The 57,671-nt window shown below is 44.3% G+C and carries 52 protein-coding genes (1 of these 52 running past the window's edge); 26 read left to right on the top strand and 26 right to left on the bottom strand.

Annotated elements, in window-relative coordinates:
- Positions 1-171: 171 nt before the first annotated feature.
- The 5 genes from gmhB to ACSLUR_RS10675 form a co-directional block, all read right to left on the bottom strand.
- The gene (gene gmhB, locus ACSLUR_RS10655; RefSeq protein WP_448554387.1) at positions 172-723 is read right to left on the bottom strand and encodes a D-glycero-beta-D-manno-heptose 1,7-bisphosphate 7-phosphatase; all 552 of its coding nucleotides are present in this window, start codon (positions 721-723) and stop codon (positions 172-174) included.
- A gap of 155 nt (positions 724-878) precedes the next feature.
- Positions 879-1,640: an SDR family oxidoreductase gene (locus tag ACSLUR_RS10660; RefSeq protein WP_448554389.1), complete on the bottom strand. Its 762-nt coding sequence runs from the start codon at positions 1,638-1,640 to the stop codon at positions 879-881.
- 19 nt (positions 1,641-1,659) lie between these two features.
- A complete protein-coding gene (mmsB, locus tag ACSLUR_RS10665; RefSeq protein ID WP_448554391.1) occupies positions 1,660-2,574 on the bottom strand; it encodes a 3-hydroxyisobutyrate dehydrogenase in 915 nt (304 codons plus the stop codon).
- A gap of 135 nt (positions 2,575-2,709) precedes the next feature.
- Positions 2,710-3,849, bottom strand: a complete 1,140-nt coding sequence (locus ACSLUR_RS10670) for an enoyl-CoA hydratase/isomerase family protein (RefSeq protein ID WP_448554393.1) — start codon at positions 3,847-3,849, stop codon at positions 2,710-2,712.
- A gap of 86 nt (positions 3,850-3,935) precedes the next feature.
- Positions 3,936-5,093, bottom strand: a complete 1,158-nt coding sequence (locus ACSLUR_RS10675; RefSeq protein ID WP_448554395.1) for an acyl-CoA dehydrogenase family protein — start codon at positions 5,091-5,093, stop codon at positions 3,936-3,938.
- A 261-nt stretch (positions 5,094-5,354) separates the two neighbouring features.
- On the opposite strand from ACSLUR_RS10675, the gene ACSLUR_RS10680 reads away from it, so the two are divergent.
- Complete coding sequence (locus ACSLUR_RS10680) at positions 5,355-5,552, top strand: hypothetical protein (RefSeq protein ID WP_448554397.1); 198 nt, start codon at positions 5,355-5,357, stop codon at positions 5,550-5,552.
- Positions 5,553-5,605: 53 nt separating this feature from the next.
- Here ACSLUR_RS10680 and ACSLUR_RS10685 read toward each other — a convergent pair whose 3' ends face one another.
- A complete protein-coding gene (locus ACSLUR_RS10685) occupies positions 5,606-6,790 on the bottom strand; it encodes an acetyl-CoA C-acyltransferase (protein ID WP_448554399.1) in 1,185 nt (394 codons plus the stop codon).
- Positions 6,791-7,156: 366 nt separating this feature from the next.
- On the opposite strand from ACSLUR_RS10685, the gene ACSLUR_RS10690 reads away from it, so the two are divergent.
- From ACSLUR_RS10690 to ACSLUR_RS10725, 8 genes are all read left to right on the top strand, one after another.
- The gene (locus tag ACSLUR_RS10690; RefSeq protein ID WP_116018087.1) at positions 7,157-7,585 is read left to right on the top strand and encodes a MerR family transcriptional regulator; all 429 of its coding nucleotides are present in this window, start codon (positions 7,157-7,159) and stop codon (positions 7,583-7,585) included.
- Between the two features lie 188 nt (positions 7,586-7,773).
- Positions 7,774-8,943 (top strand): isovaleryl-CoA dehydrogenase, encoded by a 1,170-nt coding sequence (locus tag ACSLUR_RS10695; protein ID WP_448554402.1) that lies wholly within the window; start codon positions 7,774-7,776, stop codon positions 8,941-8,943.
- 29 nt (positions 8,944-8,972) lie between these two features.
- Positions 8,973-10,580 (top strand): carboxyl transferase domain-containing protein, encoded by a 1,608-nt coding sequence (locus ACSLUR_RS10700; RefSeq protein ID WP_448554404.1) that lies wholly within the window; start codon positions 8,973-8,975, stop codon positions 10,578-10,580.
- 6 nt (positions 10,581-10,586) lie between these two features.
- Positions 10,587-11,459 (top strand): enoyl-CoA hydratase/isomerase family protein, encoded by an 873-nt coding sequence (locus ACSLUR_RS10705; RefSeq protein WP_448554406.1) that lies wholly within the window; start codon positions 10,587-10,589, stop codon positions 11,457-11,459.
- 73 nt (positions 11,460-11,532) lie between these two features.
- Positions 11,533-13,626, top strand: a complete 2,094-nt coding sequence (locus tag ACSLUR_RS10710; RefSeq protein WP_448554408.1) for an acetyl/propionyl/methylcrotonyl-CoA carboxylase subunit alpha — start codon at positions 11,533-11,535, stop codon at positions 13,624-13,626.
- Complete coding sequence (locus ACSLUR_RS10715) at positions 13,626-14,528, top strand: hydroxymethylglutaryl-CoA lyase (protein WP_448554410.1); 903 nt, start codon at positions 13,626-13,628, stop codon at positions 14,526-14,528. Before ACSLUR_RS10710 ends, ACSLUR_RS10715 begins: the two co-directional genes overlap by 1 nt.
- Positions 14,529-14,648: 120 nt before the next feature.
- Positions 14,649-15,365, top strand: a complete 717-nt coding sequence (locus tag ACSLUR_RS10720; RefSeq protein ID WP_448554412.1) for a CoA transferase subunit A — start codon at positions 14,649-14,651, stop codon at positions 15,363-15,365.
- A 20-nt stretch (positions 15,366-15,385) separates the two neighbouring features.
- Positions 15,386-16,042: a 3-oxoacid CoA-transferase subunit B gene (locus tag ACSLUR_RS10725; RefSeq protein WP_448554414.1), complete on the top strand. Its 657-nt coding sequence runs from the start codon at positions 15,386-15,388 to the stop codon at positions 16,040-16,042.
- A 294-nt stretch (positions 16,043-16,336) separates the two neighbouring features.
- Here ACSLUR_RS10725 and ACSLUR_RS10730 read toward each other — a convergent pair whose 3' ends face one another.
- The gene (locus ACSLUR_RS10730) at positions 16,337-17,146 is read right to left on the bottom strand and encodes a hypothetical protein (protein ID WP_448554416.1); all 810 of its coding nucleotides are present in this window, start codon (positions 17,144-17,146) and stop codon (positions 16,337-16,339) included.
- Positions 17,147-17,649: 503 nt separating this feature from the next.
- Between ACSLUR_RS10730 and ACSLUR_RS10735 the strand changes: the two genes are divergently transcribed.
- Both ACSLUR_RS10735 and ACSLUR_RS10740 read left to right on the top strand, forming a co-directional pair.
- On the top strand, positions 17,650-18,009 hold the full coding sequence (locus ACSLUR_RS10735) for a DUF3718 domain-containing protein (protein WP_116000697.1): 360 nt from the start codon (positions 17,650-17,652) through the stop codon (positions 18,007-18,009).
- A gap of 147 nt (positions 18,010-18,156) precedes the next feature.
- Positions 18,157-19,323: a patatin-like phospholipase family protein gene (locus ACSLUR_RS10740; RefSeq protein ID WP_448554418.1), complete on the top strand. Its 1,167-nt coding sequence runs from the start codon at positions 18,157-18,159 to the stop codon at positions 19,321-19,323.
- Between the two features lie 16 nt (positions 19,324-19,339).
- Here the strand turns inward: ACSLUR_RS10740 and fucU are convergent, their stop codons facing one another.
- The 6 genes from fucU to ACSLUR_RS10770 form a co-directional block, all read right to left on the bottom strand.
- Positions 19,340-19,777, bottom strand: a complete 438-nt coding sequence (fucU, locus tag ACSLUR_RS10745; protein ID WP_448554420.1) for an L-fucose mutarotase — start codon at positions 19,775-19,777, stop codon at positions 19,340-19,342.
- Positions 19,777-20,907 (bottom strand): glycoside hydrolase family 172 protein, encoded by a 1,131-nt coding sequence (locus ACSLUR_RS10750; protein WP_448554422.1) that lies wholly within the window; start codon positions 20,905-20,907, stop codon positions 19,777-19,779. Before ACSLUR_RS10750 ends, fucU begins: the two co-directional genes overlap by 1 nt.
- 105 nt (positions 20,908-21,012) lie before the next feature.
- Positions 21,013-22,161 (bottom strand): glycoside hydrolase family 172 protein, encoded by a 1,149-nt coding sequence (locus ACSLUR_RS10755; RefSeq protein ID WP_448554424.1) that lies wholly within the window; start codon positions 22,159-22,161, stop codon positions 21,013-21,015.
- On the bottom strand, positions 22,148-23,527 hold the full coding sequence (locus ACSLUR_RS10760) for an MFS transporter (protein WP_448554426.1): 1,380 nt from the start codon (positions 23,525-23,527) through the stop codon (positions 22,148-22,150). Before ACSLUR_RS10760 ends, ACSLUR_RS10755 begins: the two co-directional genes overlap by 14 nt.
- 134 nt (positions 23,528-23,661) lie before the next feature.
- Entirely contained in the window at positions 23,662-26,613 is a 2,952-nt protein-coding gene (locus tag ACSLUR_RS10765) for a TonB-dependent receptor (protein ID WP_448554428.1), read from the bottom strand.
- Between the two features lie 393 nt (positions 26,614-27,006).
- Positions 27,007-27,780, bottom strand: coding sequence for an IclR family transcriptional regulator (locus ACSLUR_RS10770; protein WP_448554430.1), 774 nt, complete (start codon positions 27,778-27,780; stop codon positions 27,007-27,009).
- Between the two features lie 191 nt (positions 27,781-27,971).
- On the opposite strand from ACSLUR_RS10770, the gene ACSLUR_RS10775 reads away from it, so the two are divergent.
- The 8 genes from ACSLUR_RS10775 to ACSLUR_RS10810 all read left to right on the top strand — a co-directional run bounded on the left by ACSLUR_RS10775 (position 27,972) and on the right by ACSLUR_RS10810 (position 36,163).
- A complete protein-coding gene (locus ACSLUR_RS10775; RefSeq protein ID WP_448554432.1) occupies positions 27,972-28,268 on the top strand; it encodes a UxaA family hydrolase in 297 nt (98 codons plus the stop codon).
- Between the two features lies 1 nt (position 28,269).
- The gene (locus ACSLUR_RS10780; RefSeq protein ID WP_448554435.1) at positions 28,270-29,481 is read left to right on the top strand and encodes a UxaA family hydrolase; all 1,212 of its coding nucleotides are present in this window, start codon (positions 28,270-28,272) and stop codon (positions 29,479-29,481) included.
- A gap of 81 nt (positions 29,482-29,562) precedes the next feature.
- Positions 29,563-31,164 carry an aldehyde dehydrogenase (NADP(+)) gene (locus tag ACSLUR_RS10785; RefSeq protein ID WP_448554437.1) on the top strand — a complete coding sequence of 534 codons (1,602 nt, stop codon included), beginning with the start codon at positions 29,563-29,565 and terminating at the stop codon, positions 31,162-31,164.
- A gap of 4 nt (positions 31,165-31,168) precedes the next feature.
- Positions 31,169-32,416 carry a fumarylacetoacetate hydrolase family protein gene (locus tag ACSLUR_RS10790; protein ID WP_448554439.1) on the top strand — a complete coding sequence of 416 codons (1,248 nt, stop codon included), beginning with the start codon at positions 31,169-31,171 and terminating at the stop codon, positions 32,414-32,416.
- Between the two features lie 91 nt (positions 32,417-32,507).
- On the top strand, positions 32,508-33,542 hold the full coding sequence (locus tag ACSLUR_RS10795) for an aldo/keto reductase (RefSeq protein WP_448554441.1): 1,035 nt from the start codon (positions 32,508-32,510) through the stop codon (positions 33,540-33,542).
- A gap of 4 nt (positions 33,543-33,546) precedes the next feature.
- Complete coding sequence (locus ACSLUR_RS10800) at positions 33,547-34,392, top strand: amidohydrolase family protein (protein ID WP_448554443.1); 846 nt, start codon at positions 33,547-33,549, stop codon at positions 34,390-34,392.
- A gap of 81 nt (positions 34,393-34,473) precedes the next feature.
- Positions 34,474-35,268, top strand: a complete 795-nt coding sequence (locus tag ACSLUR_RS10805; RefSeq protein ID WP_448554446.1) for an SDR family NAD(P)-dependent oxidoreductase — start codon at positions 34,474-34,476, stop codon at positions 35,266-35,268.
- A gap of 49 nt (positions 35,269-35,317) precedes the next feature.
- Complete coding sequence (locus ACSLUR_RS10810) at positions 35,318-36,163, top strand: fumarylacetoacetate hydrolase family protein (RefSeq protein ID WP_448554448.1); 846 nt, start codon at positions 35,318-35,320, stop codon at positions 36,161-36,163.
- Positions 36,164-36,402: 239 nt separating this feature from the next.
- On the opposite strand, the gene ACSLUR_RS10815 is transcribed toward ACSLUR_RS10810, so the two are convergent.
- The gene (locus tag ACSLUR_RS10815) at positions 36,403-38,373 is read right to left on the bottom strand and encodes a monovalent cation:proton antiporter family protein (protein WP_448554450.1); all 1,971 of its coding nucleotides are present in this window, start codon (positions 38,371-38,373) and stop codon (positions 36,403-36,405) included.
- Positions 38,374-38,640: 267 nt separating this feature from the next.
- Here ACSLUR_RS10815 and ACSLUR_RS10820 point away from each other — a divergent pair, with 267 nt between their 5' ends.
- A complete protein-coding gene (locus ACSLUR_RS10820; protein WP_116000713.1) occupies positions 38,641-39,531 on the top strand; it encodes a GGDEF domain-containing protein in 891 nt (296 codons plus the stop codon).
- A gap of 55 nt (positions 39,532-39,586) precedes the next feature.
- Here ACSLUR_RS10820 and ACSLUR_RS10825 read toward each other — a convergent pair whose 3' ends face one another.
- The 3 genes from ACSLUR_RS10825 to ACSLUR_RS10835 form a co-directional block, all read right to left on the bottom strand.
- Positions 39,587-40,246, bottom strand: coding sequence for a hypothetical protein (locus ACSLUR_RS10825; RefSeq protein WP_448554452.1), 660 nt, complete (start codon positions 40,244-40,246; stop codon positions 39,587-39,589).
- Positions 40,247-40,298: 52 nt separating this feature from the next.
- Entirely contained in the window at positions 40,299-41,609 is a 1,311-nt protein-coding gene (locus tag ACSLUR_RS10830; RefSeq protein ID WP_448554454.1) for a DEAD/DEAH box helicase, read from the bottom strand.
- Between the two features lie 124 nt (positions 41,610-41,733).
- On the bottom strand, positions 41,734-42,723 hold the full coding sequence (locus ACSLUR_RS10835; protein WP_448554456.1) for a GlxA family transcriptional regulator: 990 nt from the start codon (positions 42,721-42,723) through the stop codon (positions 41,734-41,736).
- A gap of 129 nt (positions 42,724-42,852) precedes the next feature.
- Here ACSLUR_RS10835 and ACSLUR_RS10840 point away from each other — a divergent pair, with 129 nt between their 5' ends.
- On the top strand, positions 42,853-43,413 hold the full coding sequence (locus ACSLUR_RS10840) for a cysteine hydrolase family protein (RefSeq protein ID WP_448554458.1): 561 nt from the start codon (positions 42,853-42,855) through the stop codon (positions 43,411-43,413).
- 43 nt (positions 43,414-43,456) lie between these two features.
- On the opposite strand, the gene ACSLUR_RS10845 is transcribed toward ACSLUR_RS10840, so the two are convergent.
- From ACSLUR_RS10845 to ACSLUR_RS10855, 3 genes are all read right to left on the bottom strand, one after another.
- Complete coding sequence (locus tag ACSLUR_RS10845; protein ID WP_448554460.1) at positions 43,457-43,822, bottom strand: SpoIIAA family protein; 366 nt, start codon at positions 43,820-43,822, stop codon at positions 43,457-43,459.
- 94 nt (positions 43,823-43,916) lie between these two features.
- Complete coding sequence (locus tag ACSLUR_RS10850; RefSeq protein ID WP_448554462.1) at positions 43,917-45,329, bottom strand: alanine/glycine:cation symporter family protein; 1,413 nt, start codon at positions 45,327-45,329, stop codon at positions 43,917-43,919.
- A gap of 486 nt (positions 45,330-45,815) precedes the next feature.
- Positions 45,816-46,151, bottom strand: coding sequence for a zinc ribbon domain-containing protein YjdM (locus ACSLUR_RS10855; RefSeq protein ID WP_116002415.1), 336 nt, complete (start codon positions 46,149-46,151; stop codon positions 45,816-45,818).
- 315 nt (positions 46,152-46,466) lie between these two features.
- On the opposite strand from ACSLUR_RS10855, the gene ACSLUR_RS10860 reads away from it, so the two are divergent.
- The 4 genes from ACSLUR_RS10860 (at position 46,467) to ACSLUR_RS10875 (ending at position 50,871) form a co-directional block, all read left to right on the top strand.
- Positions 46,467-48,635 (top strand): S46 family peptidase, encoded by a 2,169-nt coding sequence (locus ACSLUR_RS10860; protein WP_448555095.1) that lies wholly within the window; start codon positions 46,467-46,469, stop codon positions 48,633-48,635.
- Positions 48,636-49,127: 492 nt separating this feature from the next.
- Positions 49,128-49,763 (top strand): hypothetical protein, encoded by a 636-nt coding sequence (locus ACSLUR_RS10865; protein ID WP_448554464.1) that lies wholly within the window; start codon positions 49,128-49,130, stop codon positions 49,761-49,763.
- Positions 49,763-50,149 carry a hypothetical protein gene (locus tag ACSLUR_RS10870; protein ID WP_448554466.1) on the top strand — a complete coding sequence of 129 codons (387 nt, stop codon included), beginning with the start codon at positions 49,763-49,765 and terminating at the stop codon, positions 50,147-50,149. The genes ACSLUR_RS10865 and ACSLUR_RS10870 overlap by 1 nt, the downstream gene beginning before the upstream one ends.
- Positions 50,150-50,280: 131 nt before the next feature.
- Positions 50,281-50,871 carry a hypothetical protein gene (locus ACSLUR_RS10875; RefSeq protein ID WP_448554468.1) on the top strand — a complete coding sequence of 197 codons (591 nt, stop codon included), beginning with the start codon at positions 50,281-50,283 and terminating at the stop codon, positions 50,869-50,871.
- 117 nt (positions 50,872-50,988) lie between these two features.
- On the opposite strand, the gene pntB is transcribed toward ACSLUR_RS10875, so the two are convergent.
- Positions 50,989-52,395 (bottom strand): Re/Si-specific NAD(P)(+) transhydrogenase subunit beta, encoded by a 1,407-nt coding sequence (gene pntB, locus ACSLUR_RS10880; protein ID WP_448555097.1) that lies wholly within the window; start codon positions 52,393-52,395, stop codon positions 50,989-50,991.
- Between the two features lie 15 nt (positions 52,396-52,410).
- Positions 52,411-53,949, bottom strand: a complete 1,539-nt coding sequence (locus ACSLUR_RS10885) for a Re/Si-specific NAD(P)(+) transhydrogenase subunit alpha (RefSeq protein WP_448554470.1) — start codon at positions 53,947-53,949, stop codon at positions 52,411-52,413.
- A 164-nt stretch (positions 53,950-54,113) separates the two neighbouring features.
- Here ACSLUR_RS10885 and ACSLUR_RS10890 point away from each other — a divergent pair, with 164 nt between their 5' ends.
- Positions 54,114-54,638 carry a gamma carbonic anhydrase family protein gene (locus ACSLUR_RS10890; RefSeq protein ID WP_116008531.1) on the top strand — a complete coding sequence of 175 codons (525 nt, stop codon included), beginning with the start codon at positions 54,114-54,116 and terminating at the stop codon, positions 54,636-54,638.
- A gap of 77 nt (positions 54,639-54,715) precedes the next feature.
- On the opposite strand, the gene ACSLUR_RS10895 is transcribed toward ACSLUR_RS10890, so the two are convergent.
- The 4 genes in view from ACSLUR_RS10895 to ACSLUR_RS10910 are tightly spaced (at most 45 nt apart) and all read right to left on the bottom strand, a layout consistent with a single transcriptional unit that may run on beyond the window.
- Complete coding sequence (locus ACSLUR_RS10895) at positions 54,716-55,240, bottom strand: carboxymuconolactone decarboxylase family protein (RefSeq protein ID WP_448554472.1); 525 nt, start codon at positions 55,238-55,240, stop codon at positions 54,716-54,718.
- 25 nt (positions 55,241-55,265) lie between these two features.
- Positions 55,266-56,513 (bottom strand): MFS transporter, encoded by a 1,248-nt coding sequence (locus ACSLUR_RS10900; protein WP_448554474.1) that lies wholly within the window; start codon positions 56,511-56,513, stop codon positions 55,266-55,268.
- A gap of 9 nt (positions 56,514-56,522) precedes the next feature.
- Positions 56,523-56,933: a disulfide bond formation protein B gene (locus ACSLUR_RS10905; protein WP_448554476.1), complete on the bottom strand. Its 411-nt coding sequence runs from the start codon at positions 56,931-56,933 to the stop codon at positions 56,523-56,525.
- 45 nt (positions 56,934-56,978) lie between these two features.
- Positions 56,979-57,671 carry the 3' portion of a flavin monoamine oxidase family protein gene (locus tag ACSLUR_RS10910; RefSeq protein ID WP_448554478.1) on the bottom strand. It continues 495 nt past the right edge of the window, so only the last 693 of its 1,188 coding nucleotides appear in the window; its start codon lies beyond the right edge, outside the window; its stop codon occupies positions 56,979-56,981.

A 57,671-nucleotide genomic window follows, 5' to 3' on the forward strand; every position in this document is an offset into this window, starting at 1 on the left:
TTTACTTAGCAAACTTGCTAACTAAACTTATCAAAACACTTCGTTGGGCTGCCCCGTGGAAGTGGATGCGCATTTTAGAGATTTTTAGCTGGGCGTCAATACCTTTTTTTAAATTAATTTAAAATTATAGTTCAAGTGCTTACATTTTGCGCAAACGTGATAATTTTGGGCTTAACAAAGGAAGGCTGCCGCTTCTTTAATACAGGTAATTCGGTGTGCGTGAGTATTTCCATCATCCTGGTATTGGCTCGATACCAGTATCTTATTGTGAATACCTGCAGCTTCTGCCGCTTGCATATCTGAAAACTTATCGCCAATAAAAGCACTATGTGCGATATTGATATTATGATCTTTTGCCGCTTGCAGAATCATTCCCGGCGCAGGCTTACGACAATCACAAGTTTTAACAAATTCATTGTGACTCTGCCCTTGGTTTTTGGGATTAGGATGATGTGGACAAAAATAGACATCAGAAATTGGAATATCGCGTTTAGCAAACTCAACTTTCATCCAATTGGTTAACACGTCAAAGTCGTCCACAGTGTAATAACCGCGCGCAATGCCCGCTTGATTGGTAATGACAATAATTTCAAAGCCCATGTCTAACGCATAACGGCATACGTCAAAAATACCATCGACAAACTCGAATTCTTCTATTTTGTGCACATAGCCGTGATCAATATTGATAATGCCGTCACGGTCTAAAAATAGTGCTTTTTTCATGGTCTACTCTAGTTGTTCTATTTACTGCGTACTTATATCGCTAGTGTTAAATCTAGATAAAGAAAAAGACGAGTATCAAACTCGCCTTTTCACCTAGTTATGTATTAATTATACGCTAACTAACCTTTACTCACCTAAGCACAGCATAACATAAGCTACATAGCTAAGCCGCCATCGATTTCGACGACACGTCCGGAAAAGAATTCATTTTCAAAAATGTATTTTACCGTATGGGCAATTTCATCAGCTTCTCCTAGGCGACCAACAGGTTTCATTTTCTCTAAACGTTCACGCATTTCGGGCTTCATGGCATCCGTCATTGCGGTGCGGATAACCCCCGGCGCGATTGCACCTACTCGGATACCATAACGCCCCAGCTCACGGGCCCAAGTAACCGTCATTGCCACAACACCAGCTTTTGATGCAGCGTAGTTGGTTTGACCCATATTACCGTTGCGGGCAATTGACGACATATTAACAATAACGCCTTTGCGTTTGTTTTTAACCATATGCGCAGCAGCTTCTCTACCACATAAGAATACGCCAGTCAGGTTGACATCAATAACTGACTGAAACTGTGCTAACGACATTTTCTTAACAATTTCGCCGTCTTTTTCTTTGAGCAGCATACCGTCGCGCAATATACCAGCATTGTTAACGAGTCCATCAAAGCCTTCAAAGTCTTGGTTGATTTGTTCAAATACGGCTTCCACATCAGACTCAATGGTGACATTGGCAATATAGAACTTGGCTGAAGAACCCGCTTGCTCTACTAGGGAAACTGTTTCTTGTAGTAACTCAGCATCTAAATCAATGAGTGCTAACTTTGCTCCTTGCTCAGCTAAATTGACTGCAATAGCACGCCCGAGCCCTTGACCACCACCGGTGATGACAATTGTTTTATTCTTTACATTCATAGTTAATCGTTTCTAATTTTTAATTGTTCTGGTTTTGCTCAAAAATTTTAAAGATACTGGAAAAGTCGATACCGCCATTACCCGCTTGTGCGTGCATTGCATATAAACTTCTGGCAAGTGCACCCATTGGTGTTGATGACTTGCTAGCTAGTGCAGTTTCCATTGCTAATCCTAAATCTTTCGCCATCAAATCGACCATAAAACCGCCTTGATAATCATTAGATGAAGGCACATTCTCCATAACGTCAGGACAAGGATTGTAGACATCAAGTGTCCAGTTACTGCCTGATGATTTACTCATAATGTTGGAAAGCACTTTTGGATCTAATCCATTGGCGATACCAAGTTGTAGCGCTTCGGAGGTACCCACCATTAACACCGACAGCAGCATGTTATTGCACACCTTGGCAACTTGCCCTGCACCATGTTCACCAGCATGGAAAATGTTTTTGCCCATTTGCGAAAGAATAGGTTCAGCTCGAGTAAAACTCTCAACAGTTCCACCGACCATAAAGCTTAAGGTACCCGCTTTAGCGCCACCCACGCCGCCAGAGACTGGTGCATCGATAAAATCAATTCCCTGCTCAGCAAGCACACCCGCCACTTTCTTCGCCGTGCTTGCATCTATGGTTGACGAATCAATTACCAAAGCGCCCGGCTTGATATGGTGAATAAGCCCTTCATCTTCGCTTAGGTAAAGTTGTTCAACATGCTTGCCCGCAGGCAACATGGAAATAATCACGTCAGCATCGTCAACGGCTTTGCTGGCAGAGACCGCTGTGGCTGCACCATGCTCCACCACATCAACCACAGCTTGTGCCGATAAGTCGTAAACGCACACCTTATTGCCATTTGCGCGCCCCGCTTTAACCAAATTAATGGCCATAGGGCCACCCATGTTACCTAAACCAATAAAGGCGATTTTTATTGCCATTATGAACCTCCTTGCACTTTGTTGTGCCTTGCTGTGTAGCCATTTGCCTTAACTGCATTAGACCGCATCAGCTTTTGTTGTAATAATTTTGCTGGCTTTATCTTTTATTTTTATTAGGTATTTAGTAAGCCTGCGCTATAGACTTTGTTCTGCCTTTCCTAAATCAAGCAGTGGATGTTCTGATGCTGACCAAGGTGGCGTAAAAAACCAATCGATAACGTCATTATCGACAGACTCAATTGACTCAAACCGCCAGTTCGGCTGGTTGTCTTTATCAACGAGTAAAGCGCGAACGCCTTCTTGGAACTCGCCATATTTGCCGCCCTTAACAGTCAGACCCAGCTCAAATCGATAACAATCTGCAAGTGACATTCCCTTGCCCTCACGCAACTGACGATAAACCAAGTGTGCGCTAATCGCGCTGCCGTGTTTAAGGGCAGCTTGTGCTTTGTTAAACCACTTATCTTCAATTTCGTAGTTAACAATATCGTTAACAATTTCGGTTAAGGTACTTGCCGAGGTGACTTGGCTAATAAGTGTTTTGTGCTCTTGTATTGGTGACACAGGCATTGATGCCTGTGCAGCTTGCTCAAATTCACTTATCAGTGAACTCAACAGTGTATGGTTATCTGCAGCCGTATCGCTCCACTGTATAGTCACTAACTTATCTAAAAGCGCACTTTTTTGCGTTGCTAGCATAAAAAAGTCAGCTAAATGTGTGTATTTAGCATCCGCGGCATTAATTGATGCGCCGGTCAGTCCTAAAAACAGTCCGCAATTATCAGGCATTTCGTTTAAGAACTTTGTTCCGCCGACATCGGGTAATAAACCAATACTGATTTCCGGCATGGCAATTCGACTGGTTTCAGTAACAATACGATGACTACCGCCGACCATCATTCCTAGACCGCCGCCCATGACAATACCATTGCCCCACACCATAAAAGGCTTGCCAAAGGTGTGAATAAGGTGGTCAAGCCGGTATTCGTTGGCAAAATACGCTTCAACTTCTGGCGCATACGCATCTGGGTGGTTACACATTTCACGATACAGTTTGACGATATCACCGCCCGCACAAAACGCTTTTTCACCTTTTCCCTGCAATAAAACAGCTGCAATAGTGTCGTCTTGCTGCCAAGCAAGCAGCTGCGGATACAAAGCCGCGATCATTTCACCGCTTAAGGCATTAAGCGACTTTTCTGCATTGAGGGTCACAACGCCTATCGCTTTACCGTTTACACAATTGAGTGTTTCAAATAGCACTACATCTGACATACAAGCTTCCTAAAAAGGGATATTTAATTATTTATAATTAAAGGTACTTAAATTAAAGGTAACGAATAAAATCGCGACATGAATACTTAGAGCAATTGACCTGCGCCTTCGGCCAATAACCGACGGGCGATAATGACACGCATAATTTCATTGGTACCTTCTAAAATTTGATGAACACGCACATCTCTAAAATGGCGTTCCAGCGGGTATTCTTTGATATAACCATAGCCACCGTGAATTTGCAGCGCAGCATCACAAACTTTAAAGCCGATATCGGTGGCAAAACGCTTTGCCATTGCGCAATACGCTGTTTTTTCTGGATCGTTATTGTCCAGTTTAAATGCTGCCAGCCTGACCATTTGACGAGCAGCAACAAGTTCAGTTGCCATATCCGCCAGTTTGAACTGTAAGCCCTGAAAGGCTGCGATAGGTTTGCCAAATTGCTCACGCTCTTGCATATAACGCATTGCGGTATTGAGTGCCTGCTGCGCTGTGCCTATTGAACACACGGCAATATTAATGCGACCACCATCAAGCCCTTTCATGGCAAATTTAAAGCCTTCACCTTCTTCACCGAGCAGGTTTGCAACCGGAACTCTGACATTATCAAAGGTAATTTGCTTGGTTGGCTGGGCATTCCAGCCGAGCTTTTCTTCTGACTTGCCATAAATAATGCCATCGGTATCTGCCTCAATTGCAATTGCTGATACACCTGCTGCACCTTCACCGCCAGTACGAGCCATCACCACTAAAATATCCGTTTCACCTGCACCAGAGATAAACATCTTAGTACCATTAATAAGGTATTCATCGCCGTCACGTTTGGCAGAAGTACGAAGCGATGCTGCATCAGAGCCAGCACCCGGCTCAGTTAAGCAATAGGAGGCAAGCTTTTCACCTGTTACTAAGCTTGGACACCACGCTTGTTTGAGTGCATCTTTACCCCAACTGGCAATCATCCACGTCGCCATATTATGAATGGTCATCATTGCCGTGGTTGCGGTGCAGCCCATCGCCAATTGCTCGAAAATGATCGCGGAATCCAAACGGCTTAACCCTAAGCCGCCAGCTTCTTCTGGCGTATACAAGCCACAAAAGCCTAGCTCACCTGCGCGAGTAATGACGTTTTTAGGAAAGATATGCTCGGCATCCCACTTGGCTGCATAAGGTGCCAATTCAGCATCGGCAAATTGCTTGGCAGTATCAGCAAATGCTTGCTGATCTTCAGTCAGGTTAAAATTCACAAAAAGTTCCTCGATAAATCACGGAGTAACCTTCACTATAGGCTCAGTGTCATCAGCCCCAGCATTATTGGTCAATGTTAAAGACTAAAGGCTAGTACTAGAAACTAGCTGCCAGAAGTTAGGCATCAACAATAAAGTACACTTATTAAAGCGCTCTATTTGTGTTGCCAACAGTTAATCCGCTGTTTGTGCTTTTTAACAATTGCTATATTCGACCAATTTATTTTGGTTCTGTTCTTATTCTTGTTTGGGTTTTGGCTTATGGCGACACCTTTAACAGTAGCGCTGCCAGTACCTAAGCAAGTGTTAAAAAAGCCTGTTGTAATGTATTTTGGTTGTTTACGTTTATTGCTTATTTATACTAGTCATCAGTCATATCTATTGATGATCAGCGTTATTCGCCAAGCCAGCGTTATTGTTATTTTAATGCGAAGCCTAAATTGGCAGTCGCTGGCTTAACCTTTACGTTATAAAAAGCGTCATGGAAAGCACTATAAAAGGTGCTTTAGAAACTAGAACATTTCTAATGCAATTGCGGTTGCTTCACCGCCACCAATACATAGTGATGCTACGCCTTTTGATAGGCCTTTATTTTTTAACGCGTGAATTAGCGTAACCATAATGCGCGCACCACTGGCACCTAAAGGGTGACCGAGTGCACATGCACCACCGTTGATATTCACTTTCTCAACATCTAGGCCTAATTTATCAATACCTAGCATGGCCACCATGGCAAAGGCTTCGTTAATTTCAAATAAATCAACATCAGCAACTGACCAACCAGCGCGATCTAATAATTTACTCATGGCACCAACAGGAGCAGCAGTAAATTCTTCTGGCGCTTGCGCGTGTGTAGCATGAGCGACAATTTTACAAATCGGTGTTAGGCCGCGCTTTTCAGCTTCTGATTGCTTCATTAGCACTAACGCTGCGGCGCCATCTGAAATTGAGCTAGAGTTAGCAGCAGTCACTGTGCCGTCTTTTTTAAATGCTGGGCGCAACGAAGGAATTTTTTCTGGGCGAGCATTTCCCGGTTGTTCGTCGGTATCGACAATCGTATCACCGCGACGAGATGAAACCGTCACTGGCGTAATTTCATTGGTAAATGCGCCTGATTCAATTGCAGCATTAGCACGAGACAAAGAGCGAATTGCGTATTCATCCATAGCTTCACGCGTGTAATTCTCATCATCTGCCATTGATTGGGCAAAACAGCCCATTGCGACGCTATCGTTCGCATTTTCTAAGCCATCCATCATCATATGATCAATCACTTGACCATGTCCCATGCGCATACCACCGCGCGCTTTTGGCAACATATAAGGTGCATTTGACATGCTTTCCATGCCACCAGCCACAGCAACATTAATCGAGCCGACCAATAATGAATCGTGGACATCCATGACTGACTTCATGCCTGAGCCACAGACTTTATTAATGGTATTGGCGAGTGTTGATTGCGCAAGACCAGCGCCTAAAGCAGCTTGACGTGCTGGCGCCTGTTTTAAGCCCGCAGGTAACACACAGCCCATCACGACTTCATCGATTTGATCTGAGCCTAAACCTGCTTGTTCAACCGCCGCTTTAATCGCGACACTACCTAATTGTGGCGCGGTAACTGATGATAGTGAACCTTGAAAACCGCCCATTGGCGTGCGTGTTGCTGAAACAATTACTACGGGATCTGACACTGACATAACCTAGTCTCCACTTCTATTTGTTGCATATAGTATTGCATTTAGTGTTAATCGATGTGCTGCTAATGGTTTGACATCACTAGCAACTCATATCGATGGCGGCTAGCCTATCTTAAATTCACCTTTACGCCAACGTTAAGTCACACCATAAACTAGTTAAATGCTGATACGAATTGGCAAATACTCTAGAGCAATCTCAAGCTTGGATCTGCCTTTAGCGCAAAGTTAACTGCGCGAAACACTCGACTAGCTGTAACCTTTTGCTTACAAAAAGTACGATTACGTTAGCCAACCCCAAGCTTTACCTTAACGTAAACTTACCCTATATTGGTGAGCAAGTAAATTTTCACTATTTTCCGTTTTTATATGTCGAGTAACACTGAAAGCCACGCCAAATCTGATGCTAGTGCCGCAGTTAAAACTTATGCCATTGGCGAATTGGCAAAAGAGTTTGATATCACCACACGAAGTATTCGCTTTTATGAAGATCAGGGCTTGTTAGCCCCGACCCGTCGCGGCCAAACCAGAATTTACAGCTTGCGCGATCGCGTTCGCTTAAAACTTATTTTGCGCGGTAAGCGCCTTGGCTTCTCGTTGGCAGAAACGGGACGATTATTTGAACTCTACGATGTAGACAAGACCAGCGCGAAGCAGCTGGAAACCATCTTGGAATTGATTGCTGATAAAAAAGCAGATCTTCACCAGCAACTGGAAGACATCAAAATCGTGCTGGTGGAACTAACAAATTTAGAACAAAGCTGTTTAAACACCTTAGCTAAGGTAACTAATCGCTAGCTATTCAACCAAGTGAGACTGTGCTTAACGACTAACTCAAAATAAAAATGATTAAGCACAGTCCACTACTTAAGTGCACGCTGATTAAGTGCATTAAACAAAATAAACATTACAACAAATGCCATTTACAACGCTGATTATCTCGCCTACTCGAGTTGAGCAGTTAATCAAACAATTAAGGAACATCCATGATTGCCAGTTTTTCTTCTTTTAATTTTAACCTCGGTGAAACCGTTGACATGATCCGCGATCAGGTTAACGCCTTTGCCCGCGATGAAATTGCGCCACGAGCTGCACAAATCGATATCGACAATGAATTTCCGATGGATTTGTGGCGTAAGTTTGGCGATCTTGGCTTATTGGGGATGACCGTTGAAGAAGAATATGGCGGCACAGGTTTAGGTTACCTAGCACATGTAGTTGCTATGCAAGAAATCAGTCGCGCGTCTGCATCGGTTGGCCTGAGCTACGGTGCCATGTCGAACCTATGCTTAAATCAATTATGTAAAAACGGTAGTCACGAACAGAAACTAAAATACCTACCTAAGCTTTGCAGCGGCGAGCATATTGGCGCATTGGCAATGTCTGAGCCAAATGCTGGTTCTGATGTAGTGAGCATGAAATTAAAAGCCGAAAAACGCGGCGATGTTTACGTGTTAAACGGCAACAAAATGTGGATCACCAATGGTCCAGATGCACATGTTTACATTATCTACGCAAAAACCGATGTTACTGCTGGTTCAAAAGGCATTACCGCCTTTATTGTTGAGCGTGACTTCCCCGGTTTTAGTCGCCATCAAAAGCTCGACAAGCTAGGCATGCGTGGCTCAAACACCTGTGAGCTAGTGTTTGAGAACTGTGAAGTACCCGCCGAAAATGTGCTTGGCGCAGAAGGCAAAGGCGTTGGCGTGTTAATGTCAGGCCTAGATTACGAGCGCGTTGTCCTTTCTGGGGGGCCACTAGGCATTATGGACGCCTGTATGGATCTCGTTGTGCCTTATATTCATGATCGCCAGCAATTTGGTCAATCGATCGGTGAATTCCAGTTAGTACAAGGCAAAGTGGCAGATATGTACACCCAGATGAACGCCGCTAAATCCTATATTTATATGGTGGCACAAGCCTGCGATCGCGGTGAAACCACCCGTAAAGATGCCGCTGGCGTAATTCTTTATTCTGCTGAGCTGGCCACCAAAATGGCACTTGATGCGATTCAGCTATTAGGCGGCAATGGTTACATCAATGAATTCCCAGCAGGTCGACTACTACGTGATGCCAAACTCTATGAAATTGGCGCTGGTACCTCAGAAATTCGCCGCATGTTGATTGGCCGCGAACTGTTTAACGAAAGTAAGTAGGGCAGTTTGTTAACTTAAAGGCACAATCTATGGCACAAATTCAATCAAAGATAAATGCGCGCAGTCAGGAGTTTCTTGATAACGCAGCGCATATGCAGCAGCAAGTTGACGATCTCAATGCAACTATTGCAGATATTCAATTAGGTGGTGGCGAGAAGAGTCGTGAGCGTCATTTAGCGCGCGGCAAATTGCTGCCACGAGAGCGCGTATACAAGTTACTGGATGCAGGCTCGCCTTTTTTAGAACTTTCGCAATTAGCAGCTCATCAAGTTTATGATGACCATGTGCCAGCTGCCGGCATCATTACCGGCATCGGCCGTGTTGGTGGTCAGGAATGTGTAATTGTCGCCAATGACGCCACGGTAAAAGGCGGCACTTACTACCCGCTCACGGTAAAAAAACACCTGCGCGCTCAAACCATTGCCCAAGAAAACAACCTGCCTTGTATTTACTTGGTGGATTCTGGCGGTGCGAATCTACCTAACCAAGATGAAGTGTTTCCTGATCGCGAACACTTTGGCCGTATCTTCTTTAATCAGGCCAATATGTCGGCACAGAGTATTCCGCAAATTGCCGTGGTTATGGGCTCTTGTACTGCTGGTGGTGCCTATGTGCCAGCCATGGCAGATGAGTCGATTATCGTTAAAGAGCAAGGCACTATTTTCCTTGCTGGTCCACCTTTGGTGAAAGCCGCCACTGGTGAAGTGGTCAGTGCTGAAGAGCTAGGCGGCGCAGATGTCCATTGCCGAACCTCAGGTGTTGCCGATCACTACGCACAAAACGATCACCACGCCCTGTCATTAGCGCGCAGTGCCATCACTAACCTCAATCGCGTTAAGCCCATGCAGTTAAGTGTTAAAGAAGTCAGCGCGCCGGCTTATGACCCACAAGAGATTTACGGCATCGTACCTAAAGATGCACGCCAATCTTATGATGTCCGCGAAGTAATCGCTCGTATCGTCGACGGCAGTGAGTTTGATGAATTTAAAGCCTTATACGGCACCACCTTAGTGTGTGGTTTTGCGCATATCTTTGGCTATCCGGTTGGTATAGTTGCCAACAACGGTATTTTATTTGGCGAGTCGGCGCAAAAAGGTGCGCATTTTATCGAGCTTTGTGCCCAACGAAAAATCCCTTTAGTGTTCCTGCAAAATATTACTGGCTTTATGGTTGGCCAGCAATATGAAGCGGGCGGCATCGCCAAGCATGGCGCAAAAATGGTGACCGCTGTAGCTTGTGCGCAAGTACCTAAATTTACGGTACTAATTGGCGGTAGCTTCGGTGCAGGTAACTATGGCATGTGCGGCCGTGCTTACGACCCGCGCTTTTTGTTTATGTGGCCTAACGCAAGAATTTCGGTAATGGGGGGCGAGCAAGCCGCTGGCGTATTAGCGCAAGTTAAATCAGATCAACTGGCTAAACGCGGTGAAAGCTGGAGTGACGAGCAAGCCGCCGAATTTAAGCAACCGATCATCGATAATTACGAACACCAAGGTCACCCTTACTACGCTTCGGCGCGTCTGTGGGATGATGGTGTGATTGATCCTGCCGATACGCGCCAAGTGCTCGGTTTAGCCATTTCGGCTTCGCTAAATAAACCTATTCAAGAAACACGCTTTGGCGTGTTCAGAATGTAGGAGTTGATGATGAACTCAGTAAGCTCTTCAGCCACAGTTAGTGCAGTGAATACAGCGGCAACTAGCACTAACAACCCAATAACAGACAAGGTACTTTTTGCTGTCGACAGCGATAGCAAAGGCCATGGTGTTGCCACCGTCACCTTAAACAACCCAGACAAGCATAACGCCTTTGACGATGACATTATCAGTCAGCTTACCCAAGTATTTAAAACCATTGCCGCAGACGAGTCGATTCGGGTCATGGTGTTGGCATCAACTGGAAAAAGCTTTTCAGCAGGTGCAGATCTAAGTTGGATGAAGCGCATGGCATCATACAATTATGAAGAAAACCTCAAAGACGCCAATGCCCTTGCAGAAATGCTCTACACCTTAAATTTTATGCCACAAACGACCATAGCCCAAGTGCAAGGTGCCGCATTTGGTGGTGCCGTCGGTTTGGCGAGCTGCTGCGATATGGTGATAGCCAGTGACAAGGCAAGCTTTTGTTTAAGCGAAGTGAAACTTGGCTTGATCCCCGCCACCATCAGCCCTTATGTGGTAAGTGCTATCGGCTTAAAAGCGAGTCGCCGCTATTTCCAAACCGCAGAACGCTTTAGCGCAGAAAAAGCCCAACAACTAGGGCTAGTGGATGAAATCACCACGAGCGAACAACTTAGCGTGCAAGTTCAAAAAGTGATCACTACCCTGCTCGCCAATGGCCCTGATGCTGTTAAGCAAGCCAAACAACTGGCAATGGATGTCGCTGGCCGCCCCATCAACGACCAGCTAATTCAAGAAACCAGTCAGCGCATTGCAGCGATTCGCGTCTCACCAGAGGGACAAGAGGGGTTAACCGCCTTTTTCGATAAACGACCTGCCAATTGGCAATCAAGCTAAAAGGGCCTATCAGAAAATGACAAAAACGATGACAACAACAGCCCAAAGCTCAGCTCAAGTAAGCTCGGCCAAAATGTTTACCAAAATACTGATTGCCAATCGCGGTGAAATTGCCTGTCGCGTCATTAAAACCGCCCAAAAAATGGGGATTGCGACCGTTGCAGTTTACTCGGATGCCGATAAAAACGCCTTACACGTCAATATGGCCGATGAAGCGGTTTATCTAGGTGCCCCGCCATCAAAAGACAGTTACTTAAAAGCTGATAAGGTGATTGCTGCCGCATTGCAAACAGGCGCGCAAGCCATCCATCCCGGCTATGGCTTTCTCTCGGAAAACGCAGAATTTTGCCGCCTATGTGCCGAAAACCAGATCACTTTTATTGGCCCACCAAGTGAAGCCATTGAAGCCATGGGCTCAAAATCTGCCGCTAAAAACATTATGGAGCAAGCGCAGGTGCCGCTAGTACCGGGTTATCACGGAAATGATCAATCGGAAGCAGTGCTCAAACAAGCGGCTGACGAAATGGGTTATCCAGTGCTGCTTAAAGCAACCGCTGGCGGCGGTGGTAAAGGCATGCGCCAAGTATGGTCAAGCGACGAATTTAGCGATGGCCTCGCTGCTGCTAAACGTGAAGCAGCAGCTAGTTTTGGCGACGATACCATGCTAGTGGAAAAATATTTAACGCAACCACGTCACGTTGAAATTCAAGTATTTTGCGACAATCACGACAATGCGGTCTACCTGTTTGAACGCGATTGCTCGGTTCAGCGTCGTCATCAAAAGGTGATTGAAGAAGCGCCAGCTCCGCATATGAGCGAAACATTACGCGAGCAAATGGGCCAGGCTGCTATTCAGTCTGCTCAAGCCATTGGCTATCGCGGCGCGGGTACAGTGGAATTCTTACTGGACACACACCCCGAAACTGGTGAGCAAGCTTTCTATTTTATGGAAATGAATACCCGCTTGCAGGTGGAACATCCGGTTACCGAATATATTAGTGGTCAAGACCTCGTGGAATGGCAACTGCGTGTTGCCGCTGGCGAGCCATTGCCGAAACAACAAAATGAATTAGCCATCAATGGCCATGCCTTTGAAGCACGCATTTATGCAGAAGACCCAGCCAACGACTTTTTGCCAGCAACCGGTCAGCTGACATTTTTACAAACACCGCAAGAAAGCGAGCACGTTCGCATTGATACTGGCGTACTGCAAGGGGATGAGGTCAGTGTTTACTATGATCCTATGATTGCCAAACTGGTGGTTTGGGATGAATCTCGTGAAAAAGCGCTACAGCGGTTAAGCAAAGCACTAGCGGAATATCGTGTTAGCGGCGTGACCACTAACATCGACTTCCTATATAACTTAGCTACCAGTAAGCCTTTTGTTGATGCCGAACTCGACACGGGCTTTATCGAAAAACATCAAGCATTGATCTTCCATGAAGATCAGCAAACCCTGTCGCAAGAATTACCGATGGCGGCTCTGTATTTGTTACTCAAACAAGCGCAAGACGCAAAACAAGTTGCAACCGCAAGCACAGATCCAAGCTCCCCTTGGCATCAGGCGATTGGCTGGCGACTTAATCAGCCAAATCAGGTATCACTGACCCTTGCCCACTCGACCTTGCACGAGGAGCAAATATTTGAAATTACCAGCGTGCAAAAGCCTAGCAGCAATGGGGATGTCACTTATCACATTCATATTGGCGACAAGCGCCATAACTGCCAAGGGCAAATTTGCGGTAGTCAGTTAGATTTTATTATTGATGGTTATCGCGGCAGTGCGCAAATTGCGATTAACGAACATCAACAAGCTCAGTATAAACGCTCTCAAAACAAGCAAATCAGTCTGTTTCGTCCTAACGGCGTATTTAACTTTACTCAGGTATTACCAGATCTAGGTGACAATGAGGCGGAACATCAATCGGGCGGCTTATCGGCGCCGATGAACGGCACTATGGTCGCGGTGCTGGTCAATGCTGGCGATTCCGTTGTTAAAAATCAACCTTTGGTGATCATGGAAGCGATGAAAATGGAACATACCATTAAAGCGCCGAGTGATGGCACGGTAACGGATGTGTTTTTTACAGCAGGCGATATGGTTGATGGTGGTGCAGAGCTATTAAGCTTTGAAGCCGCTGCAATTGCAAACGCGGAGAACAGCTAATGGCAATGCCCTCAACCGTTAAGCTTGTCGAAGTTGGGCCACGTGATGGTCTGCAAAATGAAGCACAGCTTATTAGCGCTGCCGATAAAATTGCGCTGATTAATCGCTTAACCGATGCAGGGCTCAGTTATATTGAAGCAGGCAGTTTTGTCTCCCCTAAATGGGTACCGCAAATGGCGACCTCAACTGAGGTTTGCCAAGGTATCAATAAAAAAGCAGGGGTCACTTACGCAGCCCTAACACCAAATCTTAAAGGTTTTGAAGCTGCACTTGCCGCAGGCGTAGAAGAAGTCGCGATTTTTGGCGCAGCCTCTGAAGCCTTTAGTCAAAAAAATATTAACTGCTCTATTAGCGAAAGCATAGAGCGCTTTTCCCCAGTGGTAGCCAGCGCACAGGCACATGGCATCAAGGTTAGAGGCTATGTGTCTTGTGTGCTTGGCTGCCCTTACGAGGGCGAAATAGCACCGGAAAAAGTCGCTGATGTCGCTAAAACCCTAGTAGAGATGGGCTGCTATGAAGTTTCACTTGGTGACACTATTGGTGTTGGCACGCCAGCCAGCGTTAAGCGCATGTTAATGGCAGTGAGCAAACAAGTACCAATCAATAAACTTGCCGTCCACTTTCACGATACCTATGGCCAAGCACTGGCTAATATTTACTGTGCATTACAAATGGGCATTAGTGTGGTTGACAGCTCTGTTGGTGGGCTGGGAGGCTGCCCGTATGCAAAAGGTGCTTCTGGCAATGTTGCCACAGAAGATGTGCTTTATCTTCTTAATGGCCATGGCATTGAGACAGGCGTTGATCTCTATAAATTAATTGAAACCAGTTGGTTTATTAGTGACAAACTGGGTCGATCGCCGATGTCAAAAGTGGCCAATGCGTTAGCAAGCCAACGATAAACAAGCAATAAAAATAAAAACACATACAAAAATTACAGATAAAGATTACGTACAAAAGCTACGTAACAAAAATACAACAATCGTTAGAAAATGGGGACACAATAATGATGAGGTTTGACTATGGCTGGATTTGATAAAGTCGTCGCTAGCTACCAAGAAGCGTTAGCTGATCTAACCGATAACATGACCGTAATTGCCGGTGGCTTTGGCCTGTGTGGCATTCCAGAAAACCTAATCGCCGAGATAAAACGCAAAGGCACTAAAGGCTTAACGGTGGTTTCCAATAACTGTGGCGTTGATGATTTTGGCTTGGGGGTTTTACTACCCGAGCGCCAAATTAAGAAAATTATTGCCTCTTACGTTGGTGAAAATGCGGAATTTGAACGGCAAATGATGTCGGGCGAACTTGAGGTGGAGCTAACACCACAAGGTACATTGGCAGAGAAAATGCGCGCTGGTGGCGCGGGTATTCCCGCCTTTTTTACCGCTACAGGTTACGGCACTCCCGTTGCAGAAGGCAAAGAGGAGCGCGAATTTAATGGACGCCACTATATTTTAGAAGAAGCCATTAAAGGGGACTTTGCCATCGTTAAAGCGTGGAAAGCCGATCGATACGGTAACTTAGTCTTTCGTAAAACCGCACGTAACTTTAATCCATTGGCAGCAAGCGCAGGAAAAATTACCGTGGTTGAAGTGGAAGAAATTGTTGAGCCGGGCGAGCTCGACCCTGATCAGATCCACACCCCGGGAATTTACGTTGACCGCCTGATCCAAGGTAGTTTTGAAAAACGCATTGAGCAGCGCACTGTTCGCTCAGCTCACTCAACTGACTTATAAGCGCGCATAAGGAGCACATCATGGCATTATCACGTGAACAAATTGCAATGCGCGTTGCGCAAGAGCTAAAAGACGGTTATTACGTTAACCTCGGAATTGGCATCCCAACATTAGTCGCTAACTATGTGCCAGAGGGCATGGAAGTGATGCTGCAATCAGAAAATGGTCTGCTCGGTATGGGGCAATTCCCCACCGAAGAAGAGTTAGACGCCGATATGATCAACGCAGGCAAACAAACGGTAACGGCAATCACTGGTGCGTCGATTTTTGACTCGGCAGAATCATTTGCCATGATCCGCGGTGGTCATGTTGATTTAACGGTTTTAGGCGCATTTGAAGTAGATATTAACGGTAATATCGCTTCCTATATGATCCCCGGCAAGCTGATTAAGGGTATGGGTGGTGCAATGGATTTAGTCGCCGGTGCGGATAACATTATTGTCACCATGACCCATGCGTCAAAACATGGTGAATCTAAGCTATTACCTGAATGCACCCTGCCGTTAACCGGCAAAGGCTGCATTAAAAAGGTGTTAACCGATCTCGCTTTTATAGAAATAAAAGACGGTAAGTTTCACTTACTTGAACGCGCCCCCGGCGTTTCGGTAGAGGAGATCGTTAAGCTTACTGCTGGTGAATTAGTGGTACCTGAGCAAGTACCTGAAATGCAGTTTTAGCGCTTTGCAGGTGTTTTTTGGCTAAATTAGCTAATTAAATCATTTCCGCAAATATAGCCGTTATCTCATCGCAAAATTGATAACGGTTCGCTATTCCTAACCCACGGTTCATAGCTCACAGTTCCTAGCCCAATGCTTCCTGCTCCCCGCATTCATCAATGGCAAAAACTTAGGGCTATTGAGCTTTTATCAATCATTATTGAGCGCTAGCTATTGAGCATTAATTGTTAGGCTTTCCAGCTTAAAGCTTTGGGCTTTTAACGCAACTAGATTGCATCACTATATTAGCTGCCGCTAGTTCTCTAACCAGTGGATCAAAATATCCATATTATTTATCCGATAGCCCATATGTAGCCTACTATCGCTATCTATTTTTAATTCCATCGGGGCAGATTGTTGACCAGTAAAATTAGGATCTGTGCTGTTCACGATGGTAATAAAGTAACTACCATTTCTATAACTCATCGATCCTTGGTATTGATAGCGCGCCATATTGCCCCAACCGTCAACAATAACAAAGTCAGTAACCCATTGAGCGCTATTACTAGAGCGCTGACTAAACTCGATAGAACCATTTACGTTATCGGTTAAATCAATGCCATTTTCAGCGTAATCGCTTAATTGCCATAACCCGCCAGGGAAGTAAGTTTGTGGCTGATTTTTTCTTTTAGGTTCAAATACAGGTTCAGCTTCAGGTTCAAATTCCTGTTCGTTGCTATTGTCTTGATCTGGCAAGTAACCACTGTCACCTTCGTCACGGCCATTTAGTTCGTCATTGCCCAAGTCGTCGTATGGATCATCTGCTTTTGTAATTTCACTGTTGCCGCTAAAGTCTGGCTGGGCAGGTTTTGGTAGGCCTACTGCGTGTTTGTCTGCGCTGCTAGCACCTACGCTTGCGTCGCTAGGCAATAAGCGAGGCACGAGTAATAAGCCGATACCAAGCACTATCAAAATAATTGAAGGGTTGCTCACGTTAACCTTGATACCAAACCCTTCCACGTTATTCTGGTTAGCACTCTCTTTCTTGCCAATGGCGAACATGACTACACCTACAACAATCAGCAGACAGCCAACCAACATCACAATATTGTCAAAAAAATCCATGATTATTGAGCGTCCTAGGTTCCCGGTAAGTTTCAATAATTATAGACGGTTATCACTAACTCTTTAGACTGCCTTACAGTTACGCCCCAAGTACAAGCGCGCTTTTTAACCGCCTTTGTTGCAAAGTGTTACTGGATTTGGTACTAATTAGGGTGACAAAGAAAAGGCAAAGTATGTGAAAGCATGCTACGCAAAGCCACCGGTCTAAGGGCGAAGCACAGATTGTTAAGTGTTTGCTTGTTGATATTAGGTCAAATTGTCATTAACTGCGTTAGGCTCGCTTAAGTAAGCTTATCAAGGACGTAGAATATCGGCAAAATAGGAGTCTTGCCCTTACCTCAAGTTGTAAGTATGACGTTCAGTTACTGAACAGTCTCCACCTTTATCGTAAGCACATTCTCATCAATTTATCGTCTATGACAGCGGAGTTACCTCATCAAAAGGGTACGTTCCAGTGGTTTTTTCTTTTTTCTAACACTCAATTAGCTTTAAGGTTATTAAAAATGAAAAAATTATTACTAGTTTCTACCATCACAGCTTTAACTTTGACGTCTGTGGTAACTGCACCAAAAGCCAACGCAAATGACATTGCACAAAGTGTATGTGAATACGTGGCAGCTGATGACAAAAAACGCATGCGTTCATTCTTAAAGACGAATAAATTAAAAGTACGTAGTATTTTTTCCGGTATTCAATGTAATGGTCAGAACTTGTTGGAGTTTGCCGTAGCGAAAAATTCTGTAAAAACAGGTTCGATGATGATTAAAAAATTATCTAAGAAAGTTGTTTCTGCAAATTTAAATTCTCTACAGGCAGGATCGCAACCTTTAGTGGATGCTGCTAACGCTCGCGTTAGTAGTTAATTATTAACTGGTAGACACTAGTAATAATGTTTTGCTAGTTGATAATTCTTATGTCGCTAAAACGAAAAAGCCAGCTTAACCGCTGGCTTTTTTTTCGCTAAGCTAATAGTCAGTGATTCGCCGTACTTGCAAGGAAGCTCAACGTTAATGACGCCAAAGAAAACTTATAAAGGTAGTAAAACAGCTTTACTCTTAACTGGTGGAGGCGCGCGCGCAGCCTACCAAGTGGGTGTACTCTCGGCTATCGCGAAATTTATCCCGCGCAATCACGGCATACCTTTTCCGATCCTTTGTGGCACATCAGCTGGAGCAATTAATACCACTGCGCTAGCCTGTTATGCTTCATGCTTTCACCTTGGTGTAAAAAAACTGGAGTGGATATGGAAAAACTTATCGTGCGATCGCATTTATCGCACCAATACAGCAGCCGTTTTTAACAATATATTTTCAGGCTTTGCTGCAGGATTTCAGGCAGACTATGCGCTTAAAAGACCACGTAGCCTACTTGACAACGCGCCACTGCGCCAGCTGCTCAATCAGGTTATCGATTTTAAGCGCATCGACCTTAATATAAAAAACCACTACTTATCATCGCTATCGATTACAGCATCAAGCTATAGCAGTGGTGATTCGATGACATTTTATCAGTCAGCCAGATCTATCGAGCCATGGGTCAGAGCAAAGCGACTCAGTCAACGATGCCAAATTGACAGCGAACATTTGATGGCATCTGCTGCAATTCCGTTAGTTTTCCCATCGGTAAAAATACGCCATCAACACTATGGCGACGGCTCAATCCATCAGTTATCACCACTTAGTCCCCCTATTCATTTAGGGGCAAAACGTATTTTCATCATAGGTGTCGAACAATCTAAACAACCAATTCACCCAATGGAAAACAACCCTCACCCGCCAACATTAGCCACGGTCGCTGGTCATATGCTTGACTCGGTTTTTTCAGACACTTTGCAAAGTGACTTAGAGCGAATGAACCGGATGAATGCCACGCTAGCTCTAATCGACCCCAAAGTTCGTGCGAAAAAAAGTGGCTTGCAACAAATTGGCAGTTTTCTAATTAATCCAAGCCACGACTTTAACGCCCTAGCTAGCGAGTATTATGAATACCTACCGATAGGGGTTCGTTTGATGCTAAGAAGTGTTGGTGTAAAAAATGATCCTGAATCGAGCTTATTGAGTTATCTGTTATTTGATAAACATTATTGCCGAGAATTGATCAAACTCGGCTTTAATGATGCCATGGCACAAGAGCAAGATATTAGAGGCTTTTTAGCCTTAACCAATGAAATAGAGTAACTTAATGGCGTAGCTTTTAGCTGCTCACCTGCGTTACGCCTTTTTTCAAAATAATGTTACCGTATTTTCGTGTTTCTCCGGTCATTACTACGGCAAATGCTTGCTCTGCCCGCTGATAAAACTCAAATCGTTCAGCTTTAGCAATTGCTGCATGTTCTGGCTGATGTTGGCTGAGTTTCGCGTGATAGTCTTGTTCAACTTGTGAATCAGCACTATCGCCAGGTACCACTTGCATCATAATTGCGGGCGATTCCACATATTGATCGAGCTGCATTAATGGCAATATCGCATCCAGTAAATCAGCCACTTTTAAGCCGTCCGCTCGAATAACATTCTGATTACAGCTATGCCCGGGAAAATGCGCGTCGGCGAGCACTATTTCATCGCCGTGCCCCATCTGATAAATCGCTAACAGCAATTCAGGACTGATCAGTGGGCTAATGTTATTAAGCATTAGTTCACCTCCAAAAAGTCTCGGTGTGGCAATTCAGGGAATGGCTTGCTTGGCAGTGTTTGATACCAGAACGACACCGACGAAATATCATCTTGCAGTGGTAAATACCTGCGCTGCTCAACATCGCCGCCCCAGTTGCCAAAATCACGCCAGCCAAGCGCCTGAATATCTACGGTTAGCTGCTGCTCAAAGCGAATAGGATCAGGGATATGCCAGCGATACATACCAAATCTATGCTGCGATTTATACACGCCATCTGGTCGTTGAACTTCCGGCACGCCGGCATAGGCGGTGGTGTACTCGGTATAAGCATTAGGGTGGCCTTTCACTGCCGTGCCAATGTCATAATTATATGAGCCTAAAAAGTAGTCTTCGGTACCTGTGCCACAAATGGTCGGAAATTCGCTATCATCATCAATATAGAACTTGATTTCACCTTCGCCCCACCAGCCGTTATTGTTAACACCCCAAGTCATATACGTCCCCACATATTGACCTTGACCTTCCACACCATCTAATAGTGTGTGTAATCCTTTATATGGCACTGGGTTAGTGCGGCGAAACTGTGCATGAAAATAAGCACAGTCTTCTGGCACATCTGTTTCTGTGTAGTTAATTTGGTAATAAACCACCACCTTTTGCAGAGGGTCGCGATTTTCAATGGTGATTTTTGCGCTCTTTTGATACGGCATTTCCCAAAAACAATTAAACGCTAAACCAGGGTTAACCGAAACGGGTAGTGATGACACGTGTGCATAATCTTCTAGCCCACAGCAGAAAAAATCCCCTAACGGTACTTCTACTGATGGGTGGGTTTGATCGTCCCAATACATGCGCAAGATAAGATCACGCTTTTTCGGACCAAGTGTCGTCATCCAGATTTGCTGAATCGCGCCACCAGTTTTGATATCTGCTAAGGTAAACGTTTCACCTGGCGCCACTTCAACACACGGTGATATTTTCCAGCCTTGCCCTAAATCTCGCCCCGGCCCAGCTCCCATACCTTCAGTTGCCATGCCGCCCTTGCCCGGCTCGCCAGTAAAGTTTTCTGCGGAAATTGAACGGGATTTTGCTTTCGATAAACGAGATAAATTGCCTAGGTTCATCCCCAAACCATTAAAACCTGCCATAAACTAACTCTCTATTTTGTATAAGGTTTGTTGTAATTATTTATTTTTATATGATTAATTTTTAATGATGTTGTTCGATATAAGATTCACTGCATCAATTCACTGCTAATTCACTTCTAGGAACTCTCGTTCAGGCAAAACTGGAAAAGGTTTAGAAGGCAGTGTTTGATACCAAAACGAAACGGACGCTATGTCATCTTGAAGCGGTAAATAACGGCGTTGCTCATAGTCCCCGCCCCAATTGCCATAATCACGCCAACCAAGCGCCTGTATATTAACTTTCAGTTCCTGCTCAAACCTTATGGGATCGCTAATGTGCCAGCGATACATGCCAAATCTTTGCTGAGCATTGTAAACACCATCAGGGCGAATCACTTGTGGCAAACCAGCATAAGCTGTGGTGTATTCGATATATTCGCTAGGATAGTTTTTCGGTTGGGCTGCACCTAAGTCGAAGTTATAAGCACCGAGAAAATAATCCTCTGTCCCCGTACCACAAATGCTCGGAAACTCCTTGTCATCATCAATGAAGAATTTAATTTCCCCTTCGCCCCACCAGCCATTGTTGTTAACGCCCCACGCCATATAAGTGCCGACATACTGGCCTTTACCTTCGACGCCATCGAGCAAGGTGTGTACTTCCTTATATGGCAACGGATTTGAACGACGAAATTGTGCATGAAAATATGCGCACTGTGCTGGCACCTCAGTTTCAACATAGTTTATCTGATAGTAGATAATCGCTTGCTGCAGTGGGTCCCTATTTTCAATTGTAATTCGCGCATTTTTTCGAAATGGCATTTCCCAAAAACAGTTAAACGCAAACGCTGGATTGACAGAAACCACCAATGAATCAACATGAGCATACTGTTCCCAACCACAGCAGAAAAAATCCCCTAACGGCACTTCCACCGAAGGGTGCGCTTGGTCATCCCAGTACATGCGGATAATCAAATCACGAAATTTCACCCCAAACGCCGTTAACCAAATTTGCTGAATAGCGCCTGATGTATTGATTTTTGCGAGGTCAGCGCATTGACCAGCGTCAATTTCTATCGACGGTGAGACCTTCCAGCCCTGCCCTAAGTCACGGGCACAAACTTTCCCTGTCCCTTCTATTGCCATACCGCCTTTACCAGCTTCACCAGTAAAGTTTTCCGGCGAAATGGAGCGACTTTTCGCATCAGACAACCAAGATAAATTAGCAACTGAAACACCTAAACCATTAAATTTACTGCCGTTAAACTGGTTCATATACACACTCATGTTGGTTATTACTGACTCTAAGCTTTTGCAGGCGAGATTCGTTTTCCGCTACGGCAACGCGATCAAGTTTGATTTTGCTAATAATTAAACCCGTAATGATAAAACCAACCGCTGGTGCCAACGTGAATATCAGCAAAATACCCGAAATGGTTTCTTCAGATTGTTCAACGCCACCACTTTGATAGCCGTAGAATGCGAGGAAATAGGTGGCTAATGAACCGCCAACCGCTAATCCCACTTTTAACATAAACAAGGTAAATGAGGCGATTAACCCGTCTTGTCGCGATTTATTTTTAATCTCACCATAGTCGGTAACTTCCGCCATAGTAGAAGTGATAAGTGGCGCCATCATCTGATTAAAAAAGCCGACAAAAAACTGCATTACGAGAATCATCAACATAGCGCTAGCAGATATAAAATAGGTTAAAGCAGATAGTGCAGCACTGATAAAACACAGCATCACCCACGCATTGCGCTTACACATTAATCTGGTCAGCTTATTAGTCAAAGAGCTGCCTAACATACCGCCAACCATCCACACAGATAAAAACAATGACAGTGCAATACCGGCGTCTTTGGCGTAGTAATTAATGTAGTAGGCAAATAAAGTGCCTTTAATGGTTTGCGAAGTTACTAACACTAACACGGCGAAACCTAACAACCGCCATTGGTCATTCTTTAGCACTTGCTGAATTTCTTTTTTAGCATTGCGGTTATCACTCGTTAGCGGTTCAACACGCTCTTTTGTAGTCGCAACACAAATCATAAACAGAATTACCGACAATACCGCCATCACCATCATGGCTTGTTGGTAACCAACGGCCTTGTCGCCAGCACCAAGAATATCGGCCAACGGGATCACACATGCGGTGACAATTAAACCACCGCCTGTCGCGGCAACAAAACGATATGAGTTTAATGAAATCCGCTCGCGCACTGACGATGTCATTACACTGCCTAATCCAAAGTAAGGAATATTGGTGGCAGTAAACAGCAGCATTAACAGTGCATAGGTAACATAGGCATAGATGACTTTTCCCTGCTCAGAAAAGTCTGGCACGGTAAACACCAATACAGAAGCAATGGCATAAGGCACACATAGGAACATTAGAAATGGGCGATATTTACCCCAGCGAGAGCGATTTCTATCTACCAATACACCAACAATAGGGTCGGTTATCGCATCAAAAATGCGCACAAAAATAAAAATGCCCGTTACTGTGACTGCGTCCAGCCCATAAACGTCGGTGTAATAATACGCGAGAAGTAGAACTACAGACTGGTAAACAAAATTACCAGCCATGTCACCGACACTAAACCCAACTTTCTCTTTAACACTTAATTTAACATCCATCTTATATTTCTTTTATTGGTTTGTTAGTTAATGGTTTTTTGAGTTGTGATTGAACAATATAAAAGCAAAAAAACGTTTGATAAACTATATTCGCTAACTTTCGTTAACGAATATAGTTATCATTTTTCAAAAGGTTATAGGCTTCCACGAATACCGAGCGAGAATCTCGGACCGATATGCGAGGTTGAGTAGAACTGACGACCGCCGACTGGTAAGTCAACAAATACGCGCTGATCTTCATCATTGAGGTTAATCGCACTAAACACTAAGGTAAGATTTTCATTCAAGTCGTAGCTTAGTGAAGCGTCTAGCTGACCATACTCGTCGTTGACGAATTCCTGAGGTAGGCCAGTGTTTACATCAACCAAATATTCATCGCGATAGTTATATGACAAACGAGCTTGGAACGGGCCAGCTTCATAATACCCCGTGACGTTATAACTTAGGTCTGAAACGCCGAAGAAATTAACCGACTGTTGGTCACCCGTGCTCGGGTCTCGGAAAGTTGCTTCACTATCTACTGTTGAGATATTTGCGATGTAGCCAAAGCCTGATTCAAAACCTTGCTGAAGTCCAACTTCAACACCGGTAATATCACCTTCTGCAGCGTTAATCGGTGAGGTAAAGACATCAACAGGTACTTGTCCTACAGGCCCTTGCCCTTGCGAACCACCATTATTAACGATGCCAGTAACGGGCACTGGCGTACCTCCAATTTCAGTGATTGGCCCTAGCGTAGAGCCCTGTACAACATAGTTCTCTAAGTCCTTTTTAAAGGCTGCGATATAGAAGGCGCTGGCATCGCCAAAGTAGTATTCAAAGCCGATATCAAAGTTAGTCGATTCGAACGGTTCTAGCTCTGGGTTACCACCAGATAATCCAAGTTGAAAACCATCTTCTTGCACATCAACAGGGGCATTGGCTGTACCCGTCAACGACGGTCTAAAGGCGTCTAACGGTGCTCTGGAAATGGTTTTACTGGCAGATGCACGAACAAACATCCCCTCAGTTACTTCTAACCTTAGATTGAAGCTAGGTAGTACATTATCGTAATCGTTTTCAAAATTAATAGGTTGCGGGTCTACTGACTCTAGTAAATCAAAACCATCGGTTCTGTTGGTACCGTTTAAGTCGGTAATGACAAAACTCGCGCTTTGGCCGTCAACTTCCACGTCGGTTTGCACATAGCGAATACCAATATCACCAGTTAACGGCATACCACCGATCTCAGTGTCAATATTCGCTTGGAAATAAGCGGCAAATACATCTTCAGTAACGGTAAAGCTTCGTGTTGGGCTGGCAACTGGGTCGCCAACTGCGTTATTAATGCGAGCAATTAATTCGTTCTGCTCAGCAGTACGATCAGCTTCCGGAATAGCGAGTATAGTGGCGCGCTGACGTAGCACTTCTTCAGCAATTGCGGCATATACAGGGAAAGGTAGGTTTGAATAATCTATGTTGGAGTTCCATTGACCGTCCAAGAAATTGCTCTGCCCACGCTCAACGCCGCCGACAACATCTGATGCAAGTAAGGTGAGACCACCATTACTTCTGATATTTTGAATATCGCCACCATTATCACGCGTAGCCAGTTGCTTCTCTCGCTTAGAGTATCTGATACCAAGTTCGATTGAACTGATGTAATCCGAGTCTAAATCTCTTACCGCATCAAATTTAAAGGCATGTTCAGTATCAATGTTGTTTGCATTACGTTGATCAAAGCCCGTTAATACCCAATTTTCTAGGTTGCCTAAATCAGCAGCCGCGCCGTCGGCTTGATTTTGCTGTCGAATCGTATAACCGCCCTGATCAAGTTGCGTGTTAAAGGCAAATGTTCCGTTATCCGCATCCCAACGTGCCCGCTCAAAATCATAAGAGCCTTCGGATTTTGAGTAACTCGCATCAAAACTTAACGCCCATTCTGCAACATCGATAGTGTAATTGGCGCCGATAGCAAATAAATCTTCATCGTTAATCTGTGTGCCATTAGTGATTTCTGGTCGTGTCGTAGAATCGAGATTGACTGCAGCATCATTAATAACCGCATCACCTGCTTGTTGACTGCCATCTGGGTTTACTGGCCCTAGGTTGGTAATAGCGATTGGTAAAAAGATAAAGTTCTGGTGACCTTCTTCAATTTCTCGCTTACTAAAAAGTGTGTCTAAAACAAATTCTGACTTATCACCAGCCCATTGCAGCGTCGTACCAAACGTGAAACGCTCACGCTCTCCTTCAAACACTTCCGCATTGTTTGACAACGGCTGGTACACACCACTGACATCACCTGTACCATCATTATTGGTATCTAGCGTCTCAGCCGCTCCAAAAATTGAGACAGGCAACCACAAAAAGCTTCGTGAGAAGTCTTCACGAATAGTGCGTTTAGAGTATGAAGCGGTAGCTAGGAAGCCGACATTACTGTCATTCGACCAGCTGTATAAACCTGACAGACTTGGGTCGGTTTGTTCGTTGAATTCGCGATAAGTGCCCGTTGCCGAAAACGCCGCCTTATTGCCCAGTGTTAACGGGCGTGCAGTTTTGGCGTCGACGGAACCCGCAATACCGCCTTCAATTTGATTGGCAGATGCAGATTTAGCCACTTCAAGTGAAGTTACTAGCTCTGACGGAAGAATATCAAAGTTTGTCGCTCGACCCGCTGATGTTGGGCTAACACCATTAAAAATAGGATCAACCGATTCGGTTGAGCTTAGCAAAGTACGGCCATTCATCGTACCTTTGACAAAATCGGCGCCTAAGCCACGAATTGAAATGAAATCACCCTCACCACGGCTGCGCTCGATTGAAACACCTGCAACACGTTGAAGTGCTTCCGCAACATTGTTATCTGGTAATTTACCTACGTCTTCAGCTGTAATTGCGTCAACAAACCCGCTCGCATCTTGCTTAACTGATAACGATTTAGCGAGTGAAGAACGAATCCCTCTTACTTCAATGACTTCAGTTTCCGAGTCATCATCTGCCGTCGCATTACTTTGTTGCGCATAGACATTGCCTGAAGCAAACGCCGTCATGCCCATAAGCACCAACGAAATAGCTTCACTCACTTTATTCTTGCGAATTGCCATGTTACTTCCCCGTTTTCTACTTGTTGTATGTAATTTTGTATATCTAGTTTAATTTTATATTTTTTGTAAATGTAAAAATAATTTTCACATTTAAAAACCTACAACCTAATTCTTACCTCGTCAACCAAGAAAGTGTAAAAAACCACCAACCATTTATTTAACGTAATGTTTTATAAGAAGATATTTGTTATCAAAAAGACAGAAATAGAACCTTAGACAGGTTTTTCATAGCATCATGCGCATCTTGAAAGCGTACAGGCATAGCACTAGCGGATATGCCTAACATGTTGAAAAGCCACGTTTAACAACAACGGATATCGCGTTAATGCTCATCCAGCATGATATGACAGCTAATGCAGTAAACACGAAGTTATTGCTAGCCTTGGCGATATGCTAATCGCTGCTGGTATAACCTAACTGCTGAGAAATATTGGCTGCCGCTTGGGCAATGTAGGATTTGGATTCTTCCAGTGTGATTGGGTGGGAGCCGTCGATGTAATCAACGAATGGCACAACGAGCGCAGCCAAAATATCACCAGAGCTATCAAAAACAGGGTAACCAATATCCATCACGCCCTGCACTTGGCGGCTGCGGATCGCTTCATGACCTGCTTTTACAATTTGCGATGAGATATTGGCAAAGCCTTCGATATCAGGCTTTGGGTGATGTTCAGGAATACTTTCCATCATAAATTCAAATTTCTCAGCACTGGCATAAGAGAGCAACACATGACCGGAACAAGTATTCATGAGCGGTGCCGTTGCCCCCAAACGAACACTGAAGGTTCGAGATGATGGCGAGTCTTGCTGTGCAACAACATGGCCGTGGCCATCAAAGAAAGTGACTAAATGGCAAGACTGTTCAATGGCAAAGGCCAAACGTTTAAGCACTGGCCCTGCAACACTAGTTAAGCGTTTAACGGGTGGGTAGCGATTCGCCAGGCCAAATAATTTAAGCGATAAACGGTAACGATCAGAGCCCTCACTGGTCTCCACGTAGCCGCGTTGCTCCAGCACCATCAACATACGAAACAACTCACCAACCGATTTATCTAGCTTTTCGGTAATTTGAGTAACTTTTAGCCCTTCTGCTTCTTGAGCAAGAAGTTCGATGATATCTAACCCTTTTTCTAACGCTGGTGCTGAGTACTGTTTCTTCGCTGCCATAGTGCTTACCGCCTGAGTTCTTGTAGTTTTTATTATCGTCGAAGATATCTGAGCACTAGGGTGATTTCAAATATAAAACTAAAATTTATATTGACACTGATTAAATTTCGCCCTAATTTCATATTTAAAATTAATTTTTATATTTAAATGCGTGACAGATTTCACGCTCAACTTTGGGGTTAAGAGCGCTAATGCAAACAAAATTTGTACGAGTAAATGCAAACGACAACGTGGTGATTTGCTGCCAACGTATTAGTGCTGGCGAGCAAGTCACCATTGGCGAGCAGCAGTTCACTATGACAGCGACTATCGAAGTTGGTCACAAAGTCGCAAGCCAAGCGATTGGGCTCGGCGAAAAGATTATTCGCTACGGCGTGTCTATCGGCTCAGCAACTAATGACATAGGGTTTGGCGAGCATGTTCATCTGCACAATATGAAAAGCGATTACATTCCCAGCCACACGCGACAATCAAGAGTGGGAGAATAAGATGAGAGGTTTTAAACGCGCAGATGGCCGCAAAGGTATTCGTAATACAGTTGTGGTGGCCTATCTAGTGGAATGCGCACATCACGTTGCCAAAACCATTGTTGCCAAAGTTGATCACGACGATGTGCAACTGATTGGCTTCCCCGGTTGCTACCCAAACGACTACTCCCTGCAAATGATGGAAAAACTGTGCACGCACCCTAATGTTGGCGGCGTACTATTAGTGTCGCTGGGCTGCGAAGGTTTTAATCGTGAACAACTTATTAGCACCATTGAAGCGAGCAAGCGCCCTGTTGAAACCTTAGTCATCCAACAATGTGGTGGCACCAAATCGACGATTGATCTTGGCGTTGCTAAAGCAAGCGCAATACTTGGTGATATTGCCAATGTCGAGCGGGCAGATATTGAGCCTTCAGAATTAGTGATTGGCACTATCTGCGGTGGTTCAGATGGTACCAGTGGCATGAGCGCTAACCCTGCCGTTGGCGTTAGCTTTGATCTGTTATTAGCACAAGGTGCTACCTGTATTTTTGAAGAAACTGGCGAGCTGATTGGTTGCGAACAAATCATGGCAGAGCGTGCAGAAACACCTGAGCTGGGTGAAGCACTGCTTGCTTGTGTAGAAAAAGCTGAGCATTACTACACCAAAATGGGCTACGGCAGTTTTGCCCCCGGCAACGCCGAGGGCGGCTTGACCACGCAGGAAGAAAAATCGATGGGCGCTTACGCCAAATCAGGCTCTTCAAAAATCAACGGTATTATCACTCCTGGCGAAATTCCGCCAAAGAACGGCCTATTCCTAATGGATGTGGTGCCTGATGGTGAACCTATGTTCGGCTTTCCCAATATTTCAGACAACGCGGAAATTGTTGAGCTGATTGCCTCTGGCGCATTGATGATTTTATTTACCACAGGACGAGGGTCTGTGGTCGGTTCTGCGATTTCACCTGTGATAAAGATATGTGCCAACCCAGAAACTTATCGCAATTTAAGTGAAGACATGGACATAAATGCTGGCAGTGTCATTGACGGTAACCATACGGTTGAGGATATAGGTCAACAAATTTACGACTGTGTACTTAAGGTGGCCAGTGGCCAGCAAACCAAGTCGGAAGCACTCGGTCATAAAGAGTTCATCTTAACCTATAAGCGCTTTAACACTGGCGACACAACGACCATAGAGGCGATTGGACCTGCTTGTTTAGCTCATTAGCTGCACCGACTAACAAGCAGTAAACAAAGAACAAACTAAATCACGAATAAAAAGAATAGGAAATACTGTGAGGTTAACCAAATGAACACTGTATTTGATACACACTCGATGATTGCTGGACAATGGTTTGAAGGCAGTGGTGATAGCTTTGAATCTTGGGATCCAAGCCTAAACAAAGCGATTGCAACCATTAAAAGCTGCACCCTTTTGGATGTTAATGCAGCGCTAAGCGCAGCTGTTGAAGCGAAAACCTTGCTAGATACCAAAACCAGCGCTGAAATAGCAGGGTTCTTAAATGTACTTGCGGATGAAATAGAAGCATTAAAAGATGCATTCATTCCTGTTGCTATGGCGGAAACTGGCTTACCTGAAGCACGCTTGCAAGGAGAAACCGGTCGAACGTGTGGGCAAATTCGAGCCTTTGCTGCCTTAGTGGCAGAAGGTAGTTGGCGACAAGCGTCAATCGATACAGCGGATCCCAATCGCCAGCCCGTACCTAAACCAGATGTTCGTGCGATGAATATTAGCTTGGGGCCAATTGCCGTATTTGGCGCCTCTAATTTCCCATTTGCCTTTGGCACCTTGGGCGGTGACAGCGCAGCAGCGCTAGCAGCGGGCAACCCTATTGTTGTCAAAGGTCACCCTAGCCACCCACTTACCTCACGTTATTTTGCACAGGCGATAGCTAATGCCTTACAAAAAGCTGATTTTCCAATGGGTACTTTTTCATTATTACAAGGCTGCGGCACCGAAATTGGTAGTGAGCTAGTTAAGCACCCAGAGATCAAAGCGGTTGGCTTTACTGGCTCGTTAGGTGGTGGTCGCGCACTAATGGACATTGCTGCAAAACGAGCAGAGCCTATTCCTGTTTATGCGGAAATGGGCAGTATTAATCCGGTGTTTATTATGCCGGAAGCGTTAGACAGTCGCTCCGATGCCATTGCCCAAGGACTTGCTGGTTCAATTGCCATGGGCTGCGGCCAGTTTTGCACCTCGCCTGGGCTTATTGTCTGCCTTAATAGTGAGTTGCCCAAACTATTAGCACATTACTTAAGTGAGCAAACACCCGGTGTCATGCTTAACCCTGGCATCGCTGAAACTATGCAAAGTGCATTGGCGATTCGCCAAAACAATAGCCGAGTAGAGTTCTTAACTGGTGGGCTAAGCGACACTCCATTGACGCCACAGGCGAGTTTAATGCAAATAAACGCGGCTGATTTTCTCGCAAGTGATCAATCGATAGCTGAGTACAGTGAAGAAATTTTCGGGCCTGCCTCATTGGTGGTGAGCTGTGAATCAATCGAGCAAATGTTGGCCGTCGCAAAAAGTCTATCAGGCAACCTTACGGCTACCATCCATGCCGATGATTACCAATCACAAAGTTTAAGCGCCCTGCTCAGCCTGTTAAAGCCACGTACAGGCAGAATTTTATTTAATGGTTATCCAACGGGCGTTGAAGTTTGCCAGTCAATGCAGCACGGCGGCCCTTACCCGGCATCTTCATTTGCCCATGCGACCAGTGTTGGTACTGCTGCCATCAGCCGTTTTGTAAGCCGAAATACGTATCAAAACTGGCCTGACGAATTACTGCCTGTTGAATTGCAAAATGACAACCCAATGGGGATTTTGCGCATGATAGACAACCACTATAGCCGCACGGCAATCGCAATTGAAAAGGCCTAAGCTAATGACAGATTTAACCCATTTCAATACGGTAAAAGAATTCTCCCTGCAAGGATGCATCCCTTCTAATCAAGGCACTTGGCTTGGCCGCGCCTGGCTACCGGCCGATATTAGCCCTCTTGGCATTGCTGGCCCAGTGGTGATAACGGCTCGACAGGACGACGTAATTGCGCTTTGTGATCATTACCTGACGATTAGTGATGTGCTTGCCGACAGCAATGCTGTGCAAACCATAAAGCAAGCACAAGGCTCGTTAATTTGCTCACTAACTGAGTTACTAGAAAATAGCCTATTTTATCAACGCGAAGCGCAACTTAGTGACCAATCAAAGCCCGTGTTACTTGCACCTAACGATGTTCAATCCATCAAAGCTTGTGGCGTTACCTTTGCTGCCAGTATGCTTGAGCGGGTGATTGAAGAACGAGCCCTCGGTGATCCAGCCAAGGCCGAAGCAATCCGCGCTATGGTGCATCAAACCGTCGGCGACGATATTGGCAGTATTGTGCCCGGTAGCGAGCAAGCCATGGCGTTAAAGCAACAACTGATCGACCAAGGCATGTGGTCGCAATACCTTGAAGTAGGAATAGGCCCGGATGTTGAAGTATTTACTAAAGGGCAACCGATGTCGGCTATTGCCTGCGGGCAAGAGCTTGGGGTGTTGGCTACCAGTCAATGGAATAACCCTGAGCCAGAAATTGCCTTGCTGATTAATGCGCAAGGAAACTGCATCGGAGCAGCGCTAGCAAACGACGTTAACCTGCGCGACTATGAAGGGCGCAGTGCACTATTACTAGGTAAAGCAAAAGATCAAAATGGTAGCAGCCCAATTGGCCCACTATTTCGCTTATTTGATGAAGACTTTACCCTTGAAGATGCCATGAATGCAGAAATCACATTGACCATCACTGGGGAAGACGGTTTTGTGAGTCAAGGCGCTAATATCATGTCGCAAATCAGCCGCACGCCTGAAGATATTATCAAGCAAGTATGCAATCGCTCGCACCAATACCCTGATGGCATAACCATGATGTTAGGCACTATGTTTGCGCCTACCGATGATCGCCATGAAACGGGTATGGGCTTCACCCACGAACTGGGCGATCGAGTCGAAATATCAACGCCAAAACTCGGCAAGCTAGTTAACTGGGTTAACCATTGCCATCAAATTCCAAGCTGGCAATATGGTATTACCGAACTCATGAATTTTGTTTGCCAAGTGAAAGTTGCTCAAGCCGATAAAAATAACAACTAGTAAAAGCGTAAATAAATCACACTGGCAACAAAACACAGATAAAGAAGCGCATAACAAGAAAGCGCTCAATAACAAATAATGGGGAAGCAGTATGCAGCAAGAGCTAAAAACCGCACAGCGAAAAATCGGTAGCACAGACCTAGCAATAGACACATTAGGTTTTGGTTGTGCGCCGCTTGGTAATTTATACCAGCCAATTAATGACCACGACGCTAGAGCCTTGCTTGATAATGCTTGGCAAGCTGGTTTTCGCTACTTTGATACCGCTCCCCATTATGGTCAAGGCCTGAGCGAGCGACGCACAGGTGATTTACTGCGCGCCGATCAAGACCACGACTATGTGTTATCAACCAAAGTTGGTCGCCTGTTAAAACCTGCTGGTTATGCAAAAGAGCGTCACAGTTACCAGTCACCCATGCCGTTTGATATTCATTATGACTACAGCTACGACGGCATAATGCGTTCGTTCGAGGATAGCCTACAGCGCTTAGGTCTAGACACCATTGATATCCTTTATATGCATGACATCGGTGAGGTTACCCACGGTGAAGCCAATAACCACCACTTCCCAATCGCAATGCAAGGTGGCTATAAAGCAATGGCAGAGCTGCGCCAGCAAGGACTCGTAAAAGCCATAGGGTTAGGCGTTAACGAATACCAAGTGTGTGAACAAGCGCTTGATCACGGCGACTGGGATTGCTTCTTGTTAGCAGGTCGCTACACGCTACTTGAACAAGAATCTATTCACACATTTCTACCTAAATGTCAGCAACGGAATTGTTCCATTATTGTCGGTGGCGCCTATAATTCTGGCATTTTAGCGACCGGTACGAGAAAAGGCGGCACGCTTTACTATGATTACGAGCCAGCCCCAGAACATATCATTGCTAAAGTAAAAAAACTCGAAGCGCTCTGTGATGAATTTCAAATTCCACTCGCCGCCGCCGCACTGCAATTTCCGCTGGCTCACCCCAGTGTTGCTAGCGTCATACCGGGTATGGGGAACGCCAAACGCATTAATCAAACACTAGAGTTGTTCAACACTAACATTCCAACTGAATTTTGGCAGCAACTACGCGCGCAGCAGTTAGTTGGTGAAAACGTGCCATTACCGCAAGGGAGCTAGTGTCATGATGAATAAAGTTGACAGCCATCAACATTACTGGCTACTTGAGCGCAATGATTATGGCTGGTTAACACCCGCCCTTGATAAGCTCTATCGCGATTTCTTACCTGCAGATTTAGCGCCGCTTAGACACGCACATAATGTAACTCAAACCGTGCTAGTACAAGCTGCACCAACAGTCGAAGAAACCGAGTATTTGTTATCGTTAGCAGCTACAGAAAGCAGCATTGCCGGCGTAGTTGGTTGGGTTGATTTTGATGCCGATGACGTCATTGCAACCCTCGATAAATTGGCAGAAAACCCTAGTTTTAAAGGGGTTCGACCAATGCTGCAAGACATCGAAGACCCTGCTTGGATAGCAAACCCAGATTACGCCGGAATTTTTACTAAGCTCGCTGAATTGAAACTGACTTTTGATGCGTTAGTTAAACCTGAACATTTGCCTTATATCTATGATATTGCAAAGCAAAACCCAGATTTATCGATAGTAATAGACCATTTCGCCAAGCCCAATGTCGCAGAAAAGCAATTTGACGATTGGGCCGCAGCAATGCAGCGCTTTCAGCCACTTTCTAATGTGTTTGTAAAATGCTCCGGCATTACCACCGAGGCAAGCCCAGCACAAGCAAGTGCCGATGATTATCTCGACTACTTCACGACTTTAGTCAAGGCCTTTGGCCATGGCCGCATTATGTGGGGCAGCGACTGGCCAGTACTTAATCTCAACAGTAGTTATCCGGCATGGGTTGAGCTTTGCGAAACGTTAATTAGTGATTGGTCGATGCAAGAACAGCAGGCTTTTTGGGCAGGCACTGCAAAAAGCTTTTATCAACTGCCGCCTTTGTCTTGAAGGTCATTGCATTCAAGTAGTTGTCATCAAATTCAATATTAGCGATTAGTCACGAATAAAAGTACTACAAAGGAAGTTTTTATGAGTCAGTTATCATCAACTGCGATTGTCACCGGTGGTGGCAGCGGTATCGGGCAAGCGATTGCCATCACTCTGGCTAAACAAGGGTATAAAGTGGTTATTGCCGACCTTGATTTAGCCGCAGCTCAGCAAACCCAAGAGCTAATTAATAAGAAAGTCGCTAATGAGCAAACTGCGAATGCGAACAGCGCGATAAGTGTCGCGCTCAATGTTGCAGACGGCGAGCAAGTTACCCAAGTTTTTAATGAAATAGCGGCCGAACACGGCATCGATATTCTGATCAACAATGCTGGCATTGGCGCGGTTGGCACCATAGAAGAAACCAGTGAAGCTGAACTGGATAAGCTTTATAACGTGAATGTTAAAGGCGTTTACCATTGTGCACTAGCAGCTATTTCAGCGATGAAAAAACAGCAATCGGGCATCATCATCAATATGGCATCGGTGGCATCTAGTGTTGGTATTGCCGATCGCTTTGCCTATTCAATGACTAAAGGCGCAGTGCTAACCATGACCTACTCTATCGCCAAAGACTACCTCAGCGACAACATTCGCTGTAATTGTGTATCACCAGGGCGTGTACACACACCTTTCGTGGATGCCTTTCTTGACAAAAATTATCCCGACAACAAAGCAGAAATGTTCGACAAACTATCGAAAACACAACCTATTGGACGCATGGGCACGCCAGATGAAGTCGCCAGCGTAGTTGCCTATTTATGCTCACCGCAGGCGGCCTTCATTACTGGCAGTAACTTTCCCGTTGATGGTGGCTTTGTCACGCTGAACAATTAGTTATCCAACATCAACGCAATTAATAAGAATTATCAGAGGTAATCAAACCATGAAACTATTACGCTTTGGCGCAAAAGGCGCTGAAAAGCCGGGCATTTTAGATGCTAATGGCAATATTCGCGATTTGTCATCTGCGGTTACTGACATTGACGGGCAAACCTTAAGTCACGAGAGCTTGTCGCGCCTTAATGCTATAGATATTAACAGTTTACCTATTGTCGATGGACAAACCCGCCTAGGTGCCTGTGTCAACAATGTCGGAAAATTTATTTGTATTGGCCTTAATTATGCCGACCACGCTGCTGAATCAAATATGCCGATTCCGGATGAACCTGAAGTGTTTTCTAAGTTCACCAGTGCGATTAGTGGCCCAAACGATGACGTGATTAAACCCAAAAACAGCACCAAGCTTGATTGGGAAGTTGAGTTAGCGATTGTGATTGGCAAGGCTGCTTCCTACGTTAGTGAGCAAGAAGCAGAGGAGTACATTGCTGGCTATTGTATTTGTAATGATATTTCTGAGCGTAATTTTCAACTGGAACGCGGCTGTCAGTGGGATAAAGGTAAAGGTTGTGACAGCTTCGGACCACTTGGCCCTTATTTAGTGACTAAAGATGAAGTTAGCGATATTTCTAATATCGGCATGTGGCTCGAAGTGAATGGCAAGCGATATCAAAGCGGCAACACCAATACCATGATATTTAGCCCAGCCTATATTGTGAGTTACTTAAGCCAGTTTACCACCTTACAACCTGGCGATGTTATCTCTACTGGTACACCGCCGGGAGTAGGCTTAGGTCAAAAGCCACCCGTTTACCTCAATGTTGGTGACCAAATTTCTTTAGGGATAGAAGGCATGGGGCAACAAACCCAAAACGTGGTCGCATTTCAATAAATGCTTTTAACAAATGCCTTCAATTAATGCCTTAAATAAATGTTTTCAATAACGAAAATGAGCCGAGCAAATTTTACCATGTAGTAGACAGCCGACGCTGCGTTAGTCTCCCCTAGCAAGGCATTGGCTCAAATCGCTAGCCTAGTGCTAGCCAGCCCCAAGCTAAGTATTATTAACGAGCTTGGGGCTTTTTTATCTATAAGCGATATCGTAAACACCAAACTAAATCGCCAACATGATCAATCGCCTTCGTGCAGGTAGCGCTCTGTACGTTCAACTCTTCGAGGTTTTCCGCATAGCACTAACGTATCTTGCGCTTGTAATAAGGTGTTATTGTCGGGCTCGTCAATTTCCACGCCATCACGCTTTAAGGCAATAACACTTACGCGTCTGCTGGCCAAATCTAAACTGCCAATACTGTGCCCATTGGCGAATGAGTCTTCAGTGAGTAAAATCGCATGAGCAAATTCTATGCGCTCAACTGCTTCAGGACTCATATCGGTTTGCTCACCTTGGAAGAAGCCATGTAAATGGTTGTAATGATTTTTCCGCTCTCGTTGCACGCGGCGCACAACGCGAGAAAACGGCACGCCAGACAAGGTTAACACTTGTGAAACCAACATTAGCGCGCCTTCTAAACTCTCTGGTACCACTTCATTGGCACCCGCTTTTTGCAGCATTTCTAACTGATCATCATTGCGTGTTCTCACCAAGATTGGCACTTCTGGCGATAAACTACGCACACGTTGAATCACTTCTGCTGATTGTTTGTCTTCACCAAAAGCGATAACGACTAATTTCGCTTCTGACAAATGTGCCGCATGCAGCAGCTCAGTTTGTCGTGACGAGCCGAATAATACGTTTTCACCAGCTTCTCGAGCTTTACGCGTGCGCAGCGGATCAATATCAATAGCAACAAACTCGATATGCTCTTGTTTTAAAAAGCGGCTCACTGTTTGACCAATGCGGCCAAAGCCACAAATAATCACGTGGTCTTTTAGCGATTGCGTGGTTTCTGGTAAATCCGTTAAATCTGAAGTGTCTACTGGGTCTTCATTAGCCAGCCAACGCCCCCACTTTCTGGCATTATTAATAATGTAAGGGGTAATCGCCATACTGATAACCCCTGCCCCCAGTAGTAACGACGCAACATCATTGGCTAACACATTCACTTGCGTGGCAAGTGCCACTAATACAAAACCAAATTCCCCCATTTGTGCCAGCATAAAACCGGTTGCCCAAGCGTCTTTTTTCGCTTCGCCAGCACGAACCGCCGCCCATTGAACGATCAAGGTTTTTGCTAACATAAAGGCAAGCATAGTTATTAATAAAGTGCCGGGAGATGCCAGCAATAAACTAATGTCTAGCTTCATGCCAACAGTAACGAAGAATAAGCCGAGCAAAATATCACGGTAAGGGCGAATATCCGCTTCCAGCTGATATTTGTACTCACTTTCGCCAAGCATCATACCGGCCAGGAATGCACCTAATGCCATTGATAGGCCAAACCACTGCGTTAACGATGCGGCCATTAAGGTCACTAACAAGGTGGTCAATACAAAGAGTTCATCGGTACGCACTTTAGCCACTAAGTTAAATAAGCGTGGCAGCAACCATTTACCGACAAAGAATAGAATGCCAACAACAAACACACCTTTGATCAGCGCCCATGCTAGTGCGATAAACATCGAGCCTTCGTTTTGTGGGGCTAGCAAAGGAATAATAATTAACAAAGGGACAACCGCAACGTCTTGGAATAGCAGCACAGCAACTGAAATTTGACCGGACTTGCGCTTCATCGCCCCAGTTTCACTTAGCTGTTTAATGACAATTGCGGTAGACGATAGTGCCAAAATACCACCGACCACAAAGCTGGCGGCAAATGACAAGCCAAATAGCATGGACACAACCATGATAAAGGCCATTGAAATCAGTACTTGCAGACTGCCCACAGCCAGCACTAAATGGCGCATCGCCAATAATCGCGGCAACGAGAATTCAAGGCCAAGGGTAAAAAGCAAGAAAACAATGCCAAGTTCAGCAAAATGCTCGTAATCAACATGCTCGTTTGATAATGCTAGCCCATGCTCACCCACCAGCACGCCAGCGACTAAGTATGCCAAAATAGCAGGCAGGTTAAGCTTACGAAAAACAAATACGATTAATACCGCGCAGGCGAGTATGGCGAGAATTTCAAGATGAGCTATCACATCTGCTCCTTGCAAGCTGTGGTTTGTCGAGAGTCGTCGGGAATTGGCAAGTCTGCAAGCTTATCTCACAGGTGTTCTACTAACACCAATTTATACCGTTAACCGATACACTTCATTTGTACCCTTCACTTATACCTTAGTATTCAGGTAATTAAAATACTTAACTCGTCCGTCCAAGAGTAGGCACGGTGTTTGCTTTAACTAAGTCAACACAGCGGTATAACAATTTTTTGACATACCACAAACGCAGTATTAGCAGGTAGTTTTATGCAAACGCTCAACTTATTAGAACAACAGTTTTCCGACTTTAATGCGTTCAGGTTATTTGAATCTAATCATTTAGAAAACAATCAACTTGGCTTGGCCTTGCTTGAACAGTTGCAAACCACGCTTGACCTTAACGAACTACTAAACAAGTTCGCGATGATGGCGAGCCGTTATGTTGAGTTTAGTGGCCTAAGCTTCAAAGCAGAAAGTGTTGAAGCAAGTATTCGAGGTAGCCGCAGCGGCAAAATCTCTCGTCATTTCAATCTGTCACTAAATGGTCAACACCTTGGTAGATTGGTTTATGGTTTAAATACGCCGCTGTCAGGTAGTAACGAAAAAATACTCAATGAGCTACACCGCTACTTCCTGAATCCGTTAAACAATGCGTTAACTTACCGCACTGCATTAATGCTTGCGATGCAAGACAGCTTAACGGGTCTAGGTAATCGCCGTTATTTTGACGAGCAAATTAAACGAGCGATGCATCAAGCCAATCGCAGTCACAATCAGGTCGGGCTTATTGTTGCCGACCTTAATAAATTTAAAGCGATAAACGACACCTATGGCCATGCTGTGGGCGATAAAGTGTTGGTACATTTCGCTGATGCACTACGTGTAAGTGTGCGCGATTCTGATAGCTTATTCCGCTTTGGTGGTGATGAGTTTGTAGTACTAATTGAATGTGCTGGCAAAGAATCGTTAGAAGTGATTTATCACCGCATTCACGATGCTGTCGCTGCCGATGGTTATTTAGAAAAGTATCAAGTATCGTGCAGCTTAGGCGCTACTTTTATGAATCGCGCTGACACTGAAAAGAGCTTTTTCGAACGAGCTGACCAAGCGCTTTATCGTAAAAAAATGAACATGGCACCACGCCTCAGCTTAGTATAAATTTGGGTACTACCTGCGCCACTTTTTACTGTGTTCAAGCACGCTCGGCGTGCGGCTATTTTGCTTGTTGAGCTTTTAGCTCAACAAGTGCGGCTTTAACCTCATCTGGTGTTGCCGCCACCAATAAACGGCAAAACCTTACCGCCTTGGCAAACTGTTCTGTGCCAACTATTGCCAATGTTTTAACCAATACCTGTCGATTAAATCCAAAGTTTTGACTGAAATGTGAAATCGCCTCGTTAATTGATGGGTAACAAACACCATCAAAATCAAAACTAAGTGCATTGGTTTCATGTTCGATATCTTCGCCGCCAAGCGACAACGGCCAACCGCGATAATTGACGCGATCGCGAGCAACCTCATACATAAACCACGCACTGCGTTGGAAGGATTCGAAATTGCCTCCTTCAAAGCCAGCATTGGCTAGCTCTTCAGGTGTCCAATTAATACCAATTGCTAAGTCTTTGCGATACTTTCGAATCAGCCCTACTTTGACTTGATCGCGTAAATGCCATACGTGTTCGACTTTGGCTTGATAAGCCGATGTTCGACATTCGCGGCAACTTGGTAAGGTCAACTTAGGGTGAGGACAAGCCAACACAATATAGCGATCATGAGGAAAAGTAACAAATTGATCACTTGGTTCACCGCAAAACCAGCAGGTATGGCGATGTTCAAAGGGAATATCGACTAAGAGTTCAATGCGCTCCTGCATCTATTCCTTGCACCTATACTCTGCCCGTTCTGCCGAAAGTACCCAGCGAGTACTATCTGCGCTTTTTCACTTTTTTTACTGCGCTAGCTTTACCTTTTGACTTGTGCTTTAGATTTTTAGCGCCAACACTGCGTTTGTCAGCAACACGACGGTTTTTATCGCGTGTGGTTTGATAGCGGTTCTTCTTAGCTGCTTCAGTTACATGGCGCTTGCTAGCATCGTATTCAGACTCTGTCATTTCATAGCCCGGCAGCACTATTTTTTCAAATTTACGACCAATGAGCTGTTCAATATTTCCTAAGAATTTTTCATCCTTAGGGCTAACTAATGAAATGGCAGTACCAGATTTGCCTGCACGACCAGTACGACCGACGCGGTGCACGTAATCTTCTGCTAAAAATGGTAAATGGAAGTTCACGACATACGGCAGGTTAGGAATATCTAGGCCACGAGCTGCGACATCAGTTGCCACCAATACGCGTACTTCGCCAGCAACAAACTGCTCTAACGCTTTGTTACGCGCACCTTGTGATTTTTCGCCATGACATAGTGCCGCTTTAATACCATCAAGCTTTAATTCTTTGGCAAGTTGATTGGCACTTTCACGTGTGCCGGCAAACACCATGACTTGGTGCCAATTATTCACACCAATAATTTCTGACAACAACTCACGTTTACGCGCTTCCGACACCCAGTAAACGGCCTGTTTCACTTTGCCTGACGTGGTGTTTTGTTTCGCCACTTCAATGGTTTTTGGTGTATGTAGAATTTGATTCGCTAAGGTTTTAACTTTGTTTGAAAAGGTCGCACTAAACATTAACGTTTGGTGTTTGTGCTTAATATGCTCGCTAATGCGTTCAATATCGTTTAAAAATCCCATATCGAGCATACGATCGGCTTCATCAAGCACCATGTATTTAACTTGAGAAAGTGAAAGGTTGCGCAGTTGCAAATGCTCTAGCAAACGGCCAGGTGTCGCGACTAAAATATCAACGCCAGCTTTAAGCACTTTTTCTTGCCCAGCCATGCCCGCACCGCCAAAAATCACACCGTGTTTAATGGGTAAGAATTGGCTGTACTCTTTAATATTTTCGCCTACTTGAATCGCAAGCTCACGTGTTGGCGTTAGAATAAGCGCCTTTAATATTGGCGTTTCGGTAGTTGCTTGATGCGCTAACTTATCCAATATTGGTAAGGTAAAGGCTGCCGTTTTACCAGTACCTGTTTGCGCGCTAGCCAGCACATCACTGCCCGTGCGAATAACAGGAATAGCTTGTTGTTGGATCGGGGTTAATTGCTTATAACCACAAAGCTTAACTGCTTTTAATAACCCTTCTGATAAGCCAATTGCATCAACACTCATTTTCTTTTTCCACCAACACCTAAAATAATCGCGCGATTATATACCCTATCCCACTGTTGATGCGAGCTTACTTGCCGACTATTCCAATTAAATATTCCAGTTACATATGCCAGTTACGATAGAGTTAAATAAATCTTGCCCGAAACTCGGACGGTGCTAGGCCAACAATTTTTACAAACACTTTGCGTAAACTGCTGGCATCTTCATAGCCCAACGACAACGCTATTTGTTCAAAACTCAATGCGCTAGATTCCAACATATCGCAAGCTTTTTGCACTCGTAAACGTTGAATATACTGAACAGGCTTCAAGCCTGTGGCTTGGGTGAATTGGCGTATTAACGTGCGCTCTGATGTATGCGCCACACCAGCCAACACTTTATTGTTAAGCTTAGTGTCGTAGTTTGCCTGAATATAGTGCTGCACCGCGAGCATTGCTTGATTGCCATGATCGAATGTTGGCGTAAAACTTTGATAATACCGCTGCTCGCGCTTTCCGGTATCTACAATCAGGTACTTGCCCAGTTTCCGCATCACGTGAGGCTTGGCATATTGGCCGACTAACTCTAAGCCCAGATCTAGCCAAGACATTAACCCGCCCGCGCTGACAATATCTCCATCGTTAATCAAAATACTTTCTGACTTAACGCGAATTTGAGGATATTCACGCTGCAACTCATTAGCTAAGCCCCAATGTGTGGTGGCAGTTCTGTTCTCTAGTAAGCCTGTTTGTGCCAGTATAAAAGCACCAGCACAAGCCGAGCATAACGTGGAGCCCGCTTGATGGCTTTGTTTCAGGAAATTGAGCAGTGGCTGCCCGGCATTTAAATAATATTCGCCATCTAAATTAGGCGGCAAAATAATCACTTCGGGCGTTAAATTAAAAATACCTTTTTCGCCAGCACTCAACTCCTCTGGAGTGGCTATTTGGGCGCTAAAAGTCATTGCTAATTGCTCATCTATAATAATTTTATTCGCCAAGTTTAATAGTTCTAGCAAGCCATATACGGCACTTTGCATAGCACCTGGGTAATTGATGATCACAACTCTAATAGTTTTAGTGCGCTCAATATGACGGTTAACTTGCTTTATCTTGTTATTACCTTTATTTGTCACTTTTACCTTGTTTTATGTCATTAATGCCATGCGTAAGCCTAGCAAAGTTTCGTCAAAATAGCCTTATTGATTCAGCAGTGGCTGAACATTTACTTAAACGCTTACTTAACGAGCAAAACGAGGCTTAACATGGCAAATACAGCACTACTATTAATTGACTTTCAAAACGATTATTTTCCAACATACGAAGGGGCAAAATGGGCGCTTTCAGACACCGAAGCAGCAGCGATAAAAGCACAAACACTACTGGCACAGTTTCGTGAAAAGCAACTTCCTGTAATTCATGTTCGCCATGAGTTTCCAACCGAAGAAGCACCGTTTTTCTTACCAAATTCTGAAGGTGCGAAAATTCACCACAGCCTAGCGCCAATTGATGGCGAGCCTGTGGTACTAAAGCAGCAAATTAACAGCTTTCGCGATACCGATTTAAAAGCGCTACTCGATGAGCGCAACATTGACCAATTGATTATTGTCGGGGCAATGAGCCATATGTGTATTGATGCCGTTACCCGTGCAGCAGTGGATTTAGGCTATGACAGCCATGTCGCACACGATGCCTGTGCTACTTTAGACTTAACTTTCGAAGGTGAGACCGTACCAGCCAAACACGTTCATGCAGCTTTTATGGCGGCATTGCAGTTTGGCTACTGCAATGTTGATAGCGCAGAGAACTTGTCTAAGCTTGTTTAAGCTAATCTAAGTTGAGTTAACACCAATAGCAAAATAAGCAAGACTAATCGGCGAGAATCCAGTCTTTACCTGACTCGATTGCATCAATCGCAAAACACCTAATTTGGCACTGTAGGCTGGTACCGTAAATTGGCGCAAACAGTTTGAAGGAAGTGGAGTTGGAGACAATGGCAACTTTCGCTATTTGATGGTGGTGATTACGAATAAACGCGAGGTGCTGGCTAAAAGCTGAAAACGACTCCCAAACTGGCCAGCCCAACACACAAACCAACCCACCTTTAAGGCCACCAGCGTGGTCAATATAAGGGTCAATTTTATGGGCAGCATGAATAAAATCCTGCACGGATAGCTGCCCATCAAGTTCAAATATCACTACCCCGTAATTGGGTTGCAGTGTGACGTTAAGCATCTTACTTATTTACTTAGCAAATCATCATTGGCGAATCATTCTTAGCTAATAATCCTTGCCGAATAACCGTATTAACTATTCGCTAAGTATACGCTTATTTTCGCCAAACGCCCTGTGTTAAACCTAGCGATTTCTCTGTTTCTTCGCTGGCTTCAAACGTTGGTAAATCACCTTTTGAAAGCTGCTGTTGATAGTCTTTGGTAATTCGAATAACGACTTTTGACAACAAGAACAATGCTGTCACATTAACCACTGTCATTAAACCGGTTGCCATATCAGCAAGTGCAATCACCTGCGGCAATGACGCTGATGAACCAAATACAAGCATTGCCAAAAAGCCAATGCGTAAAAACCAGCGACCAAATGGATTATCTAACTTCAAGTACTTTAAGTTGTTATCCGCGTATGCATAATTCGCGACGATTGAAGTAAAGCCAAAGAACAAAATTGCCAGCGTAATAAATTCAGCTCCCCAGCTACCCACTTGCAATGCTAAAGCTTGCTGCGTTAACTGAATACCCATCACGCCATCAAGAGAATCGCCCGCTAGTAAAATAATAATCGCAGTACAAGTACAAATGACCATGGTATCGAAAAATACCGCTAACGATTGAATATAACCTTGTGATGCTGGGTGATGAGGCATTGGTTCAGCCGCAGCCGCAGCGTTAGGTGAACTACCCATACCCGCTTCATTCGAGTACAAACCCCGTTGAACCCCATGAATAACGGCTGCGCCAACCACACCGCTACCGGCTTCTTGCCAGCCAAATGCTGAGCCAACAATTTGCATTAGAATGGCCGGAATTTGTTCAATATTGATGGCAATGACAAACAGCGCAACGAGTACATAAGCAACGCCCATAAATGGTACTGCCAATTCGGCAAAACGCGCGATATTACGCAGGCCACCAATAATAATATAGGCCGCTAGCAAGGTGATAACGATGCCCGACATTAATGGGTCAATGCCAAACGAGCCTTGGAATGCATCGGTAATAGAATTGGCTTGTACTGAGCTAAAGACAAAGCCATAACCAAAGAATAAACACAATGAAAAGGTAATGGCGAGTTTCGGACTGTTTATCCCTTTACGCATATAATAGGCGGGACCACCGCGAAAGTTATTGTTTTCGTCTTTCTCTTTATACAGCTGCCCTAGTGCGCTTTCGGCGTAAGCGGTTGCCATACCGAAAAAGGCAATCAGCCACATCCAGAAAATCGCCCCTGGGCCACCTAAACTGATGGCGACCGCCACCCCCATTAAGTTGCCGGTACCAACGCGCGCGGCTAATGACGTACAAAGTGCCTGAAATGACGAAATACCATTTTCACTGCTATTTCGGCTCAGCTTTAACAAGCTAAACATATGCTTGAAATGACGCAATTGAATCAGCTTTAAGCGCAAGCTAAACCAAATACCACAACCTGTAAGCAAGTAAATTAACACACTGCCCCACAGGTACCCATTAATGAAGCCAACCCATTGGCTAATTAAATCGCCCATAAAAATTTCTTAAACTAACAATATATTAGCCGCTAGCTTAGCAAACTATGCCAAGCCTTGGCTAAGATGAATTTGGGATATGATGGAATCGCTTCATTTGCTTGCAAATGCCCAAATGAAAAGGCTAAGCAAATTAAAGCTATACCCATGCTATTTCAAAGTGCTTGCTTCAGTTGGAATTAAAAGCGGTTTAGGCAAGGCATTGGTTGCAGAGAATGGTAGTTCCCTTGTCAAAATCAATAACGCAGCATAAATCGCTTTTAAACCAACCCCTTGGGCGCTTCACAGGAACTCACTCTCTGCATTGCAGCTTATTGAAAGGGAGTAACCATTCCTTCAAGCTGCGCCTTGATATTGAGCCCCTGTGACAGCGCTGAAGTCAAGCATCTTGAAGTAGCATGGGTATATATACTTGGCAATAAAACTCGTACTGAGTAAAGCTCTTACTGAGCAAAGCTTTATTGCCCTTTTAAAATAAGAAGAGAATTATGCTTTTTTAACGAACTGCGCTGTTACCATCATTTCGCCAACGCCATCAACTTTACAGTCTAGCTCGTGATCTTTCTTATCCAGTACGCGGCGAACAGTGGCTTTAGTGCCAATTTTAATCACTTGTGAACTGCCTTTAATTTTAAGGTCCTTAATCACAGTCACCTTATCGCCATCAGCAAGCAACGCACCATTTGCATCTTTTACTTTGATCGCTTCTTCCTCTGCAACTTCGGCAGGATCCCACTCGTAAGCACATTCAGGGCAAATTAATAGGCTTTGATCTTGATAAACATATTCAGATTGGCATTGTGGACATGGAGGTAAAGACATGGTGTTCAACTTATATCAGGTTTTCAAAGAGGCGTATTATACTTGCTAAGCTGGTGGCAAGCGAGTGGATTACTTGATGAGTAACAAGCTGTTACTGATTAGCGCACAAAGATATATAAACATGCCTGCACAGGTTCATAAGCACTTGGCGCTTTGTGACAGGAAGTATTGTTATACTATCTCAATTTAATTAATATGTTTGCGTCATATCGCAAGCAGCTACTAGATCCCCCTAAGTAGCCAACGCATAAAAACAAAATAGGAAAAATCATGATCAAAAATCGATTGCCTAATGCGCTCTATAAAGCGCTTTCGATGGCATCACTCTTAGCTGTTGGTTCAGCATCAATGTCAGCGCATGCTGACGAAGGTATGTGGCAACCACATCAACTTCAAGAAATCAGCGGTAAGCTTAAACAAGCTGGGCTTGAGCTTGATCCAACACAAATGGAAAACTTAGACCAATTCCCAATGAATGCCATTATCAGCTTAGGTGGCTGTACGGCATCGTTTTTGTCTGAACAAGGGCTAGTAGTCACTAACCACCACTGTGCTTATGGCTCGATTCAATACAACTCAACAGAAGAGAAAAACCTGCTAGAGCAAGGTTTTGTGGCAAAATCTTTATCTGAAGAGTTGCAAGCAGCACCGGGTTCTCGTGTATACGTAACCGAGTCGCTAACTAAGGTTACAGATAAAGTTACCGGATCAATTTCGTCGTCTAATCAAGGCAAAGCTTATTTTGATGCGATAGAGAAAAACCAAAAAGCCTTGGTAGCTGAATGTGAAACCTCGCAAGATTATCGCTGTGAAGTATTTAGCTTTCACGGTGGCCTTGAGTACTTCCTTATTAAACAACTGGCAATTCGCGATGTGCGCTTAGTTTACGCACCGCCTTCTAGCATAGGTAAATTTGGAGGTGATACCGACAACTGGATGTGGCCGCGCCACACAGGTGACTGGTCTTTCTACCGCGCCTACGTAAACAAAGACGGCCAACCTGCCGATTACTCAAAAGACAACGTACCGTTTAAGCCAAAAGCGTTTCTAAAAGTGAATGCCAGCGGTGTTGAAGAAAACGACTATGTGATGGTGCTTGGTTACCCAGGTCGCACAAACCGTTACCGCACAGTGGAAGAAGTAAAGAACCAATTTACTTGGGTATACCCTACCGCCAAGCGTTACCGCGAAGAATACATTGACGTCATCAAAAACACTGCGCCTGATCAAAGCGAAGCGCGCATCAAGTACGAAAGCACGCTAGCAGGCCTTGCCAACTATGCGAAAAACTACGGCTCTATGGTCGAGAGTTTTAACAAGGGCGATATGCTTGAGCGCAAAGAAAAGGAATTAGCAGCGCTAAAAGCTTGGATTAACGCATCGAAAAAACGCCAGCGCCAATACGGTAAAACGCTAGCCGAACTTGATGAGCTGATTGCACAAGGTCAGTCACACCAAGAACGTGATTTAATCTTGGCCTATATTGCTCGCACCAATATGTACAGCGTTGCCAAACGCTTATATCGTTTAGCTCACGAAAAAAACAAACCTGATGCCGAGCGTAAAAAAGGTTATCAAGAGCGTGACATGAACCGTTTCACCCAAGCGATGAAACGAGTAAATCGACGTTACGATGCGACCGTTGATAAAGCCGTATTAGCACACTTTATCGCACAATACGCCCAGTTCCCTGCTGAGCAGCGCAACCCCGTATTTGATGAGTTTTTCGGTTTAAGCAACCATTCAAACAAGGAATTTGATGCAAAAAAACTTGCCGCTAAGCTAGATAAAATGCACAGCAACACGGAACTTGATCAAGAAGCCGTGCGTTTAGCGTGGATGAATAAGTCGGTTGAAGAGTTTAAAGCAAGCGACGATCCATACATTCAATTCGCCGTTTCACAATACGAAAATGATCGCAAACTTGAAAAGCAAGACGAAGCACTAGCTGGCCAACTGGCACAAATTCGCCCGCAATACATGGCAGCGATGATCGCCTTCAAACAATCGAAAGGTGAGCCAGTATATGCTGATGCCAACAGCTCATTGCGTATTACCTACGGTAATGTGAAAGGCTATTCACCGCAAGATGGTATTACTGCAACGCCATTTACCACGCTTGAAGGCATGTTAGCTAAGTATGTAGCTGGCGATCATGAGTTTGACTTGTTCGACAACATTCGCACCGCGATTAAGAACAAAAACTACGGTACTTACTACCGCGAAAGCCTAGGCTCAGTGCCAGTTAACTATCTATCAACCTTAGATATCACTGGTGGTAACTCAGGCTCACCAACCCTTAACGGTAAAGGTGAATTTGTTGGCTTAGTATTCGATGGCGTATACGAATCAATTATAGGCGATTGGGATTACGATGCTAAGCTAAACCGCGCTATCCACACTAGTGTGCCATTTATGCTGTGGACTATGGAAAACGTGGATAACGCACAGAATATCGTTGATGAGTTAACGATTGTTAAATAGTTAGAATGAAGATGTGGCGTAATATGGTGGCTCTATTAGCGCTGACATATCCAACCACAAAATGTTAATTAACATCAGATAGCGAAAGAGCAACCTAACTGGTTGCTCTTTTTTGTATTGCCTAAATAAGTTTTAACTTGAACAACCGGCATTATATTGTGTTTGCTATTACTTGGTAATGACGTCACACGGCTGTGTGGCAAAAGCACCTTTAGATAGAGGTATGCTTTATACAGCAATTACTCGCTCTAGAAAGCTTACTTTAGTAGCAGGCAAACTGAAGGTAGCAATGAAGGTGGTTAAGAAACCCAATAGATTTGAGCTTTTGAACTCCCCTTTTAGTTTAAACAGTTGAGCCTTTTGTTGCCTTATATAAATCAATTAAATGACATATAAAATACACCCTTTATAACTAAATATTTTAAATAAAGGTATTCATATTTCGAGAGTAATTTTCTATGTATATTGACCTTTTCTAAATCAATAAGACTAATGAAAAATAAACAATTTCTTAATTTTGAATTCACCAAAGTGGGAACTTTTTACTTGGGCGAAAGTGCATATAAGTCAAAAAATCATAATTGGAAAAGTCCCACTCAAATAAAGTTCATAAATGATGACATCGTTAATGCTGAATGTTCAACGTATCTTGTATGCCTCGGAGATCACTGCAAACAAGAACATATCCTATACGTTGGCGAATACACGAATTCACTGAAACAGCGCTGGTTAAGAAAACACAATTCGTTACCTGCAAATAAAAAACAGTGGGTCTCTTGGCACAGCGATAACTTAGATAATAATCTCAACAGGCTACTTAAAATCGTGAATGAACAACTATCAATTAAAGATGTGGATTGGGAAGCCAAAACTGCCCGAAAGAAAGAAGCGATACATGAGAACATTAGCAAGATACTGTCTGAAGTAAAAATTGGAAGCTCTAGACCAGAACTCTCTTTATGGCTTACCTATGATCCTTGGGTAAAATTGCCTAATGGTCACCAAGTCAATATAAGCCGCTCTATCGAACAAGAATTTCTCGCATCTGACTTACCTCTACCGCTGAATACTAAAGGTAGAAATAAGCCACTAAGCTCAACTATATCTGTAAAAATTTGGGCCAACTGATGACTAATAAAGAATATATATCTATGAGAGACCTTATAGATAGACACACCTATGTCATCGACGGGAGAAATGCATTTGTTGGAACCTGGTTGGCTGATAAAAAATGCTTTGTAATCGCACGATACAAAGTTGGCCCAAAGCCTCGTATCCACGTTGAAGACCATTTTGATCATGAAGATAAAGAGTTGGGTCGTATGGGCACAGCTAAGCCGATTAGAGTCATAGAGGGAATACCAGAATATATCGATGAATTAATTTTTTCTGTTAACGGTAATACAAACAATCTAACTAAAGATGCTGAAAATGACATAATCTCATATCTTGAGCCATTAGAAGCAGATAATCCTATTGAAGATGGGGTAAATACTTTAGAAGACCGTAAATAATCAGCAATTGATTTCCTCAAATACTTAAAAAGGAGGTAACGATTTAAAATTATTAATTTTTAGTATCTAAACTCTTATAACATAAAGAAACGAGGGTTAAATTTATAAAAACTAATATACCAATAGCAATAATGCCCCAAACAATAGGAGGTTTTGACTTTGGCCTTGAGGATCTAGAAACAAACAGAGACACCTATTGTGAGGTAATAAAGAAGCAAGGTTACAGAGAGCTTTTTACTCATAAAGGGCTACCAGTAGTTAAGGTTAGAGGCTCCATCGCACAATTAGACCATAAAAACAAAGCTGTATACTTTTGTTTACACCTTGGAAACCATAACAGCTATTTAGTAGATAGAACTCTAACTCAGTGTATACTTTGGCGGTCTTGTGCAACTTATACCAAAGACTTGGCAGCAAGAGTTTTCAATGACTATCTTTTGAAGCACTATACACTCCAAGCAGGTTACCTCCAAACTAAAGGTGATTACAGGTTCTGGCAGCTTAGATTACAAGAGGCTTTATCAAAAGGTTTTTATGTTTATTGCCTTGACTACCACAAGGTTAAAGTCACTATTATAGAGACAAGTGAACAGCTAGATGACCTGTTCCCTTGGATGAAAGGAAAGGCTTTAAAGCATAAATATAGACGATACGCAGTTTCGGATACGCCTATTTCATTGAGGAACTCAGTCCATAAAAAGACGTCTTTAACGCCGTCATAGGCTTTAAAAAATAGTCAATAATTTCTGCAAAACAAATCGACAAACATAAAAAAGCCTCGCTAATTTGCGAGGCTTTGGTTTTGTTAAAATGCTTTAATTGCTAATGCAAATATCGTATTAGGCTAACGCATGGACAATTTTATCAACTGATTCTTTCGCATCACCAAATAACATTTGGCTATTGTCTTTAAAAAACAGTGGGTTTTGTACACCGGCGTAACCTGTGCTCATTGAGCGCTTAAACACTACAACGTTTTTCGCGTTCCACACTTCAAGTACTGGCATACCGGCAATTGGGCTACCTGGGTCTTCACTTGCCGCAGGGTTAACCGTATCGTTCGCACCAATAACCAATACCACATCAGTATCTGAGAAATCTTCGTTGATCTCTTCCATACCTTCTACGATATCGTAAGGTACTTTCGCTTCGGCTAGTAATACGTTCATGTGGCCTGGTAAGCGACCCGCTACAGGGTGAATACCAAAGCGTACTTCAACACCTTTTGCTTTTAACTTTTGCGTCATTTCGTACACAGGGTATTGCGCTTGTGCTACCGCCATACCGTAACCCGGTGTGATGATCACTGACTTAGCGTTCGATAACATTTCTGCCACTTGCTCTGCTTGTACTTCAACGTGCTCGCCGTAGTCTTTGTCAGTATCAATGCTTACTTCAGTACCGAAACCACCAGCAATTACGCTAATGAATGAGCGGTTCATCGCCTTACACATAATGTAAGAAAGAATCGCACCTGACGAGCCTACTAATGCACCCGTAACAATCAATAAGTCGTTACTTAACATGAAGCCTGCTGCCGCCGCTGCCCAACCTGAGTAAGAGTTCAGCATTGAAACAACTACTGGCATATCAGCACCACCAATTGATGCCACTAAGTGCCAACCAAACACTAAAGCGATAGCCGTCATTAGGTATAAGGCACCGTCGTTACCACCTTCGTTGACGAACATGATCATTAGTACAAAGCTAACAACACCTGCTGCCAAGTTCATTTTGTGGCGATGAGGTAACATCAATGCCGCAGAGTTAATAAGGCCACGTAATTTACCAAAGGCAACAATTGAACCAGTGAAGGTCACCGCACCGATAAATACACCTAAGAATACTTCCACTAAGTGAATGTTTTGCTCAACACGCGCTTCATCAGATAAAGCGGTTAATAACGCTGAGCTGTCGTGCGCATCAAAGTAGCTGTTAAAGCCAACTAATACCGCAGCTAAACCAACGAAACTGTGAAGAATCGCAACCAACTCAGGCATTTCGGTCATTTCAACGCGTTTTGCTAGGCGGAAACCAATTGCGGCACCAATTACCATTGCAACGATAATGACGGTGACATTATCAACACGTGGGTCAGCAATGGTTGCCAATAAAGCAAGCGTCATACCGGCAATACCAAAGTTATTACCTTCTTGCGCTGTTTCTTGCTTACTTAAACCAGCCAGTGAAAAGATGAATAGTAATGCGGCAACGATATAAGCAGCAGTAATAATTCCAGTTGATATCATGATGTTGCCCTCCTACTTCTGGAACATTTTTAACATACGCTTGGTAACAAAGAAGCCACCAACGATATTGATTGTCGCTATCAGTATTGCAATGCCCGACAACACTTGTACAGCGAGATTGTCTGAGCCTACTTGCAATAGCGCGCCAACAACAATGATGCCTGAAATAGCATTAGTTACACTCATTAATGGCGTATGCAATGCGTGGGTAACGTTCCAAACAACGTGATAACCAACGACACAAGCGAGCACGAATACCGTGAAGTGCGCGAGGAAATCTGACGGCGCAACACTTGCTACCCAACCAAACACTAGGCCAGCAACCGCCATCATGGCGTATTTTTTCGCAGGGCTCTTTTCTTCTTCCACTTCTTCAACTGCCGCAACTGGCTTCGCAGGTTCAGGCTTAGCTGCTGGCGCGGCACTTACTTGAATTGGCGGTGGTGGGAAAGTCACTTCACCGTCGTGAACCACTAACATATTGCGAATCACTTGGTCTTCAAAATCAATCGCTAATTCACCGTCTTTTTCAGGGCAAATAAGCTTAGTTAGGTTCACTAAGTTATTGGCGTATAACTGAGATGATTGATTCGGTAAGCGCGACACTAAATCGGTGTAACCAATAATTTTGACACCTTTAACTGTGGTTAGCTTACCCGGTTGAGTAAGTTCACAGTTACCGCCACCAGCGGCAGCCAAGTCAACGATCACGCTGCCCGGTTTCATTGATTCAACCATTTCTTCGGTGATTAACTTAGGCGCTGGTTTGCCTGGAATCATCGCAGTCGTGATAATAATGTCCACTTCTTTGGCTTGCTCAGCGAACAAGGCCATTTCCGCCTCGATAAAGGCTTTACTCATTACCTTAGCGTAGCCATCGCCACTGCCGGTATCTTCTTCCTCGAAATCTAACTCAAGGAATTCCGCGCCCATACTTTCGATTTGTTCTTTTACTTCTGGGCGAGTATCAAAGGCACGTACTACCGCACCTAAGCTACCTGCTGCACCAATGGCGGCAAGGCCAGCAACACCAGCACCAATAATCATTACTTTCGCGGGTGGCAAGTTACCTGCTGCAGTGATTTGACCCGTGAAGAAACGGCCAAATTGATGTGATGCTTCAACAACGGCACGATAACCGGCGATATTTGCCATTGAGCTTAGTGCATCTAATGACTGCGAGCGTGTCATACGTGGCACCATGTCCATGGCGATAGTGGTAATATTCTTTTGCTTGAGCTTTTCAACCAATTCGCTGTTTTGCGCTGGTTGAATAAAACTGACGAGATGAGCACCTTCCTTCATTAGGCCGATTTCATCATCTGTAGGTGGGTTCACCTTGAAAATAATGTCGCTTTGCCAGACTTCGTCTTGGCTAACAAGAGTAGCTCCTTGCTCGACATAATCACTGTCATGAAAACTTGCTTTTTTACCCGCGAGTTTTTCAATAGCGACTTCAAAACCTCTTTGCTTTAACGCTTTCACCGAAGTCGGGGTAGCTGCAACGCGATTTTCCCCTTTTAACGACTCTTTTGGGATACCTATCTGCATAACATACCTTTTGTTGTTTTTATGACATAAGTGATTAGTGTTTTAACACTATTCGTTTTTTTTTCATACGACAAATTCAGAATAATGACTATTAACAAGATGATTAAAGTTACGTACACTGCTTGAAATACAATAAAAATAAGCTACTCACAGGTGATATAACAATGCGTTATCAGTTAGGTAAATTAGTTCCACTCGTCGACCAGTCATGTTTTATTGCACCCAATGCCAGTGTTATTGGCAATGTTGAGCTTAAACCCAATGCCAGTATTTGGTTTAATGTGGTGATGCGCGGAGACATGGATAAGATCACCATAGGTGAAGACAGCAACATTCAAGACGGTAGTATTTTGCATGTTGATAAAGGCTTCCCAATTGAAGTTGGCAAGCAAGTGACCGTTGGCCATAAAGTAATGCTACACGGCTGTACCATCGGCGATTTAAGTTTGATTGGCATGAACGCTGTTGTACTGAACGGCGCTAAAATCGGCAAAGGTTGTATTATTGGTGCCAACAGCTTAGTGACTGAAGGTATGGAAGTGCCCGACGGCCATTTAGCGCTAGGTTCACCCGCTAAAGTGATTAAGCCACTTGATGAAAAAACGCGTGAATTACTGATGCAATCAGCTGAGCACTATGTGCAAAATGGGCAGCGCTATACTGATGAATTAGTGGCGATTGAAGATTAGCAAATCACGCTGCTTAACTCACTGACTGAGCAAATATCAAACAACACACAATCATTTGCTCAGCCAACATTAGCTGCTTATATATCTAGCGCCACTAAAAAGCGCGATACCATATTATAGGCTGCTACCGTAGCAATAGCCTCTACCGTCTGCGTTTCGCCAAAATAGCTTGTAAGCTCATCAATTAGTGGTTGCTCAACGGCAACTTGTGTTGTCGACTGATCGGTAAGTGCTAACAACGCGTGTTCTTCTGAAGAGAATAAGTTTGGCTCAATAATATCTGCCTTTAACGCTGCCGCTTTCTCTTCACTACCTCCTGCCGCCAAATAAGCAGGGTAATGAACGTTCCACTCAAAATCCGCTTTGTTTAACACGGCAACTCTGAGCATGATCAGCTCTCGATATTCCAGTGACAAACTAAACTCTGCCCGCACACGTCCGAGCAATTCATTCCAGCCCTTTGCCAGCGGAAAGCTTTTCAATAATAACCGGTCAATGCCTATCAGCTCGCGATTAGCGCGTCGACCCTGCATTTCTGCTAGCAAGGTTGCTGGCACAGGATCACCATCTTGCCATGGTGTAATTCGTGATGATGTCATCATTACCTCAATTTCTTTCTTGATATAGTTAAGACGCTTTTTTCGCGTATTGTTGAACAAAACCAATGGCAATAAAGGATAATGCCAAGGGGATAAATGAAACCCACAGCACTACTTGCCAGCCATAACTGCTAAGCACGCCACCTGAAGCTAAAGAGCCGATAGCCGTGAGTCCAAAAATGATAAAGTCGTTAAGCGACTGAACTTTGTTTTTCTCTTCTGGTTGATGACAGCTAAGCACCATGGCAGAAGCCCCAAGAAAACCAAAATTCCAACCTATGCCTAACAAGATTAATAGCGCGTAAAAGTGATAAACACTCTCGCCCGTAAAGCCAATAAATGCAGATACTGCCGTTAGCAAAATGCCCAGTGTCGCAATTTGCACAGCGCCAAACCGCGCAATTAAATTTCCGGTAAAAAAACTTGGTGCGTACATCGCAATAACGTGCCATTGCATGCCTGTATTTGCCGCTTCTTGCGCATGACCGTGCATACGCATCGCCAGTGGTGCTGAAGTCATTAGAAAATTCATCACCAAATAAGACGCCGCGCCACATACAACCGCTGAAATAAATCGCGGTTGCACGGCAATTTCAATCAAAGAGCGCTCGCTTGATATCAAACGTACAGAAACCTTCTGTGTGTTGACTCCCCGCAATATCATTCCTGCTAACAAGGCAACCACTGCTTGGGCGATAAAAGTGATGACAAATGTTTTGTCTAAGCCAATAAATTCATCCAGGTGCATCGTGTAAGTAACTAATTGTGCACCGATAACGCCAGCGAAAATACCGCCCGCCATAACCCAAGATAAGGCTTTCGCTTGCATTGGTGTTGGCAGCCCATCGGTTACCGCAAACCGGAACGATAAAATAACTGCAGCGTACGCGCCACCAACAAAAGTGGAAAAGCAATACAGCCAAAAGCTATTGATAAGTATCGCTAATGCAGCCAATAGCCCAGTAAGTGCGCCGCAAAGGGTTCCGACTGAAAAAGCAGTTTTGCGCCCAAATTTACGTGCAATTTCACCAACAGGGAGCACAAATACCGCCATGCCAATAACGAAAAGAGAGACAGGCAATGTCGCCAATAATGGTGTTGGTGCAAGCGAGTTTCCGACAATGGCACCTGTAATAAACAAGACAACGTTATTCGCGCCTGACAGTGCTTGTGCTAGAGCTAACCTCCAAATGTTCCCTCGAAATGGCGCTAATTCTCGATTGGTATGAAGATAACGCTTCAACGCATCGACTATATGTACTTTTAGAGTTTTCATAACCTTTCACTACTTACTGATATTAGCTCTGAATACAATCAGCAACTGAAATAAAATAAACGTCATCGCCAAGCAAGAGAGAATAAATGGGTCAACCGCTAAGTTCTCTTTAAAGCTAAACGTGCCAGCTGATATTTTCTTCCAACTCATAAAATGCTGATTAGCGGCGACAACCGCGCCAAAAAACCCGATCACCGCAGCTACAAATTGCCCTAACCAGTGTTTCGGTAATGGGCTTAGCAGCACTAATCCTAATAAACCAATGACTGTGCGCTGTACACGACAATATGGGCAGACATAAACAAGCCCTGATAATTCAGCACTCCATGCCAGTATCGACACCAAAACGGCAAACAGTCCCAGCCAAGCTCTATATTTAATGTAAAAATCTAAATCTAGTAAATTCATTAACTTAACCATTAAGAAAACCTTAATCCTCTGATAACGTACCATTAATATTGGAAACTATTGACGCTGTATCATTTGTAGCGACTGTTCAACGCCTTCATAAGCTGCCTCTATCGCGCCCGCCAAATAGCCGGGAAATTGCGTCGACCATTCACTGCCAATCCCCACTAGCTTTTCTCGCCAAGCACCGTCTGATGCAGCATTTTTCGGCGCCCTTGGATGTTGATGGGTCGCACTTAAATCTTTTGCTGTTGCGGTAAAGTTATCTTGCGACCAGTCTTTTATCGCATCTGCTATTGGCGTTGCAGCCTCATCACCAAACAGCCTTACTAACTGCCTTCTGCAATGGGTGATTAACTCATCTTGATTGATGGATTGACGAACATTTGCAGGCACACCGATAAAGCCAAAAACCGCTGCTTTGCCCTTTGCACTCATGCCATCTGATAACAAATCTGCCGACGCATCGTGAATTTCCAACATAGGTCCTACCCGACTTTGTGCACTACCTGAAAGCCCTTGTTTACGCCAAAAAGGTTGTTCAAATACTGCAACATACTTGGCATGTGCCGCCATCCACGTTGATGTTGATTGCCATTGTTGTTGAAGCGCGTTAGGCAAGGCTGGGCTAAAGTCAATGGTTGCTGTTGCCAGCCTTGGGGGTAACGCCAGCAGCACTCGTTCGGCAAACAAGGTTTTATCGCTCGCCGCTTGAGCGTCAAAATAAGTAACTTTTACCGCTTCGCCTTC

The sequence above is a fragment of the Thalassotalea montiporae genome (assembly GCF_053485855.1).

What these genes read in the sequence shown, in the direction of transcription:
- ACSLUR_RS10685 (WP_448554399.1), bottom strand. Translation starts at nt 6,790, where the DNA reads ATGTCAGTGTCAGATCCCGTAGTAATTGTTTCAGCAACACGCACGCCA.
- fucU (WP_448554420.1), bottom strand. Translation starts at nt 19,777, where the DNA reads ATGCTTAATAACATTAGCCCACTGATCAGTCCTGAATTGCTGTTAGCG.
- ACSLUR_RS10855 (WP_116002415.1), bottom strand. Translation starts at nt 46,151, where the DNA reads ATGTCTTTACCTCCATGTCCACAATGCCAATCTGAATATGTTTATCAA.
- gmhB (WP_448554387.1), bottom strand. Translation starts at nt 723, where the DNA reads ATGAAAAAAGCACTATTTTTAGACCGTGACGGCATTATCAATATTGAT.
- ACSLUR_RS10690 (WP_116018087.1), top strand. Translation starts at nt 7,157, where the DNA reads ATGTCGAGTAACACTGAAAGCCACGCCAAATCTGATGCTAGTGCCGCA.
- ACSLUR_RS10795 (WP_448554441.1), top strand. Translation starts at nt 32,508, where the DNA reads ATGCAGCAAGAGCTAAAAACCGCACAGCGAAAAATCGGTAGCACAGAC.
- ACSLUR_RS10720 (WP_448554412.1), top strand. Translation starts at nt 14,649, where the DNA reads ATGGCTGGATTTGATAAAGTCGTCGCTAGCTACCAAGAAGCGTTAGCT.
- ACSLUR_RS10710 (WP_448554408.1), top strand. Translation starts at nt 11,533, where the DNA reads ATGTTTACCAAAATACTGATTGCCAATCGCGGTGAAATTGCCTGTCGC.
- ACSLUR_RS10715 (WP_448554410.1), top strand. Translation starts at nt 13,626, where the DNA reads ATGGCAATGCCCTCAACCGTTAAGCTTGTCGAAGTTGGGCCACGTGAT.
- ACSLUR_RS10780 (WP_448554435.1), top strand. Translation starts at nt 28,270, where the DNA reads ATGAGAGGTTTTAAACGCGCAGATGGCCGCAAAGGTATTCGTAATACA.
- mmsB (WP_448554391.1), bottom strand. Translation starts at nt 2,574, where the DNA reads ATGGCAATAAAAATCGCCTTTATTGGTTTAGGTAACATGGGTGGCCCT.
- ACSLUR_RS10740 (WP_448554418.1), top strand. Translation starts at nt 18,157, where the DNA reads ATGACGCCAAAGAAAACTTATAAAGGTAGTAAAACAGCTTTACTCTTA.
- ACSLUR_RS10870 (WP_448554466.1), top strand. Translation starts at nt 49,763, where the DNA reads ATGACTAATAAAGAATATATATCTATGAGAGACCTTATAGATAGACAC.
- ACSLUR_RS10730 (WP_448554416.1), bottom strand. Translation starts at nt 17,146, where the DNA reads ATGGATTTTTTTGACAATATTGTGATGTTGGTTGGCTGTCTGCTGATT.
- ACSLUR_RS10885 (WP_448554470.1), bottom strand. Translation starts at nt 53,949, where the DNA reads ATGCAGATAGGTATCCCAAAAGAGTCGTTAAAAGGGGAAAATCGCGTT.
- ACSLUR_RS10660 (WP_448554389.1), bottom strand. Translation starts at nt 1,640, where the DNA reads ATGAATGTAAAGAATAAAACAATTGTCATCACCGGTGGTGGTCAAGGG.
- ACSLUR_RS10905 (WP_448554476.1), bottom strand. Translation starts at nt 56,933, where the DNA reads ATGGTTAAGTTAATGAATTTACTAGATTTAGATTTTTACATTAAATAT.
- ACSLUR_RS10895 (WP_448554472.1), bottom strand. Translation starts at nt 55,240, where the DNA reads ATGATGACATCATCACGAATTACACCATGGCAAGATGGTGATCCTGTG.
- ACSLUR_RS10695 (WP_448554402.1), top strand. Translation starts at nt 7,774, where the DNA reads ATGATTGCCAGTTTTTCTTCTTTTAATTTTAACCTCGGTGAAACCGTT.
- ACSLUR_RS10820 (WP_116000713.1), top strand. Translation starts at nt 38,641, where the DNA reads ATGCAAACGCTCAACTTATTAGAACAACAGTTTTCCGACTTTAATGCG.
- ACSLUR_RS10755 (WP_448554424.1), bottom strand. Translation starts at nt 22,161, where the DNA reads ATGAACCAGTTTAACGGCAGTAAATTTAATGGTTTAGGTGTTTCAGTT.
- ACSLUR_RS10735 (WP_116000697.1), top strand. Translation starts at nt 17,650, where the DNA reads ATGAAAAAATTATTACTAGTTTCTACCATCACAGCTTTAACTTTGACG.
- ACSLUR_RS10750 (WP_448554422.1), bottom strand. Translation starts at nt 20,907, where the DNA reads ATGGCAGGTTTTAATGGTTTGGGGATGAACCTAGGCAATTTATCTCGT.
- ACSLUR_RS10770 (WP_448554430.1), bottom strand. Translation starts at nt 27,780, where the DNA reads ATGGCAGCGAAGAAACAGTACTCAGCACCAGCGTTAGAAAAAGGGTTA.
- ACSLUR_RS10800 (WP_448554443.1), top strand. Translation starts at nt 33,547, where the DNA reads ATGATGAATAAAGTTGACAGCCATCAACATTACTGGCTACTTGAGCGC.
- ACSLUR_RS10680 (WP_448554397.1), top strand. Translation starts at nt 5,355, where the DNA reads ATGGCGACACCTTTAACAGTAGCGCTGCCAGTACCTAAGCAAGTGTTA.
- ACSLUR_RS10890 (WP_116008531.1), top strand. Translation starts at nt 54,114, where the DNA reads ATGCGTTATCAGTTAGGTAAATTAGTTCCACTCGTCGACCAGTCATGT.
- ACSLUR_RS10785 (WP_448554437.1), top strand. Translation starts at nt 29,563, where the DNA reads ATGAACACTGTATTTGATACACACTCGATGATTGCTGGACAATGGTTT.
- ACSLUR_RS10875 (WP_448554468.1), top strand. Translation starts at nt 50,281, where the DNA reads ATGCCCCAAACAATAGGAGGTTTTGACTTTGGCCTTGAGGATCTAGAA.
- ACSLUR_RS10860 (WP_448555095.1), top strand. Translation starts at nt 46,467, where the DNA reads ATGGCATCACTCTTAGCTGTTGGTTCAGCATCAATGTCAGCGCATGCT.
- ACSLUR_RS10865 (WP_448554464.1), top strand. Translation starts at nt 49,128, where the DNA reads ATGAAAAATAAACAATTTCTTAATTTTGAATTCACCAAAGTGGGAACT.
- ACSLUR_RS10845 (WP_448554460.1), bottom strand. Translation starts at nt 43,822, where the DNA reads ATGCTTAACGTCACACTGCAACCCAATTACGGGGTAGTGATATTTGAA.
- ACSLUR_RS10775 (WP_448554432.1), top strand. Translation starts at nt 27,972, where the DNA reads ATGCAAACAAAATTTGTACGAGTAAATGCAAACGACAACGTGGTGATT.
- ACSLUR_RS10830 (WP_448554454.1), bottom strand. Translation starts at nt 41,609, where the DNA reads ATGAGTGTTGATGCAATTGGCTTATCAGAAGGGTTATTAAAAGCAGTT.
- ACSLUR_RS10765 (WP_448554428.1), bottom strand. Translation starts at nt 26,613, where the DNA reads ATGGCAATTCGCAAGAATAAAGTGAGTGAAGCTATTTCGTTGGTGCTT.
- ACSLUR_RS10725 (WP_448554414.1), top strand. Translation starts at nt 15,386, where the DNA reads ATGGCATTATCACGTGAACAAATTGCAATGCGCGTTGCGCAAGAGCTA.
- ACSLUR_RS10900 (WP_448554474.1), bottom strand. Translation starts at nt 56,513, where the DNA reads ATGAAAACTCTAAAAGTACATATAGTCGATGCGTTGAAGCGTTATCTT.
- ACSLUR_RS10825 (WP_448554452.1), bottom strand. Translation starts at nt 40,246, where the DNA reads ATGCAGGAGCGCATTGAACTCTTAGTCGATATTCCCTTTGAACATCGC.
- ACSLUR_RS10705 (WP_448554406.1), top strand. Translation starts at nt 10,587, where the DNA reads ATGATGAACTCAGTAAGCTCTTCAGCCACAGTTAGTGCAGTGAATACA.
- ACSLUR_RS10850 (WP_448554462.1), bottom strand. Translation starts at nt 45,329, where the DNA reads ATGGGCGATTTAATTAGCCAATGGGTTGGCTTCATTAATGGGTACCTG.
- ACSLUR_RS10840 (WP_448554458.1), top strand. Translation starts at nt 42,853, where the DNA reads ATGGCAAATACAGCACTACTATTAATTGACTTTCAAAACGATTATTTT.
- ACSLUR_RS10805 (WP_448554446.1), top strand. Translation starts at nt 34,474, where the DNA reads ATGAGTCAGTTATCATCAACTGCGATTGTCACCGGTGGTGGCAGCGGT.
- ACSLUR_RS10700 (WP_448554404.1), top strand. Translation starts at nt 8,973, where the DNA reads ATGGCACAAATTCAATCAAAGATAAATGCGCGCAGTCAGGAGTTTCTT.
- ACSLUR_RS10760 (WP_448554426.1), bottom strand. Translation starts at nt 23,527, where the DNA reads ATGGATGTTAAATTAAGTGTTAAAGAGAAAGTTGGGTTTAGTGTCGGT.
- ACSLUR_RS10810 (WP_448554448.1), top strand. Translation starts at nt 35,318, where the DNA reads ATGAAACTATTACGCTTTGGCGCAAAAGGCGCTGAAAAGCCGGGCATT.
- ACSLUR_RS10790 (WP_448554439.1), top strand. Translation starts at nt 31,169, where the DNA reads ATGACAGATTTAACCCATTTCAATACGGTAAAAGAATTCTCCCTGCAA.
- ACSLUR_RS10670 (WP_448554393.1), bottom strand. Translation starts at nt 3,849, where the DNA reads ATGTCAGATGTAGTGCTATTTGAAACACTCAATTGTGTAAACGGTAAA.